Source organism: Bradyrhizobium sp. WSM4873 (assembly GCF_055811355.1).
In genome coordinates this window covers 108,758-164,269 of record NZ_JBVVPS010000017.1, presented here as the reverse complement: position 1 = coordinate 164,269, position 55,512 = coordinate 108,758, and the positions used below count along the sequence as shown (strand labels likewise).

The window sequence follows — 55,512 nt, the reverse complement described above, 5'->3', positions numbered from 1 at the left end:
CAGGACCCGGAATCTCGAGATTCCGGGTTCGGCTTCGCCGCCCCGGAATGACAATGAACACGAAGATCAATCTGGGAGAGAAACATGAGCTTGTTCGACATGAAGGGGAAAGTCGCCGTCATCACCGGCTCGACGCGCGGCATCGGGCTTGCGATCGCCGAGCGCATGGCCGAGCACGGCGCCAAGGTGGTGATCTCCTCGCGCAAGGCCGACGTTTGCGACCAGGTCGCGAAGTCCATCAACGACAAGTTCGGCAAGGGCACGGCCGTCGCGATCGCCGCCAACATCTCGTCGAAGGAAAACCTGCAGAACCTGATCGACGAGAGCAACCGCGCCTTCGGCAAGATCGACGTGCTGGTCTGCAACGCCGCATCGAACCCGTATTACGGTCCGCTCGCCGGCATCTCCGACGATCAGTTCAGGAAGATCCTGGACAACAACATCGTCGCCAACAACTGGCTGATCTCGATGGTGGTGCCGCAGATGATCGAGCGCAAAGACGGCTCGATCATCATCGTCTCCTCGATCGGCGGCCTGAAGGGCTCGACCATCCTCGGCGCCTACGCGATCTCGAAGGCCGCCGACATGCAGCTCGCGCGCAACCTGGCCTGCGAATATGGCCCGCACAACATCCGCGTGAACTGCATCGCGCCCGGCCTGATCAAGACCGACTTCGCGAAAGCGCTGTGGGACAATCCGGAGAATTTGAAAGCCTCGACCGCGCGTTCGCCGCTGCTGCGCATCGGCGTCCCCGACGAGATCGCGGGCGCTGCGGTGTTCCTGGGCTCGAAGGCCGGCGACTTCATGACCGGCCAGACCATGGTGATCGACGGCGGCGCAACGATCAGTTGAGGCCACAGTAGGTGTCATCGTCCGCGAAGGCGGACGATCCAGTGCTCCGCGGCCTTCGTTGGAGAGCTCGCTCTCACGACATCCGCCACGGAGTACTGGATGCCCCGCCTTCGCGGGGCATGACAGCGAGTGTGGAGGTGCGACGCTGCGACCAGGCGAAGCCCTCAATCCACCGCCGCGTACACCAGATCCCGCACCAGCGTTCGCGTAAAATCGCGCTGTCCCGGGCCCTGGCTCATGAACACGACGAACAGATCTTCCCTCGGATCGATCCAGAAGAACGTCCCCGCAATGCCGCTCCAGAAATACTGGCCGACGCTGCCGGGGAAGGGCGCGATGCCGGCCTCGCGGCGCACCGCGAAGCCAAGGCCGAAGCCATGGCCGGGCGAAAGGAGAGTGCCGTTGGTCACGACGTGAGGTCCGAGATGATCGGAGGCCATCAGCTCCAGCGTCTTGCGGCCGATGATCCTGTTGCCGTCGAGCGTGCCGCCGTTGCGCAGCATCAGCGCGAAGCGGGCATAGTCCATGGTGGTGGAGACGAGGCCGCCGCCGCCGGACTCCATGATTGGCTGCTCGAGCATGTTGAACAGCGCGACCTTGTCGCCGGTCCAGGGATCAACCGCGAACGGCTCGGCCAGCCGGCCCACATTGGCCTCAGCTGTCGCGAAGCCGGTCTCGGCCATCTGCAATGGCGTAAGAATGCGCTCAGCGAGGTACGCGCCGAGCGACTTGCCGCTGACAACCTCGATGATGCGACCGAGGATGTCGGTGGAGCGGCTGTAGTTGAACTCGTCGCCGGGATGGCAGACCAGCGGGAAGCTCGCCACCAGGGCGGTGTGCTCGACATTGGTGATCTTGCGGCTGCGCACCCGCGAGTCCTGGTAGAGCTTGTGCACGGGGCCGTCGCCCTGGTGCTCGTAGGTCAGGCCAGAGGTGTGGCGCAGCAGGTCCTGCACCGTCATCGGGCGCTTGGGCGGAACCAGTTCCAGCTTGCCGCCGCTGACCACGCCGACCGTTTGGTTGGCGAACTCCGGGATGAATTTCGCGACGGGGTCGCCAAGAATCAGGTGGCCGTCCTCGACCAGCGTCATGATGCCGACCGACACGATCGGCTTGGTCATCGAGAAGATGCGGAAGATCGAATCATGCGCCATCGGCGCTGCGCCCGTCGGGCTCTGTCTGCCGAGCGCCTCGAACCAGCCGACCTGGCCGTGCCGTGCCACCAGCACGGTGACGCCCGGCACGGTTCCCTTGTCGATCTCGCGCTTGAAGGCCTCAGACATGGCCTGGAGGCGAGGGCGCGACAGCCCGAGCGTCTCGGGGCGGGATTCCGGCAGAGGCGGGGTTTTCGGCGAGGTCGGGGGGCGGTGGGCGGCTGTCGCGGACGCTTGGGCAGTCGCAGAGGCTTGGGCAGTCATGGGCACTCCCGGTGCTTATTATTGTTCGGAGCAGACTGTGGCCCAGAAGGCGCGCCACAAACAAGCGAAGCCAGCGCGCTTCACCCTTGCAATCCGGCCTTGCAATCCGGCCGCCCCCTGTGCTTCAAAGCGGCCTGATCCGGGCGGCAACGCAGGGTCCGTAGGAGTGTAGCTCAATTGGTAGAGCACCGGTCTCCAAAACCGGGGGTCGCAGGTTCGAGCCCTGCCACTCCTGCCAGCGAAATCAAACACTTAGCTGGCGATCAGCCATCGCCCGGGTATTGTCGCCGGACGGCGTGAAACCTAACCGCTGACCTGCCGTTTCCAGATCGCCTCCGCAAGGGCGATGTCGGCCACGGAATCCTCGCCGGACGCCAGCGGCGTCCTCTGTTCCATGATATCGGCGACGAATGCATCGGCTTGACGCCGAAACGCCCAGCTCGTGTCGCGCGACAATCGCGTGCGTTGTCCTTGCTGATCGAGGATGACCTCCGCCTCCTGCTCGGCAAACGGTGGGGGCAATTCGATGGTCAGCTTGCCCCGCTCGAAGTCGATGCTCAGCCCCTCGCGCCAGACGCCTTCGGATCCATTCGCGAGTTGCAGCGCGCAGGCGATGCCGTCGAAGTCGAGTGTCACGGTCGCTGCGCCCGAGCTCTCGACGTTGCTTTCGGCGACTGCCGGCGAAGATCCGAGCACGTAGCGCGCGAGGTTGGTGATATGGCTGAACACGTTCAGAAAATTGTCGTAGCCGGGTCGCATCGCGCCCGGCATCCAGTCGGGGCCGTCCTGCCAGAGCTCGAGCCCGTCCGGCCGCACTTCGCCGGTCATGACGAAATTGTCCTGCGACCGGCCAGTGCTGCCGCCGAGGCACCAGCCTCGCGCGCCGACAATGCGTCCAAGCGATTGATTTGCTCGCAGGCGCGTCAACTCGGCCAGCGCGCGCGCCACGCCGGCATCGTGACGCTTCATGTAGCCGATGCTGTAGACGAGGTTGTGCCGCCGCGCCGCCTCGGCCAGTGAAACGGCCTGAGCCGTGGTGTAGGCCATCGGCTTCTCCGACAGCACGTGGCGGCCGCTGTTCAATGCATCCAGCACGATCGGGCCGGTGGCGCGACGCTTCGTCACGACGACGACGGCCGACACTTCGCTGTCCGCCAGCAGTTCCCGGTGCGTGCCGTAGATCCGCGCGATGTCGAACTTACGCGCCGCTGCGGCAGCGAGGTCGGGCCGGAGATCCGCGATCGCGACAACGCGGCAGGCGGGATTGGCGACGAAATTGGCGAGATGGCACATCTGGCCGACCATGCCCGTTCCGATGATGCCAATGCCCGGCCTCACTTGCTAGGATCCCTCGAAGCGTTTCCGGATAACAAGAAAATGTGCCGGCTGTCCCCAGGTGTTGATGAACGCCTGGTCGGATTGGGTGAGGGCGGTGACTGTGGACGCATCCCGTCGCCCGATCGCGACAAAGATACGATGGAAGCTGTCGAGGGTCGCCACGATGGCGCCGATGTCGGACGCATCGTCGGCAAGAATGTCCGTCGCCGGTATCGTCTCGCGCAGCGAAGCGAAGTTCGCGATCACACGGGGCAGGCTATCGCCGAAGGGATCGTCGATCATCGCATCGACATCGAGAACCAATGTCTCGATCGAAGCCGAGATCGCGTCGACCGCTTCGGTCCGGCCGGCCAGATAGAGCTTCCGTCCGCCGAGAAAGCTCAGACGGCTGCGAGCGAGGTGGCGCGTCCCGCGCCGCAGCTTCTCGTCGTCGGAGAGGACCCTCTTGTGCCAGTAGACGTCCAGGCTGTCGCGATAGACGGGCCACCCCGAATGGATGTCGAATCCCTGCTCATGCGCCGCCGTGCACAACGCTCCCGCGTCGAGGAAGTAGCGGTGCCGGACGAAAGGATTTTCGAGCACGTCCATCAGCCAGGATTCGAAGCTGCGCGTATGCGGAATGCTGTTCCATTTCGGCTCAAACAGCAGCTTCGCCGTCTCCAGCGCTGGACGGCCCGTCAGCACCTTGCCGGCTGCATGAATCGCCTTGAGCGCGAGCTCGAAGAAACCGCCGTAGCGCTCGTAGTAGGAAACGACGGCGTACCCGTCCGGATTGAGCAGCCGGTGAAAGATGCCGAGCCAAATTTCGCTCGGCTGCACCGTGTAGATGAAACCTTCGGCATCGATGATGTCGAAACAACGATCGCTGCGAAATCCTTCGACGTCGAACGACACGAGTTCGCGGAGACGTTGAGCCTTGTTGAAATGTGCGAAGTATGTCTGGATTTTCGCGTGCGCATGCCGGTTCGGCTCGGCGAGCGTCATGTTCGCGCCCCAGCCCGCAAACACCAGCGCGTTCTCGCCGGAATCGGGGCCGAATTCGAGCACGTCGGCGTCGCGGAACAACCGCGGCGGCAGCACCAGCTTGTCCGAAAACAACTCGCGCCGCAGGCCGGCATAGGCGTCGAGTTCGGCGGCGGATTTGAAATTCCCGAACGTCGGCAGGACGTCCTGACGTTCGTAATAGTTGAAGAGCTTGTCCTCAGCCATGTCGCGACCCTGCGGCGGCCTCTAGGTGATCGAGCTCGCTCCAGATGTCGGAGGGCGCGAAGATCGAAACGACGTGGAGCGGACGCTTCACGTTTTCGCGCAGCCGGCTGCCGACCTTGTCTTCGTTCTCCTGGTTCACGGCCAGAAGACAGACGAGCGGACCCGACTTGCCGGCGAGGTCCTCCGGCGGGCGGATCGGAATGCCGGTGCCGGGCAGGAACAAGCCCTGTCGCTCCTTCTGGTCGTCGACCGAGAGGTCGACGAGATCCGCAAGTTCATGGGCATTGGTGAAGGTGCAGGCACGGCAGCCGGCGCCGTAGATGGCGATCTCGGCGCCGTTGGCGCGGGCCTTGGCGAGGATCGGGCGAAGACGCGCGCCGTACTCCCTGGCGCGCCGACCGAATTTCTCGCCGACGCCGGACGGCGCGGGCGGGGCCGTCACGTCGCGGGCGGCGCGTCGCGCTGCGATCGCGAGGCTGCCGCCGCTGAAATTGTATTTCTTCACCGAGACTGCTTCGAAGCCGTGGCGCGCCAGCAGCGCGAGCAGCGTTGGCTCGGTGAAATAGCTGACGTGCTCCTCCCAGAGGACGGAGAGGTCGCCGACCGCCGAGCCGGGCGCGAAATCAGGCACATCGATGAAGAGAAGCCCGTCGTCGCGCAGCGCGATTTTCACGCAGTCGAAAAAGTTCTCGAAATCGACGATGTGCTCCAGCACCTGGCGCGAGACGACGAGGTCGAACTTGCCGGCCTCTGCGACCGCGTCGTGACACAGCGCCGGGCTGATCATGTCGGCATAGACCTTGATGCCGCGCTCGCGGGCGATCTTGCCTGACACCGGGTTGGGCTCGACGCCCACCAAAACTTTCGCACCGCGTTCGCGAAGCCTGTCCATGAACAGGCCGTCATTGCATCCGATCTCGAACACGGATTGATGGGGCGAGAATTTGGCGATGGTATCGAGCTCGTCGACCTGGTGCGGCTCCGGCTTCCAGCTGCTGAAATTGTAGTTGAACTGCCGGTACAGAATGTCGGGATCGATCGGCTTGACGATCTGGGGCAGGCCGCACTCGCCGCACGCCAGCACCTCGAACGGATACCGTTCGTCCTGTTCGTCGCGGCTGTGCCGAAGCCGATGCGCAATCGGCATCTGTCCGAGGTCGATCACCGGGCGCAAATTGGTCGAATGGCAGAGGCGGCAATGATCAGTCATCGGTAGGAATCTCTGCTGGAATGGCTCGTGAAGTATAGCGATGGGCTAGATGCTTGGCGGCGAGCGCACCGGTCCTAGTCACATAGTCCTGCACTTCCGCGGCATCGCCGCCATCCGGCGCCCAGTCGGGAAATGCCGTGCGGGAGGGATCGAACGGACCGGCGGTGGTTTCGTGAAACACCAGCCACTCCGAGGTGATCAGGATCGAGTGAAACACCTGCTCGGGCATGCGGTAATAGCAGCGCTTGCCCTGGCCGTACGGTGCCATCTCGAGCACGTCGCGAATGCGGCCGTCGTCCTCGAAGATCACGACCTGCGCAGTGCCCTCGATCAGGTGAAACGATTCAGGTTTGCCAAAGTGCTTGTGAGGCCGCACATAGGCCTCGCGATGATGCACGATCAGCATCTCGTGCAGGCCGGACGAGGGATCAGGATGCGTGCATAGCCGGCTGCGCAGACGCGGATTGCCCGCGGCGATGCGCTTCAGCTCCGCGATCGTGGCGTCGTTCGCCGTGACGATGGCGTCGTCCGAATAATACACTTCGGGATTTTGCGCTCGCAGCGAGGCCGGCCGGCGCAGGCCCGTTGCTTCATTCGAAGAAGATGAACCCATGGTCGCCCCGGTAGCCGCATTTGTCGTAGATCCAGGCCCACGTCTCCGGACCATGGAAACTCAGGCAGGTGAGCTGCCAGTAGAGCAGGTTCGCCTTCTCGCGCTCGTCGCGGAACGATTCCACCATCAGATATTTCGAGGCGCCGCGCCCCACGCGCTCGATCTCCGACACTGCTCGGAAGACGTCCTCGAGCGGAAGATTATGGAGCACGCCGAGCGACACCACGAGATCGAAGCTGTGGTCGGGGTAGGGGAGCTCGACGGCGCTGCCGACCTTCAATTGCGGTCGCACCTCTTCCTTGGCGTTGGCGATGCCATAGTCGGAGATGTCGATGCCGGCGATGGTGAGGCCGGGGACCAGCTGGGTGAATTCGTAGAGCAAATAGCCCTTGCCGCAGCCGACATCGAGCACGCTCATTCCGGGCTTGATGCCATAGCGGTCGATCAGGGTCTGGGCGAGCGGGCGCCACCGTCCGTCATAGCGGTAGCCGCCATAGCCATAGCGGCGGTCGCCGTCCCAGTAGTCGTGTCCCCATTGCCGCGCGATGGTGGCGGATTCCGCCTTATCGTGCTCGACGACCCGCTGAACGTAGTTCCGATTGGTCGATGCGTGCATCGGCTGGAGCAGATTGATCTCGGTCATTGTCCTCAACCGGTCCGCGGCATCGTCACAGGATGGTCGCGAATTTATTGACGAGCAGGATGTCCTCGACAGCCTGGATGTTGTCGCGCGAGCACAGCGTGATCTCCTCGACGGCCGCGTGCAGATCGCAGCCCTCGCTCAGCACGCGGTCGTAGATCTCCCGCCGCCGTGCCTCGTCGGGCGGCAGCATGAAGATGCTGTAGAGAATCAGGCCGCGCAATCGCGGCAGCTCGTCCAGGATGTCCTCAAGCACCATGTAGCTGCCGGGCATGGTGTGCTCGGCGGCGCTGAGCAGATAATGCAAATTCTTCCGCCGCGCGTAGTCGCGGATCACGATGTTCTGGACGTGCTGCGGGGTACGGCTGCCGTTCAGCGGCCGGGCGCCGATATAGCCGCGATGGCCGGCTCGCTCAGCCATGGAAGCCTCCCGGCAGCTTGTATTGCATGCCGACGCGTGTCGCCGGACGCAGCAGGATCGGTTCAAAGAATTCGCCGAATCGTTTGTCCGCGTAGGGCGACATGATGCTCTTGAAGCGGCAATTCATGCTCCAACGCGAGCCGGCTTCCTGGTTGACGCGATTGCCGTGCATCAGGGTCTGGTTGAACAGCATCACGTGACCGTAGGGAATCTCGATGAACGTCGCGTGCGGCTTGATGGTCTGGTAGAGTTCCTCGGCGCTGCGTAGGCTGGCCATCCGGTCCTGCATGTCGCCGTTCAGGGATGGCGGCAGCAGATACATCGATTTGGTGCGGTGGACGTCGACCAGCGGTACCCACACCACGACCTCGAACGGCGAGTCGCCCGACCAGACGTCGGAATGGGTGGCGAGGAGCGACGAATCGTCTCCGGGCAGCTGGATGCTGAGATTGACGCGGCGCTGCATGCAGAGCTCGTTGCCGACGATGGTCTCGATCGTCGAGCGCGCCAGACGGAAATAGGTCGGCCGGAACCAGGGCTCGGCGTTGAGGCCGTTGAAGACGTGCAACCGCAGGCCGTTGAGATCATCTACGCTCACCCGCGTGTGGATGGTGTCGAGCATCGCGTAGGGGGCGTTGCCGTGTGGCAGCTTCAGATAGTCCGCCGCGAGCTCGGCGGCGCGCCGCTGGATCCGGTCGAGCCCGGCGCGATCGTCGGCCGGCGTGGTGACGAAGCCGTCGTCGATGAAGCGTTGCGCCAGCGCCTGCTCATCGGCCTCGAGGAACGCGGTGTCCGTCATGCAAAATACTCCCGGGCCGTCGCGCAAACATAGCTGATATCCGAGGCCGAGAGGAATTGGTTGATGGGAAGCGTGAGGATCTGATCCGCCTGCTGCTCGGTCACCGGGAAGGCGCCGCGACCGTAACCCAGATGCGCCGCCGCCTCCTGGAGGTGGATCGGTACGGGATAGTGGATTGCGGTCTCGATGCCCTTGTCGGCAAGATGTTTCTGGAAGTCGTCGCGACGGTCCGTCTGCACGACAAAGGTGTGGAAGGTGTTGAACTCGATGTTGCGGCAAACCGGGATGAACAGGGGAAGGGCGGCAAGCTCGGCGCGGTATTGCGCGGCGTTGCGGCGCCGGCGTTCGATGACAGAGGGCAGGTGACGCAAGCGAATGCGAAGCACCTCGGCTTGGACCGTGTCGAGGCGTGACACGATGCCCCATTCCTGAACGTCACTGCGATTGATCAGACCGTGATTGCGCAGGCGGCGAATTTTCGCGGCAAGTTCGGCGTCGGCGGTGACGACGAAGCCGGCATCGCCCGCGGCATTGAGGTTCTTCAGCGGGTGGGCGGAGAAGCAGCCGAACGTTCCGATGGTTCCGCTCATCCGCCCGTCATAGGTCGAGCCGACGGCCTGCGCGCTGTCCTCGATCACGGCGAGAGCGTGCTTGGCCGCGATTGCCATCAGCGGGTTCATGTCGGCCATGCGCCCGGTCAGGTGCACCGGCATGATCGCCCTGGTCCGCGAGGTGACGGCGGCCTCGACTGCAGCGGGATCGATATTCTGGTCCGGCAGCACGTCCGCAAACACGGGCCTGGCGCCGACGGCGATGATAGCGGCGGTCGATGCCACGAACGAATTCGGCGGGGTGATCACCTCGTCCCCAGGACCGATGTTGAGCGCCCTCATCGAAAGGATCAGCGCATCGGTGCCGGAATTCAGCGTCACCACATGCGGCGAACCGAGACAGGTGGCGAGCTCCTCTTCGAGCTTCGCAACGGCCGCGCCGCCGATGAAATCGCCGCGCCGGAACACGCCCTCGACCGCCTGCATGATCTCAACGCGCTCTTCCTCGAATTGTGCGGGAAGATTGACGTAACCGATGCGCCGGCGGCCGGTGTCAGCGTCCATGGCAGAACGTCCGAACGATCTCGATGACGCGGTCCTGCTGCGCCCGTGTCAGATGCTGGTCGACGGGGAAGCTGATGACTTCCCGGGCATGGCGGTCGGTGACCGGGAAGGTGCCCGGCGCGTAGCCGAGGTGTTTGAGGCCTTCCTGCTGATACAGCGGGATGGGATAGTGGATCTTCGCTTCGATGCCATTGTCCAGGCAATGTTTGTAGAGCTCGTCGCGGCGCTCGGCGAACACCATGTAGAGATGGTAGACGTGCTTCACGTTGGGCCGGCGCGGCGGAATGCGCAGGCCGGGCAGGCCGGCAAGGCCCGAATCGTAATAGGCCGCGTTCTCGATCCGACGGCGCGTGATCTCGCTGGTCTGGCCGATCAGCGAGTTGCCGACAACTGCCTGGAGGGAATCGAGCCGCGAATTGCAGCCGAGCATCGCGATCTCGTCGCGATTCTTCATGCCGTGGTTGCGGATCAGGCGAAGCCGCTCGTTCATCCCCTCGTCGTTGGTGACAACGACGCCGGCATCGCCCCAGACGTTGAGGTTCTTGAGCGGATGCAGGGAGAAGCCGGCTGCGATACCGTGGGTGCCGGACCGTTTTCCCGCGAACTCCGACAGGATGCCCTGGCAGGAATCCTCGACCACGGGAATGTTGCGACGCTGTGCGATCGCCATCAGCTTGCCCATGTCGGTGACCTCCCCGGTCAACTGAACCGGCATGATCGCCTTGGTCATCTCCGTGATCGCGGCTTCGACGCAGTCGACGTTCATGCAGAAGGAGTCGTCGCAGTCGACCAGCACCGGCGTCGCGCCGGTCTCGGCGATGGCGCCGACGGTGGCGATGAAGGTGTTGGCGGCCGTGATGACCTCGTCGCCATGGCCGATGCCGAGCGCCTTGAGCGGCAGCTTGAGCGCATCGGTGCCCGATCCGACGCCGATGGCGTGACGCACGCCGATCAGCTCGGCAAAGCGCCGTTCGAATTCCGCGACCGGTTTCCCCAGGGTAAAGTCACCCGTCGCCACCAGTCGGCCGATCTCGGCCAGGATCGGTGCCGGGTCGGAGAATTGCTCGAGCAGATAGGAATATCGAACGTCGTGCATGGGGCCCGTCAGGTGGAATGAAGTTGAGGAGAGGAGGTGTGCGAGGCGGGGAGCGCGCGCGCGATCGAGGTCGCAATGGCGTCGGCGGAAAGTCCGTGCTTCTTCAGCAGCGAGTCCTGCGATCCGTAATTGTGCATGAACCGGTCCGGCAGCGACAACCGCAGCATCGCGGGCAGGCCAGAGCCGAGCTTGTCGATCAGCGCCTCCGCGACCGCGCTGCCGAGGCCGCCCGAGGGCACGTGCTCCTCCAGCGTCGCTACCAGCCTGGTGCCCCGGATCGCTTGCAGCAGCGCCTCGGTGTCGAGCGGCTTGACCGTGTGCATGTGCAGGATGCCGGCGCGAATGCCTTGTGCTGCCAGCAGGTCGGCCGCAGCGAGTGCGCGCTGGAGCATGATGCCTGTCGTGACCATGACGACGTCGCCGGGCGGGCGCATCAGGATGGCCTTGCCGATCTCAAAGCCGTGCTCGGGCTTCGAGACGATTGCGTCGCCACCTTTGCCGAGCCGGATGTAGATCGGTCCCTTCCAGTCCAGCGTCTGTTCAATCATGCGCGCCGCCTCATCGGCGTCGCACGGGCAGACCACCGTCATGTTCGGCAGCGCCCGCATGATGGCGATGTCCTCGATCGCTTGGTGAGTGGGGCCGAGCGGCGCGTAAACCAGCCCGCCGCCATTGGCGATCAGCCGCACCGGCAGATTGTGCAGGCAGAGATCGACGGCGACCTGCTCGTAGCAGCGGCGGGTGAGGAATGTCGCGATAGTGTTGACGTAGGGCACGAAGCCTTCCATCGCGAGGCCGGCCGACATGCCGATGATGTGCGCTTCCGAAATGCCTTCGATCAGGTGGCGCTTGGGAAACTCCTTGCTCATCGCGCGCAAGGTACCTGCGCCGGGATCGGAGCCGATGTAGAGCACACGCTCATCGCGCGCGGCGAGCTTGTGGATCATGTTCATCGCGGTGTTGCGCATGAGGAGCCGATCAAAAATCCCCAACGGCGACGCGAATGGCGTCGAGCTCGCCGTCGGTGAGCTTGTTCTTATGATGCCAATCGGCGTTGGATTCCGCGGCCGGCAGACCCTTGCCCTTGACGGTATGGCAAATGATCGCGGTCGGTTTTCCCGGAACGGCCGGGACCTGCTTCAGGACGGTGCACAGGGCGCCGACGTCGTGACCGTTGAGCTCCTGCACGGCAAAGCCGAAGCTGCGCCATTTGTCCGCGAGCGGTTCCAGCGGCAGGACGTAATCGGTGGGCCCGTAGCTCTGCAACTTGTTGTAGTCGATCAGCGCGACAAGATTGTCGAGCCCGTGCTTGGCCGCGCCCATGGCAGCTTCCCACACCGATCCCTCGTTGATCTCGCCGTCTCCGAGCAGGACGAAGGTGCGGTAGGTCCGCTCGCGCATGCGGGCGGCGAGCGCCAGGCCGACTCCGATCGACAGGCCGTGTCCGAGCGCGCCGGTCGAGGCCTCGACCCCCGGTACCATTCCGTATTCGGGATGTCCGCCCAAAATGCTGTCGGGGCCGCAGAAACCGTCCAGCTCCGACAGCGGAAAGAATCCGCGATCGGCCAACAGCGCATAGAGTGCCAGACACCCGTGTCCCTTGCTGAGGATCGCGCGGTCGCGGGCCGGATCGCGCGGGTTGTTCGGATCGATCCGCAGCACGTCGTCATAGAGTACGCGGACCATCTCGATCAGCGACAACGCCGGACCGACATGTCCGCGTCCCGCGGAGCGGACAGAACCGAGCACCAGGCGGCGCAGATAGAGGCTGCGCTCATCCAGCGTGCAGGTGAGGGCGGCTTCAGCGTGGGGTGAGATCTGGGTCACTCGGGTAAATGGGTGGGGCGAATCGTCTGGTGAAGCCGGCGGGCTTTGTCGAACTGACCGGCGAGGCGGATCCTAACATCGCTACCTTGCGCAGCCATTGCGCGCCGGGAGCGGCTGTCCGGCAAATAGGCGTTCAGGACAATCAGGCACCAGATTCCCTTGAACACAGGATGCAGTACGTCCCGTCGGATCGCAAACGCGTCATCGCTCGCCTCGAAGGCGCGCGACAGCCGTTCGATCAAGCGATTCGCGCTCGCTTCCGGCAGGTTGCTGCCGGGATGAATGGCGGCGTCGGACACGAGTTTCACCGGATCGTCCCAGCCAAAATATTCGAAGTCGATGAATCGCAAGCGCCCGTCTTCTGCGCGCAGAGCGTTGTGCAGTCCGAAATCGGACGGACTCAGCGCGCGATGGGTGGGCGCAAGGTCCGCTGCGGGATCCCGACCGAGTTCCGCGTAGCGCCGGCGGATCTGCCGAATCGCGACGTCGGTGCTGGGAACCAGGCTGCCTTCGAGGAACGCACGCAGGTCGGGATGATCTTCCGAAGCTCGCCTCAATGCGTCCAGGCGCTGCTCGTACTGGGCGATGGCCGCTTCGGGCGAAAAGATGCTGGCGGAGGCGTTCCGCAAAGTCTGCGCGCCTTCGGCGTCGCGCAGCTTCTGCAGCCCGATGAGAAAATCGGCGAGCTGATCGGCATCGTCGCTTCGGGGGCGCAGCACCGCGGCCTCGCCGTCGAACCATTGGTACAGCGCGCAGAACGCATCTGCGTCCTTCGCGACCGGCTGCGGTGTCGACATGATGCCATGACGCGCCAGGAACGAGAGCGCATCATATTCCTGTCCCAGGCGATCGCGTCCGTCGGACGGATAATGCTTGAGGGCGAGGGGCGGTCCCTCCGCCATCTCCAGCCGAAACACCCTGTTGTTGCCGCCGGACCGTGCCGGCTGGGCGAACGCGACACGCGCACCGGCCAGGCGGCTGCCGATCGCCATCGCATCCGGCGCGGTGATGTCGGTCTCGCTCATGCTGCAAACACCTCGCGGCGGATATCGGCCCATGTCGCTATCGGCTTGCAGTGTTCGGGGTGGGGAGGCTGCGACCGCGTGAACAGGATCGATCGCGTGGCCTTCGGAAAATGCGGTTGCTCGAAGACGTCGACGAGATCGTCGATGAAAACGTCGAGCTTCAGGCTCTCGAGCCTCTCGACCTTGGCGGCCAGTGTGTTCTCGAAATAGACGTCGCCGGTGGTCAGCGCCGCATCCGCAGCGTCGATCAGGCTGGCTCCCCACAGCCAGCCGCGCGCCGCGTCGCGCAGGTCGGTGCGGTCGGGGTCCTGATGACCGAATCGGGTCTTGTGGCTGACGATGCAGACCTTCGAGCCGGCCCGCTTGCACGCCGCCAGGAATTCCCGCACGCCCGGATAGATTTCGGCGCCGCCAATTCCCTTGCCGTAGACGAAGCCTTGCAGTCCTTGCCAGGCGAGTTCGCCGCCCGCGCGGGACCGGAGATGATCCCGTAGGTCGGTCTTCAGCCCCTCCCACCCTTCCGGCACCAGCCCACGCTGACGTGCGACGGCGGCAAAGACCTTATCGTAGCAGATGATCGTGTTGTCGAAATCGATGCCGATCCGCACGCCGCTCACTTCAGGCTGATGTTCTGCATCATCTTGATGTTGAAGTACCGGGGATCGTCGAGCGAGTTCGGCAGGTGGCCGGCCTTGAAAGCGTCAACGAGGCCGGACACGGCCTGCTCGATCGTGTGGGACGGCGCAAAGCCGAGCTCGCGCCGGATCTTCTCCGAGGAGACGTGGTAGGAGCGGAGATCGTCGGTCGGCTCGACGACGACGTCGACATTGCTGCCTACCACCGACTTGACGATATCGGCGATCTTCATCAGCGAGTGGTTCTCGTATCCGATATTGTAGGTCTTGCCGTCGATCTTTGCGTCATCCTGCTGGAGCAGGAACAGATAGGCCGCTGACATGTCGTCGATGTGCAAATTGGGCCGGCGCTGCGTTCCGCCGAACACACGGATGCGGCCGTTGTTGACCGCGAGATTGGTCAGGATGTTGACGACGACGTCGAGCCGCTGCCGAGGTGCGTAGCCGCAGACGGTGGCGGGGCGAACCGTGCAGGCGACGAATCCGGACGCGGCTTCGTCGGCAAGGTCGGTCTCGCACATCGCCTTGAATTTCGAGTAGTCCGTGAGCGGCTCGCAGGACAGGTCCTCGGTCACCTCGGCTTCGTCCTTGATGCCGTAGACGCTGGACGATGAGGCATAGATGAAGCGCTTGATGCCCGCCTTCTTGGCGGCGCGCACCATCGGCCGGAAGCAGTCGTAGTTGATGGACTTGCCGAGCCCCGGGTCCAGCTCGAACGACGGGTCGTTGGAGATGCAGGCGAGGTGGATCACGGCGTTGTTGCCGCGCAGGGCCTCGTTGATCGCGGCTTCGTCACGGATGTCACCCTTGATCAGGCGCAAATTGGGGTTGTTGCGGACAGCATCGAACACGTCCTCGCCATACATGAACAGGTCGAGCACGGTGACCTTGTGGCCCGCAGCGAGCAACTGGGGAACCAGCACGCTACCCACATAGCCTGCCCCCCCGGTGACCATCACATTCCATTTTCGACCAATCACTGTCGTTCTCCAGTATCTGGCGTCGCGCTACTTCAACAACGCGGTGACGAACTTGACCAGCGGCACCTTCTCGACCGAACTGCGGTGGCCGACGATTCCGACCTTGATCGCGCCGGCTGCATTGCCGATGAAGGCGACGTCCTCGATATTGCCGCCGGCGGCGACCAGCGGCGCGGTGATCGTCAGGAAGGCGTCGCCCGCGCCGACGGTGTCAACGACGGTCTTGGTGAAGGCGGGGACGCGCGCGACGCCGGTTTTCGACGAGAAGGGGTAACAGCCGAAGGAGCCGTGCGTGATGATCATGTTGTCGCAGTCGATCTTGCCGTGCAGGCCGGTCTCGATCACGGACGCGATGTCGCTGAACTTGTCGCTTGCAGCCAGACGCGCCTCCGGCGCGTCGATGCAGATGTAGTCGGCCCGCGGATATCTCGTGATCAGGTTGTAGCCGTGATTGCCGCTGTTGCTCTGGGCATTAACTGCCAGGAACTTGGAGTTGGCGATCAGGGTGTCGATCGTGCTCGACGCGATCATGCCGTGACCGAAATCCGTGGCGATCACTACGTCCGCGCCACGCACGCGCTCCGTCGTGATGCGGTCGATCTCCTTCCGATCGGCCTCGTCGAGCGGCGTGTCGTCCATGGTGTAGACTTCGAACAGCTTGTGCAGATATCCCAGCTCGACGTACCGCGATTTGCGGGTCGTCGGACGGCCCTGAAGGCGGATTGGCGTCAACGTGACGTTCGGGCGGACATGCGCCCGAATGAACTCCTCAGGGTAGTCGTTGCCACCCAGCGTCGTGACGACCTCCACTGACCTGCAGAAGCTCGCGACATGGTTCGCCGCGGCAATGACGCCGCCGGCAAATTGCTCGCCGTTCTTGAACAGCGTGGCGACGATGTTTTCCTTCGAGGCCTTTCCGAGCGCCGTGACGTACTGGTATTCGTCGATGATGGTGTCGCCGACCAGCACGACGTGCATGTCCTGCACCTTGTCGATCAGCTTCAGCAGGCGATCGGCGCCGCCGCCTTCACGGACTTTCTGCAGGTAGTCGCGGAGGGAAGGATCGTAGATGTCGAAATACCGGTTCACCAGCGACGAGGAGCTGAATGTCACGTCGCGCGTGAACACGATGCGCCCGCCGTGACGCTCGACGGCGTCGCGCTCGGTCCGGATCTTGCCGGTTACGTCGTCTTCGGGGTTTTCATAGTCGGACCCCTTCACATAGATGTCCGGCCGCACCGTGTCCAGGATCGGCTCGGCGCTGGAGGTGTGATTGATGCCGACCCAATCGACGGTCGCGAGCGAGGCCAGCATCTCGGCCCGCATGTTTTCGGGGAAGATCGGCCGACCGGGTCCCTTGTTGACGTAACGGTCGGCGGTGATCGTGACCATGACGACGTCGCCCTCGTTGCGCGCCGCCTGGATGTGTCTGATATGGCCGAGATGCACGAGGTCGAAGACGCCGTGGCAGAGTGCAACCTTCCGGCCCCGCGCTTGCGCGGAGCGCGCGATCTCGCCCAGTTCCTCGATTGTCTTGATCTTTTCGTGCTCCGCCAGTTGGTCGTTCAACGCGGGATTGTCGGTCGGAATATAGCCCATGTGAATAACCTAAAGCGCCAGCCGGCCTCAGCCGGGCGGCCCGGGATTGAACGATTCGCGGTAACGATACCTGGCGAACCTGTTCACTGGCTTGCCTTCTGCGGCGCGCCGGACGCCTAGTCGTTGTTGTCTCCCAGATATTTGAACCAGTCCTTCGTGGCGTCCGCGATCTTGTCCACCGTCCACAGGGGGGCGTCCTTATACTGATCCATCGACTTCAGCATCGTCGCGACCCCGTCCTCAAATTTTACCTTCGGCGCCCATTTCAGGATCTGCTTGATCTTGGTGATGTCGGCATAGGTGCAATCGGGCTCGCCGGGACGCTTGGGAATGTGGACCTTGTCGCCGCGGAGAAGCTCGACCAGCCGGTTGACACTGTAGGTGTTGTCGGAGCCGACGTTGAAACTTTCGTTCGTGACCTCGGAGCGCGCGGCGGTCACGAAAGCATCGGCGACATCGCTGACGAAGGTGAAGTCGCGGGTCTGCTCGCCGTCGCCGACCACCGTGAAGGGCTTGCCGGCGAGCTTCTGCGCCATGAACACGCCGAACACGGCGCCGTAGGTGCCCGTGGTGCGATGGCGCGGCCCGTACACGTTGAACAGGCGCAGCGCGACCGCGGGCAGCTTGTAGACCTGGCACCAGTGCATGACGCACTGCTCGCCGAGATTCTTGGTGAGGGCATAGGGATACATCGGCCGGATCTCGGCGCCTTCCGGCGTCGGATAGACGTCGGGAATTCCGTAGCAGGAGGACGACGCGGCATAAACGAAGCGGCTGACGCCGGCCTGCCGTGCAGCCTCGAGAACGTTCACCGTGCCGTCGACATTGGCGCGGTGATACGGGATCGGGGACTCGATCGAGGGGACGATGTCGGCCAGCGCGGCGAGATGAAACACCCAGTCGATGCCGTCGAAATGCGGCTTGATCGATTCGAGTTCGGTGACGTCGGCCCGCACGATCTTCAGTCGATCAGGATCGACGCGCGAGGACAGATTTTCGGGGCGTCCGATCACGAAATTGTCGAGCGCGACGACCTCATGGCCGTCGTCGAGGAGGCGGTCGACGAGGTGACTGCCGATGAAGCCCGCGCCACCGGTAACGATGCATTTCATAGGAACATCCGTGATGCGAATGCCCAGCGAAATAGGCCCGCCAATGTTGAGTGAAGGTGGAAACCGAATCGGCTGTTGGTCGACTTCGATGGTAATATAGCTTTGCAATCGCTGGTGATAGCCGGTATCAGGGCGTCATGTCGCCGTCGAGCCGCGAGCCCATGCCTGCCGAGTCCGTCGATCCCGATCACAAGGCTTTCCTTGACGACTACGTAGGGCGCCTCCATCGCGCGACGGCAATTGACGACGGGGTTTTCGCCAGGATTTCCGTCACCCGCACGGCCTGGTTGCGCGCGCGCGAGCAGGGCGGCCGCGTCATCTTCATCGGCAATGGCGGCTCGGCCGGCATCGCTTCCCATCTCGCAATCGATCTGGCGAAGAACGCATCGGTGCCCGCACTCTGCTTCAGCGATGCCAGCATGATGTCGTGCCTTGCCAATGATTACGGTTTCGAGGACTGGCTCGCGCATGCCGTGAGGCTGAGCGCCCGCGCCGGCGACTGCCTCGTCGCGATCAGCTCGTCGGGACGCTCGAAGAACATTCTCAATGCGGTCGCGCAGGCGCGGGCGATGAAGCTCGATGTGATCACGCTGTCGGGCATGAACGCGGAGAATCCGCTGCGCAATCTCGGCGACGTCAATTATTACGTCGACAGCCGCAGTTACAACATCGTCGAGACCACGCATCAGTTCTGGATGATGGCCGCGATCGACCTCATCATCGGTCGCGCGGAATATCCGGCGTCCTGAGGCGGTGCCGTCGATCTGATCACCACAGGGTGAGATTGCCTCACCTGTTCGCATGTCTCCGTCTTACGGTCCTACGATGAAAAACCTGTTCTACGTCCGTCATACCTGCCGCCTCTGTCATTCGGACAAGCAAGAGCTTGTCGTCCCGATGGCCGGCATGCCCATTGGCACGCCGAACTTCCAGGTGCCGGATGCAAGCGTCGACGATCCGGTCTTTCGGGCCGCGGTGCCGATGGCGCTGCACCTGTGCGCGGACTGTGGCCATCTGCAGATTCTCCATGTCGGCAATCCGGAGATCCAGTACCGAAATTACGTTTATACCACCTCGCTCTCGCTTGGTTTGCGGGAGCACTTTGCAGGCTATGCCAACGACGTCGTCAGCCGATTCGCCATCGCGCCGGGCTCGCTAGTCGTCGAGCTCGGCAGCAACGACGGATCGCTGCTCGGTTTCTTTCGGGAGCGCGGCATGCGGGTGCTGGGCGTCGATCCCGCCGTCGACATCGCACGGCGTGCGACGGAAGCGGGGATCGAGACCATCGGCGATTTCTTCACCGATGCCATCGGTCGCCGCATCCTGCAAAGCCACGGCGCGGCCGGTGTCGTGATCGCCAACAACATGATCGCCAATGTCGACAATCTCGACCCGCTGGTGATCGGAGTTCGCGACGTGCTTGCGCCGGACGGGCTGTTCGTTTTCGAAACGCAGTATGGCGTCGACGTCACCGAGAAGAACCTTCTCGACACCGTCTATCACGAGCATCTGTCGTATTTTAACATCAAGCCGCTGACGCGCTTCTTCGCGCGACTCGGCATGGAAGTGATCGACGTCCAGCACATCGAGACCAAGGGCGGCTCGATCCGGGTGACGGTGCAGCGTGCCGGCGGCGCGAAGAAGTCGTCCGCGGAAGTCGCGCGCTTCATCGCCGAGGAAGACCGGCTCGGCGTCGACCGGCCAGCCTACTATGTGCCCTATGCGAAGAGGATCGCCGCCATCCGCGACGAGCTGGTCGCGATGGCCGATGCCGCCCATGCGCGCGGCCAGCTCGTGGCCGGCTACGGCGTCTCGGTCGGTACCACGACCCTGCTGCCGCAGTTCGGCCTGGAGAACAAGATCGACTTCCTGGTGGACGACGACCCCAAGAAGGGGAACGTGATGGCCGGCCCGGGGTACGACATCCCGATTCTGCCGCCCGCCGCCCTTTACGAGCGCAAGCCAGCGTTCGTCGTCGTCTTTGCCTGGCGCTACGTGGACCCGATCCGGGCCAAGCATGCCGGCTATTTCGCCGAGGGCGGAAAGTTCGTTGTGCCGTTGCCGGGCATTTCGACGATCGACCAGGCCGGCTGACCTTGAGAAGCGCTAAAGGGGCGGCAGGTGAGGGGCCCGGCGGTGTCATCCTGCAAGGAACCGGCTGCGGCCTTGGGACGGCGCATTGCAGGCGGCGGATAAGCCCTTGATCGGCCTGATCTCTGGTCGGTCGCCCGCGGAGGTCGTTTTACCCGCGCCGGCCCTCTCTATCTTGACCTTTGGTCCCATCCGCAGTAGATACCCCGCACTCGCAGCCGGCCCGTTAGACGCGGATCTCCGGCGCGGCTTTGAAATCCCCGAACAATCGAGCCCGGTTTCCGGCTCATCCTTCGAGACAGAGGGCTGGGCCAACGGCGGCTGTTCGGATCCCTGAAATTCATTCGCGTCTGTCGACGGACGTTGGACATCAAACGATGGCAGTCAGCCCGTTCAAGTTCTTGCAGGAAGTGCGCTCGGAGACCGCCAAGGTCACCTGGCCGACCCGCCGCGAGACCACGATCACCACTATCATGGTGTTCGTCATGGTCGCCGTGGCCTCGATCTTCTTCTTCGCCGCCGACCAGATCATCCGTTACCTCATCACCTTCCTTCTGGGCATTCACTGATGGCAACAGCAACGGCTCAATTGTCTGACAAGCGCTGGTACATCGTCCACGCCTATTCGAACTTCGAGAAGAAGGTTGCCGAATCGATCCGCGAGCAGGCCAAGCAGCGCGGGCTCGAGGAGCTGTTCGAGCTGGTGCTGGTTCCGACCGAGAAGGTCACGGAAGTGCGCCGCGGCCGCAAGATCGACGCCGAGCGCAAGTTCTTCCCGGGTTACGTGCTGGTGAAGATGAAGCTGACCGACGAGGCGTTTCATCTGATCAAGAACACGCCGAAGGTGACCGGCTTCCTCGGCGCCGAGAACAAGCCAATGCCGATCTCGGAAGCCGAGGCCATGCGCATTCTGCACCAGGTCCAGGAGGGCGTGGAGCGGCCGAAGGCGTCGGTGTCGTTCGAGATCGGCGAGAACGTGCGCGTGGCCGATGGCCCGTTTGCCTCGTTCTCGGGTGTGGTCGAGGAAATCGACGAGGCGCGCTCGCGCGTGAAGGTCGCCGTGTCGATCTTCGGCCGCGCCACGCCGGTCGAACTGGAATTCGGTCAGGTCGAGAAGGTCTGATCGGGTAGGCGTGGGGCTTCGGTCTCGCGCAACAAGAGGCCGTGGGAGGGAGAGGGCGGTTGCCAGCCGCATCCGACCCAGACCACGAACCTGAAACCGCCGGCCCAGGCCGGCCCAACAGGAGTGATACATGGCAAAGAAAGTGACCGGATACCTGAAGCTTCAGGTCCCGGCCGGTGCGGCGAATCCTTCGCCCCCGATCGGTCCCGCGCTCGGTCAGCGCGGTCTCAACATCATGGAGTTCTGCAAGGCGTTCAACGCCCAGACCCAGAAGGAAGAGAAGAATACCCCGATTCCCGTCGTGATCACGATCTACGCCGATCGTTCGTTCACGTTCGAGATGAAGACGCCGCCGATGTCCTTCTTCCTCAAGCAGGCTGCCAAAATCCAGTCCGGCTCCAAGGCGCCAGGCCGCGACAAGGCGGGTGCGGTGACCAAAGCGCAGGTGCGCGAGATCGCTGAGAAGAAGATGAAGGATCTCAATTGCGACTCGATCGAGTCGGCCATGAAGATGGTCGAGGGCTCTGCCCGTTCGATGGGTCTGGAAGTGGCGGGGTAAGGGCTCATGGCAATCGGAAAGCGTTTGAACAAAGCCCGCGAAGGTATTGATCGCGAAAAGCTTTACCCGCTCGCGGACGCCATCAAGATGGTCAAGGAACGCGCGAAAGCGAAGTTCGACGAGACCATCGAGGTCGCGATCAATCTCGGCGTCGATCCGCGTCACGCCGACCAGATGGTCCGCGGTGTCGTGACCTTGCCGAACGGCACCGGCCGTACGCTCCGCGTCGGCGTGTTCGCCCGTGGCGCCAAGGCCGACGAGGCCAAGGCTGCGGGTGCCGACGTCGTCGGCGCCGAGGACCTGGTCGAGAAGGTGCAGAACGGCACGATCGATTTCGACCGCTGTATCGCAACCCCCGACATGATGCCGCTGGTCGGCCGTCTCGGTAAGGTGCTCGGCCCGCGCGGCCTGATGCCGAACCCGAAGATCGGCACCGTGACCATGGACGTCACCGGTGCGGTGAAGGGTGCCAAGGGCGGCTCGGTCGAGTTCCGCGTCGAGAAGGCCGGCATCCTGCAGGCTGGCGTCGGCAAGGCCTCGTTCACCGAGGAAAAACTGGTCGAGAACATCAAGGCTCTGGCGGACGCTGTCTCCAAGGCCAAGCCCGCCGGTTCCAAGGGCACCTACATCCAGCGCGTTGCGGTGTCCTCGTCGATGGGCCCCGGCGTGAAGGTCGAGCCGGGCACCATTCTCGGCTAGGGTTTGAAAATGACATGAGGCGAGGGGCGGAATTGGGCAACCGATTCCGCCCCTCGTCGTTTGTGACGGCGTTCACCGGAAACAAGAATAATGACTGACAAGGTCCTGATCTACTCGCGCTTTCCCAAGACGATGATGGCGCGCTTCGCCGAGCGGTTCGAGCTGCTCGACACGGCCGGCAAGGCTGCGCGCGAGGTGTTTTCGGCCGACGAGCTCGGCGGCATCCGCGCGGTGCTCACCGCCGGCGGCACGCCGCTGGGCGCGGAGGCGATGGACCTGTTTCCGAAGCTCGGCGCCATCGTCTGCTACGGCACCGGGTATGACGGTGTTGACCTGAAGGCCGCCGTTGCCCGCAACATCGCGGTCGGACACAGCCCGGGCGCCAATGCGGCCTCGGTCGCCGACATCGCGATGACCCTGATGCTCGCGACGACGCGGCGAATCCTGGTTGCCGACCAGTACGTCCGAAGCGGCGATTGGGCCGCGTCAAAGCCCTCGCCGATGATGCGCCCGCAGGCCGGGATGCCGGGCCGCCGCATCGGCGTCTACGGCATGGGCGAGATCGGCCGCAAGATCGCCGCGCGCTGCGCCGCCTTCGAGAGCGAAATCGGCTATTTCAGCCGCAGCAAATACGATCTGCCCTATCAATATTTCCCGACGCTGGAGGCGCTGGCCGACTGGTGCAGCGTGCTGATGATCGCGGTCCGGGCAGGAGCCGAGACCCAGCATGCCGTCAGCGCCGATATCCTCAAGCGCCTCGGCGCAGACGGCTATGTCGTCAACATCTCCCGCGGCTCGGTGATCGACGAGAAAGCCCTGGTGGTGGCGCTCACCGAGAAGACCATCGCCGGCGCCGGTCTCGACGTCTACGACCAGGAACCGCATGCCCCGGACGCGTTGACGGCGCTGCCCAACGCGGTGTTCGCCCCCCATATCGGCGGCCATACCCTCGAATCGCACGTCGCCATGCAGAACTGCGTGTTGGCGAACCTGACGGCGTTTTTCGCGGGCAAGAGGTTGCCTTACGCGGTCAAATGAGCCTGAATCGGCCCTTGTCGGCCCGGGTCAAGCGCCTGCGGCAACGGATTGGAACTGGTGTGAATTTTGCTCTTGGCAAGCAGGCTCCGAGCGGTTAAAGAACCGCTTCCGGACGCACCGGCCTTGGCTGGCGCGTTCGTGCACGCATTCCGAAAAACAAGCGATGGAGATCATTCCTTTTCAGGACGTCCGTGAGGATTGGCTGGAAAAGGAGGGAAATTCGTCGGGTGTGGGATGCGGGCAGAGGTCGGGCGGTTCGCCGGCTGACCTTGTCCTGTCCAAGACTGCAGGCGCCTGCGGGGAATTTCGATTTCTCAACGGCTTAATCGCATGGCCTGCATAGACGGGTGAAGACCGGATTTCACTTCGTGACCACCTTGGGGTCGGTTGCGGAATGGGTTTGGTTCGGACCTCGACACGCCGTGGGCTCTAACGGGCTCCCGGAGGGCAGGCTTTGAATTGTCGTCTTGCCCGGCGTGTCCGATGGGTTTGGCCCTGAGGTTCAGGTTTGGGCGGGACGATGGGTGCAACCCGGCGGTCCCGCTTTTGCGATGACCGCCAACCGGAAAGAGCTTGCTGTGGAACGAGCGGCAAAAAAGGAAGCGGTCGAACAGCTCAATGGGGTCTTCAAGACCACGAGCGTCGCGGTCGTTGCCCAATATTCCGGCCTGACCGTTGCCCAGATGCAGAAGCTGCGCATGCAGATGAAGCAGGCTGGCGCCTCGGTGAAGGTCTCGAAGAACCGTCTCGCCAAAATTGCTCTTGAAGGCACTGACGTCGTTGCCATCGGCCCCATGCTGAAGGGACCGACCGTGATCGCCACTTCGGACGATCCGGTAGCGGCGCCAAAGGTCGCCATCGAATTCGCCAAGGCGAACGAAAAGTTCGTCATCATTGGTGGCTCGATGGGAAAGACCGTCCTGAATGTCGACGGCGTGAAGGCACTTGCCTCGCTGCCGTCGCTTGACGAACTGCGCGCCAAGATCGTCGGCCTGCTTGTGGCCCCGGCGACCAAGATCGCTCAGCTCGCCAACGCGCCCGCGGGCAAGCTCGCGCGCGTCATCCAGGCTTATGCCTCAAAGGGCGAAGCGGCCTGACGCCCTTCGCAAAACTCAAACCCGAACCAGACTTACATTCAAGGAAACTGAACAATGGCTGACCTGCAGAAGATCGTTGACGACCTCTCGAGCCTCACCGTGCTCGAAGCTGCCGAACTCGCGAAGCTCCTCGAAGAGAAGTGGGGCGTTTCGGCTGCCGCGGCTGTCGCCGTGGCCGGCCCGGCTGGTGGTGGCGCTGCCGCCGCTCCGGCCGAAGAGAAGACCGAGTTCACGGTCGTTCTTGCCGCCGCCGGCGACAAGAAGATCGAGGTCATCAAGGAAGTCCGCGCCATCACCGGCCTGGGCCTGAAGGAAGCAAAGGACCTCGTCGAGGGCGCGCCGAAGCCTGTCAAGGAAGGCGTGAACAAGGACGAAGCCGAGAAGCTCAAGGCCCAGCTCGAGAAGGCTGGCGCGAAGGTCGAGCTCAAGTAAGCATCGCTTACTGGCACGAGATCCCGGTGAGCATCATCGCAGCCGGGATCTCGGTCCACTCCTCGAAAGGGTGGGCCAGATGCAAAAGGCGTGCGACGGAACGATCCGACGCGGGCCGAACACGAAAAAGTGTGGGGATTTGAGGGCTTAGCCCTCGAATCTGCACTAATGTCGCCCCATATCGGGTCGGCAGCACGAAAGCGCGGTGGGCAGGGATGCCGCATTTCCCTGTAAGCCGTTGGGAGAGCAAGCTATTTCGGGCTTTTGCAGTCCGTGAAGAGGATGGTTGTGACGGGCGGGCGCGCTCCTGCGCCCCGCGCGTCGTTTTGCGTTTTGAAGGTCTGAAGAACAGATTCAGGACATTCCTGCCTGAAACTGAGTCTCCGGCCCCCAAGACGGGTTCGAAAAATTCAACCCGGGGAGCGGCGGTCGCTGCGTTCCGGAGGGCGCGCCCAAATCGGGCGACGAAAATGAGAGGCCACGATGGCGCAGCAGACATTCACCGGTCGCAAACGCGTTCGCAAGTTCTTCGGACACATCAAGGAAGTGGCCGAGATGCCGAACCTCATCGAGGTTCAGAAGGCGTCCTATGACCAGTTCCTGATGGTCGACGAGCCCCAGGGCGGGCGGTCGGACGAGGGCTTGCAGGCGGTGTTCCGCTCGGTGTTCCCGATCTCCGACTTCTCGGGCACCTCGATGCTGGAATTCGTCCGCTACGAGTTCGAGCCGCCGAAATACGACGTCGACGAGTGCCGCCAGCGCGGCATGACCTTCGCGGCTCCCCTCAAGGTGACGCTGCGCCTCATCGTGTTCGATATCGACGAGGAAACCGGCGCGAAGTCGGTCAAGGACATCAAGGAGCAGGACGTCTACATGGGCGACATCCCGCTCATGACGATGAACGGCACCTTCATCGTCAACGGCACCGAGCGCGTCATCGTCTCGCAGATGCACCGTTCGCCGGGCGTGTTCTTCGACCACGACAAGGGCAAGACTCATTCGTCGGGCAAGCTGCTGTTCGCCGCCCGCGTGATCCCGTATCGCGGCTCCTGGCTCGACATCGAGTTCGACGCCAAGGACATCGTCTATGCGCGTATCGACCGTCGCCGCAAGCTTCCGGTGACGTCGCTGATGTTCGCGCTCGGTCTCGACGGCGAGGCGATCCTCAGCACCTTCTACAAGAAGATCCAGTACAAGCGGATCAAGGAGGGCTGGCGCGTTCCGTTCGACGCCAATCGTTTCCGCGGCTACTCGACCATCAACGACCTGATCGACGCCGATACCGGCAAGGTCGTGCTCGAAGCCGGCAAGAAGCTCACCGTGCGCGGTGCGCGTCAGATGCAGGAGAAGGGTCTGAAGGCGCTGCGCCTGTCGGATGCCGAGCTCGTCGGCAACTACATCGCCGAGGACCTCGTCAATCCCAAGACCGGCGAGATCCACGCCGAAGCCGGTGAAGAGATCACCGACAAGTCGATGAAGGCTCTCAACGAGCAGGGCTACAAGGAACTGCCGCTGCTCGACATCGACCACGTCAATGTCGGCGCCTACATCCGCAACACGCTCTCGGCCGACAAGAACATGACGCGCGAGGACGCGCTGTTCGACATCTACCGCGTGATGCGTCCCGGCGAGCCGCCGACGCTTGATTCGGCGCAGGCGATGTTCCAGTCGCTGTTCTTCGACGCCGAGCGCTACGACCTCTCGGCCGTCGGCCGCGTCAAGATGAACATGCGCCTCGACCTCGATGCGCCCGACACCCAGCGCACGCTGCGCAAGGAAGACATCCTCTCCGTCATCAAGACGCTGGTGGATCTGCGCGACGGCAAGGGCGAGATCGACGACATCGACCATCTCGGCAACCGCCGTGTGCGTTCGGTCGGCGAGCTCATGGAGAACCAGTACCGCATCGGCTTGCTCCGCATGGAGCGCGCGATCAAGGAGCGCATGTCTTCGGTCGACATCGACACGGTCATGCCGCAGGACCTGATCAACGCGAAGCCGGCGGCCGCCGCCGTGCGCGAGTTCTTCGGCTCCTCGCAGCTCTCGCAGTTCATGGACCAGACCAACCCGCTGTCGGAGATCACCCACAAGCGCCGCCTGTCGGCCCTTGGACCGGGCGGTCTGACCCGCGAGCGCGCCGGCTTCGAGGTGCGCGACGTGCATCCGACGCATTACGGCCGCATCTGCCCGATCGAGACGCCGGAAGGTCCGAACATCGGCCTGATCAACTCGCTCGCGACCTTCGCGCGCGTGAACAAGTACGGCTTCGTCGAGACGCCTTACCGCAAAGTCAAGGACGGTCGCGTCACCGACGAGGTCGTGTACCTCTCGGCGATGGAAGAGGGCCGCTACACGGTCGCGCAGGCCAACGTGCCGCTCGATCCGAAGGGCCGCTTCACCGAAGATCTCGTGGTCTGCCGTCACGCCGGCGAAGTCTTGCCGGTGACCCCGGACAAGGTCGACTACATGGACGTGTCGCCGAAGCAGCTCGTTTCGGTCGCGGCCGCGCTGATCCCGTTCCTCGAGAACGACGACGCCAACCGCGCGCTGATGGGCTCGAACATGCAGCGCCAGGCGGTGCCGCTGGTTCGTGCCGAAGCGCCGTTCGTCGGCACCGGCATGGAAGGCGTGGTTGCGCGTGACTCGGGTGCTGCGATCGCGGCGCGCCGTTCGGGCGTGATCGACCAGATCGACGCAACCCGCGTCGTCATCCGCGCCACGGAAGATCTCGATCCGACCAAGTCGGGAGTCGATATCTACCGGCTGATGAAGTACCAGCGCTCCAACCAATCGACCTGCATCAACCAGCGTCCGCTGGTGAAGGTCGGCGACATCGTCAAGAAGGGCGACATCATCGCCGACGGTCCGTCGACCGATCTCGGAGAGCTCGCGCTCGGCCGGAACGTGCTCGTCGCGTTCATGCCGTGGAACGGCTACAACTTCGAAGACTCGATCCTGCTCTCCGAGCGGATCGTGAAGGAAGACGTGTTCACCTCAATTCATATCGAAGAATTCGAGGTGATGGCCCGCGACACCAAGCTCGGACCCGAGGAAATCACCCGCGACATTCCGAACGTCTCGGAAGAAGCGCTGAAGAACCTCGACGAAGCCGGCATCGTGTACATCGGCGCGGAAGTGCGCGCCGGCGACATCCTGGTCGGCAAGATCACGCCGAAGGGCGAAAGCCCGATGACGCCGGAGGAAAAGCTCCTGCGCGCCATCTTCGGCGAGAAGGCTTCCGACGTCCGCGACACCTCGCTGCGCGTTCCTCCGGGCGTGCAGGGCACCATCGTCGAAGTGCGCGTGTTCAACCGGCACGGCGTCGACAAGGACGAGCGTGCGCTGGCGATCGAACGGGAAGAGATCGAGCGTCTGGCCAAGGACCGCGACGACGAGCAGGCGATCCTGGACCGCAACGTCTACAATCGTCTTGCCGAGCTGCTCGAGGGACGGCAGGGCATCGCCGGTCCGAAGGGCTTCAAGAAGGACACCAAGATCACCCGTGCGGTGCTCGAGGAGTACCCGAAGTCGCAATGGTGGCTGTTCGCTTCGCCGAACGACAAGCTGATGGCCGAGATCGAGGCCATGCGGAAGCAGTACGACGAGTCGAAGAAGGGGCTGGAACAGCGCTTCCTCGACAAGGTCGAAAAGCTTCAGCGCGGTGACGAATTGCCGCCCGGCGTGATGAAGATGGTCAAGGTCTTCGTCGCGGTGAAGCGCAAGATCCAGCCCGGCGACAAGATGGCGGGCCGCCACGGCAACAAGGGCGTGGTGTCGAAGATCGTGCCGATCGAGGACATGCCGTTCCTCGAAGACGGTACGCATGCCGACATCGTGCTCAATCCGCTCGGCGTGCCCTCGCGCATGAACGTCGGACAGATCCTCGAGACCCATCTCGGCTGGGCCTGTGCCGGCCTCGGCAAGCGTATCGGCCAGACGGTCGATGCCTATTTGTCGAAGCAGGACATCCGGCCGCTGAAGGAAACCTTGAAGAAGGTCTACGGCGAGGACGAGACGATCAAGTCGCTCAACGACAACGAGTTGATCGAGCTCGGCCACAATCTGAGCCGCGGCGTTCCGATCGCGACGCCGGTGTTCGACGGCGCCAAGGAAGCCGACATCGAGGAGATGCTGAAGCTTGCCGGTCTCGACGCTTCGGGCCAGTCGACCGTCTATGACGGCCGCACCGGCGATGCTTTCGACCGCAAGGTGACGGTGGGCTACATCTACATGCTCAAGCTGCACCATCTCGTCGACGACAAGATCCACGCGCGTTCGATCGGTCCGTACTCGCTCGTTACCCAGCAGCCGCTGGGCGGCAAGGCGCAGTTCGGCGGCCAGCGTTTCGGCGAAATGGAAGTGTGGGCGCTCGAGGCTTACGGCGCCGCGTACACGCTCCAGGAGATGCTGACCGTGAAGTCGGACGACGTCGCCGGCCGTACCAAAGTGTACGAGGCGATCGTGCGTGGCGATGACACCTTCGAGGCCGGTATTCCGGAATCGTTCAACGTGCTGGTCAAGGAAATGCGCTCGCTCGGCCTCAACGTCGACTTGCACAATTCCAAGGTCGGACCGGGGACGGCGGAAGCGGCCGAGTAATACGACCCTCATGCCCGGCCTGAACGGCCGGGCATCGGCGCCCAGTCCTGGAATCGCGAGGGCGGGGCGCCCCGCATAGTGATTTTCGAATTTGCTGCCGGAGGCGACCGGCACGCGAGGAGAAGACGATGAACCAAGAAATTATGAATCTCTTTAATCCGACGACGCCGGCTCAGGTCTTCGACCAGATCCGGATCTCGATCGCGAGCCCCGAGAAGATTCTGTCCTGGTCGTACGGCGAGATCAAGAAGCCGGAAACCATCAACTACCGTACCTTCAAGCCCGAACGCGACGGCCTGTTCTGCGCCCGCATCTTCGGGCCGATCAAGGACTACGAGTGCTTGTGCGGCAAGTACAAGCGCATGAAGTACAAGGGCATCATCTGCGAGAAGTGCTCGGTCGAGGTCACGCTGTCGCGCGTCCGGCGCGAGCGCATGGGCCATATCGAGCTCGCAGCTCCCGTCGCCCACATCTGGTTCCTGAAGTCGCTGCCCTCGCGCATCGGCCTCCTGCTCGACATGACGTTGAAGGATCTCGAGCGGATCCTCTACTTCGAATATTACGTCGTGCTCGAGCCGGGCCTCACCGCGCTGAAGGACCGTCAGCTCTTGTCGGAAGACGAGTACCTGAAGGCGCAGGACGAATACGGCCAGGATTCCTTCACCGCCATGATCGGCGCGGAAGCGATCCGCGAGCTGCTCAAGGGCATGGATCTCGAGAAGCTCGAGCTGACCTTGCGCGCGGAGATGCAGGAGACGGACTCCGACATCAAGCACAAGAAGCTCGCCAAGCGCCTGAAGATCGTGGAAGCGTTCCGCCACTCCGGCAACAAGCCGGAATGGATGATCATGACCGTGGTCCCGGTGATTCCGCCGGACCTGCGTCCGCTGGTGCCGCTGGACGGCGGCCGCTTCGCGACCTCGGACCTCAACGACCTCTATCGCCGCGTCATCAACCGCAACAACCGCTTGAAGCGGCTGATGGAGCTGCGCGCGCCGGACATCATCATCCGCAACGAGAAGCGCATGCTTCAGGAGGCCGTCGACGCGCTGTTCGACAACGGCCGCCGCGGCCGCGTCATCACGGGTGCCAACAAGCGTCCGCTGAAGTCGCTCGCCGACATGCTCAAGGGCAAGCAGGGCCGGTTCCGTCAGAACCTGCTCGGCAAGCGCGTCGACTATTCGGGCCGTTCGGTGATCGTGGTCGGTCCCGAGCTGCGCCTGCATCAGTGCGGCCTGCCGAAGAAGATGGCGCTCGAGCTGTTCAAGCCGTTCATCTACTCGCGGCTTGACGCCAAGGGCCTGTCCACCACCGTGAAGCAGGCCAAGAAGCTGGTCGAGAAGGAGCGGCCCGAGGTCTGGGACATCCTGGACGAGGTCATTCGCGAGCATCCCGTGCTGCTCAACCGCGCGCCGACGCTGCATCGCCTCGGCATCCAGGCGTTCGAGCCCGTGCTGATCGAGGGCAAGGCGATCCAGCTCCACCCGCTGGTCTGCGCCGCGTTCAACGCCGACTTCGACGGCGACCAGATGGCCGTGCACGTCCCGCTGTCGCTGGAAGCGCAGCTGGAAGCGCGCGTCCTGATGATGTCGACCAACAACATCCTGCATCCGGCGAACGGCCAGCCGATCATCGTGCCGTCGCAGGACATCGTGCTCGGTCTCTATTACGTCTCCATCATGCGCGAAGGCCTGCCCGGCGAGGGCAAGATCTTCGGCGAGATGGCGGAGCTCGAACACGCGCTGCACGCGAAGGTCATCCACCTCCACACCAAGATCAAGTACCGGTGGGAAGGCATCGACGATACCGGCAAGATCTCCAAGCGCTGGATCGAGACCACCGCTGGCCGCGTCATGCTGGGCAATTTGCTGCCGAAGAACCCGCGTGTTCCGTACGAGATCATCAACAAGCTGATGACCAAGCGCGAGATCTCCGGCGTGATCGACCAGGTCTACCGCCACTGCGGTCAGAAGGAGACGGTGATCTTCTGCGACCGCATCATGGCGCTCGGCTTCTACAACGCGTTCAAGGCCGGCATCTCGTTCGGCAAGGACGACATGGTCGTGCCGCACTCCAAGTGGAAGATCGTCGACACCACCCGTACGCTGGCGAAGGATTTCGAGCAGCAGTACAACGACGGTCTGATCACCCATGGCGAGAAGTACAACAAGGTCGTCGACGCCTGGTCGAAGGCCACGGAAGAAATCGCCAAGGCGATGATGAAGGAGATCTCCTCGACCAAGAAGACGGCGAGCGGGGCGGATGCCGACATCAACTCGATCTACATGATGGCTCACTCCGGTGCCCGCGGTTCGCCGGCCCAGATGCGCCAGCTCGCCGGCATGCGCGGCCTCATGGCCAAACCGTCGGGTGAGATCATCGAGACGCCGATCATCTCGAACTTCAAGGAAGGCCTCTCGGTGCTCGAGTACTTCAACTCGACCCACGGCGCCCGCAAGGGCCTCGCGGACACCGCGTTGAAGACCGCGAACTCCGGCTACCTGACCCGTCGTCTCGTCGACGTCGCGCAGGACTGCATCATCACGCAGGACGATTGCGGCACCAAGCTCGGCATCAAGATGCGCGCCATCGTCGATGCCGGCACCGTGGTCGCTTCGCTCGGCTCGCGCATCCTCGGACGCACGGCCTGCGAAGACGTGCGTGACAGCACGGGCAAGGTGATCTTCAAGCGCGGTACGCTGATGGAAGAGAGCCATCTGGATGCCATCCAGCAGGGCGGCGTCCAGGAGGTGAAGATCCGCTCGGCGCTGACCTGCGAACTCGTCAACGGCATCTGTGGCAAGTGCTACGGCCGCGATCTCGCTCGCGGCACGCCGGTCAACCACGGCGAAGCGGTCGGCGTCATTGCGGCGCAGTCGATCGGCGAGCCTGGCACCCAGCTCACCATGCGCACCTTCCACATCGGCGGTGCGGCGCAGCTGAACGAGCAATCTTTCGTCGAATCCAACTTCGACGGCAAGATCGTGATCCGGAACAAGGCCATCGCCCGCAACAGCGAAGGCCACCTGGTCGCGATGGTTCGCAACATGGTGATCGCGATCGTCGATGCCGACGGCACCGAGCGTGCAACGCACCGTATTCAGTACGGGTCGCGCCTGCACGTCGACGAGGGCGACATGGTCAAGCGCGGCCAGCGTATCGTCGAATGGGATCCCTACACCCGTCCGCTCCTCACCGAGGTCGAAGGCACCATCGGCTTCGAGGATCTGGTCGAGGGACAGTCGATCTCGGAAACGCTCGACGAGGCCACCGGTATTGCCAAGCGCGTGGTCATCGACTGGCGCTCGATGCGCGGCGGCGGGGACCTGCGTCCTGCCATCGTGATCAAGGGCAAGGACGGCAAGGTGCTCAAGCTCGCCCGTGGCGGCGATGCTCGCTACATGCTGTCGGTCGACGGCATTCTGTCGGTCGACGTCGGAGCCAAGGTCCAGGCGGGCGACATTCTCGCCCGTGTCTCGACCGAAAGCGCCAAGACGCGCGACATCACCGGCGGTCTGCCGCGGGTGGCGGAACTGTTCGAGGCTCGGCGTCCGAAGGATGCGGCGATCATCGCCGAAATCGCGGGCACTATCCGGTTTGGGCGCGACTACAAGAACAAGCGTCGCATCTCGATCGAGCCGATGGACAAGACCGACGAGGCGCGCGAGTACCTGATCCCGAAGGGCAAGCACATCCACCTTCAGGACGGCGACGTCGTCGAAAAGGGCGACTTCATCGTGGAAGGCAATCCGGCGCCGCACGACATTCTGGCGGTCAAGGGCATCGAGGAACTCGCGGCCTATCTGGTCAACGAGATCCAAGAGGTCTATCGGCTCCAGGGCGTGCTCATCAACGACAAGCACATCGAGGTGATCGTCCGTCAGATGCTCCAGAAGGTGGAAGTCACCGACCAGGGCGACACGGACATGATCTCGGGCGAGCAGATCGACAAGATCGAGTTCGACCAGATCAACGCCAAGGCCAAGGAAGAGGGCAAGAAGATCGCCACGGGGACGCCGGTTCTGCTCGGCATCACCAAGGCGAGCCTTCAGACCCGCTCCTTCTTCTCGGCGGCCTCGTTCCAGGAGACCACTCGCGTCCTCACGGAAGCGGCGGTCAACGGCAAGGTCGATCCGCTCGAAGGCCTCAAGGAGAACGTCATCGTCGGCCGGCTGATCCCGGCAGGCACCGGCGCCTCCATGGCGAAGATCCGCGAAGTCGCCGTGAAGCGCGACAAGATGATCCTCGACGAGCGCGAGAAGCAGGCGGCCGTCGTGCCGCCGGCGCCGGAAGTGGAGCCGATGGCGCTGCCACCTGCGGAATAATCGTTCATCCGTAGGAATACCGAGGACACTGAAAAGGCCGGCGCAAGCCGGCCTTTTTGCTGCTTTGTTTCCCTGTTGCGGTGCAGGATCAACCTTTGTTCATCTTTCCTTCAGGCGCAAAAGCGCTTCTGCTAGGAGAACTTAGACCGGTGGTCCCGTGAAGGGGGCGGGCCGGAGACCACGGAATTCTCATGCTTGATCTCGCAATCGTAGGCGGCGGCCCCGGCGGGCTGATGAGCGCTTGGTACCTGAAGCGCAAGCTCGGCGATCTCTGCCGCGTCACCATCTACGAGGCATCCGACCGGCTCGGCGGCAAGATCGTCACGCGCAAATTCGATTCTGCGCCCGCGATGTACGAGGCCGGGGTTGCCGAGATCTACGACTACTCGATGACCGGGCCGGATCCGTTGCGCGAGTTGATCCAGCATTTCGGCTTGCAGACCATTCCGATGGATGCCGAGCAGGTGCAGTTCGGCGGCGAGCTCCTCAACGACGTCGCGGGCATGCGCCGCAAATACGGGAACAAGACCGCGGCCGCGATCGAGGCGTTTCGTAAGCGCTGCGCCGACGCGATGACGCCGATCGAGTATTACGAGGGCGTCGGCGCGCACGACAACGAGAATCCCTGGGCCTACAAGACCGCCGAACAGGTGCTCGACGAGGAAGTCGAGGACGAGACCGCAAAGCGATTCTTCAAGGTGATGGCGCGCTCGGATCTTGCGACCGAGAGCCACAACACCAACGGGCTCAACGCGCTCAAGAACTACCTGATGGATGTCGACGGCTATATCGGCCTCTATTCCATCCAGAACGGCAACGAGCAGCTCATCGAGTGCCTCCAGTCGGAGGTCAATGCCGACATCCAGCTCAATCACCGAATCCTCACGGTCGGCAAGGCGCCGACCGGCCGCTATCAGCTCAAGATGATGAACGGCAAGGGACCGGAGACGCGAGACTTCGATCTGGTGCTGATGTGCCTGCCGCATTCCTGGCTCGGGACCGTCGGCTGGGAGGGCGAACAGCTCCGCAAGTCGATGGTCAAGCACGTCTCGTACTTCGACCGTCCTGCGCACTATTTGCGTGTCTCGATTCTGTTCGACACGCCGTTCTGGGGCGACAAGATCGCCGGCGCCTGGTTCATGTCGGAAGCCTTTGGCGGTTGCTGCGTCTATAACGAGGGCGCGCGCCATGATGTGGGCAAGCACGGCGTGCTGAACTGGCTGATTCCGGGCTCCGACGCGCTGGCCTTTGCGAATCTCTCCGACCAGGAGTTGATCGATGCCGCGCTGAAATCACTGCCGGCATCGCTCGGCGATGCTCGCTCGCATTTCATGGAAGGCAAGATCCACCGCTGGCTGTCGTCGGTGAACGCGATTCCGGGCGGCTTGCCCGTGCGCGACGTCATGACCAATCACCGCCCCGAGCCGAAGGAACATCCTGGAATCGTGGTGGTCGGCGACTATCTGTTCGACTCGACGCTGAACGGCCTGCTCGATTCCTCGGACGCGGCGACCGACATCATCTTGACCGAGATGATGCGCCTGCGCCGCGAGCGTTCGCAGGACGACAAGCCGCTCTCGGACAAGATCGATCGCGATTATTTCGACAATTATCGCGGCCAGGGTCCCTACAGCGAAGTGTGGCAACACTTCACCGATCCCGACTATCTCACAAAACTGATCGGCATCGTCTGGGGCAAAGCCAAAGGCACGAAGCTCTTGATCGCGGGCTCGGCCAGCGGCGAGCTTGTCGGCGCGCTGCGCGATCGCGGCATCGATGCCTGGGGCATCGAGAACAACCGCACCATTCACGCCAGAACGCCGAAGGCACTGAAGAAGTACAACAAGCTCGGTTCGATCACCGACATGCCGTTCAAGGACGTTGCGTTCGACTTCGTGTTCGAGACCAGCCTCTGCCACGTTTCCCCGAAGCAGGTGGTCCGTGCGACCAGGGAGCTGAACCGTGTGGTCAAGACCGGGCTCGTGTTCGGCTCGGTCACCTCGGACATGGCGCCGGCACTGATCGACCGCTACGACCTTCTGCGCGGGGTCAAGAAGCTCGGCACCTGGTGGGAATGGTCCGAACTGTTCTTTGGCAACGGCTTCGAGCTGTCGATGCACCGCAAGGATTGCACCGACGCGCTCTGGGAGGCGACGCTCGCCGCCAACAAGGGCCCGGGCCAGTGGTACGCCGACGCCGATTCCCTTCGCTATTCCTTTTTCGACAAGGTCGAGGACGAGGAAGACGATTAGCCGCCTGAAGCAGGCGCCTTCGCCAATTGTTTTGCCGAATTCATCCTGATCGCATAGAATCGGTGCAATAGCGGTTTCCGTTATTTCCTGCTTTCTCTGCGGTCATGCCGGCCGTCAGCAACGGTTGGTTTCATGGCGTCCAAGCCCCTCCCGCCCGACAAACAGAAGCTCGCCGCGGAAGAGGCGGCCGAGCTCGACGACAAGCTTGTCCCTGCCGCCAAGCCGGATCTCGAAGACGACGAGGACGATGAAGACGAGGAGGATGGCGGGCTGGAGCTCGATGACGACGATGAGGACGAGGACCTTGTCGTCTTTACCGCGCGCGAAGCCGCCGGCGCGCTCGCGACCATCCTGGGCTTCGTCAAACCCTTCCTGGTCAACTACAAGCAGATGCTGTCGTTCGTGGCGTTCGGCGTCTTCGTCGAGACGCTCTTCAACGTGATCATGCCGCTCAGCCTGAAGTACCTGATCGACGACGCGCTCGGCGAGGAGGATTTCCAGGCGCTGTACAAGATCCTCGGCGTGCTCGCAGTTGCGGGCATCTTCACCTCGATCGTCGCGGTCTGGTACGAACGCTGGGATGCGAGGCTCGCGGCCTGCATCATCTCCGACGTCCGCAAGCGGCTGTTCGAGCACGTCCAGGATCTGCCGGCTGCCTATTTCGGCCGCACCAAGCGCGGCGAGATCCTGTCGCGCTTCTCCGTCGACCTCGCGGCCTTCGAGGGCTCGGTCAAGACCTTCGCCAACAGCGCCGCACTGCCGTTCCTGGAGTTGATCGCGGGCATCATCCTGATGGTGTTCTTGAACTGGCAGCTCGCGGCGGTTGCGCTGCTGGTGTTCCCGATCACGCTGATCGGTCCCCGCATGCTCACGCCGAAGGCCGTTCAGGCGAATTACGAGCAGAAGCTCAATGAGTCCGCGCTGCTCGGCATGGTGCAGGAGAACGTGGCGGCGCAGGCCGTGATCAAGGCGTTCAGCCTGCAACGCCGGATGTTCGGCTTCTTCAAGTTCCGCAACGACGAGACGCGAAACAAGATGGCCTCGGCGGCGTTCCTGTCGACCATGGTGGAGCGGACGGTCACCATCTCGGTGCTGCTCTTGCATCTCGTCGTGCTGGCGATCGGCGCATATCTGGCGACAAAGGGTCAGATCACCATCGGCACCTTCGTCACCTTCGAGAGCGCGTTCTGGGAGGTGTCCTACAACATCGCCCATGTGATGCATTTCATTCCCGTGTCGATCTCCTCGGCAGCCGCGATTCGTCACATGCAGGAGCTGCTCGACGAGCCCACGCGCAGCGCCGATCGTGCCGGCGCGCCCGATCTGCCCCGCATCACCAACGACATCACCTTCGACCACGTGACGTTCCAGTACGAAGGCAGCCACACGCCGGTGCTGGACAATCTCAGCCTCAAGCTCAATGTCGGCAAGCGAATTGCCATCGTCGGTCCGTCGGGTTCGGGCAAGAGCACGCTGTTGAATCTGATCCTGCGGCTCTATGTGCCGGACGAGGGCCGCGTCACCATCGACGGCGTCGACGTCCGCAAGGTGACGCTGGATTCGCTGCGCCGGAGCATGGCGGTGGTGTTCCAGGAGAACATGCTGTTCAACATGTCGATCCGGGAGAACATCCGGCTCGGCAAGGAGGGCGCAACCGACGAGGAGGTGGAGGAGGCGGCCAAGAAGGCCGAGATCCACCGCTACATCATGAGCCTGCCGCAGCGATACGACACGCCGGTGGGCGAGCGCGGCGATACCTTGTCGGGCGGCCAGCGCCAGCGCATCGCGATCGCGCGCGCGGTCATCCGTAATCCCTCCGTGCTGCTGCTGGACGAAGCCACTTCGGCGCTCGACCAGACCACGGAAGCCGCGATCAACCGAACGCTGCTGAAGGTTGCCAAGGGCCGCACCATGATCTGGTCGACCCACCGCCTGACCTCGGTGGTCGAGATGGACGAGATCATCGTGATTTCAGGGGGCAGGGCGATCGAGCGCGGCTCGCATGCCGAGCTGCTCGCCAGGAACGGCACCTATCGCAAGCTGTGGAACGACCAGATCCATCAACCGCATGGCGCGCCGGCTCACGTCGACGAGGACAGAGACGATGACGACGAGGATGAAGACGATCTCGACGAGGACGATGAGGAGGAGTGACCGAGGAAGTTCGGCTCCAGATCGAAGGCTCCTCCCAGCGGCCGCAATAGCCCCTGAATAGACCAGGCAATGAAGCGTGCCCAGCGTTGCGCCGTCCAATAGGGGCTCGTCGCAATCGAGACCGAGCGGAAGTCGAACGCCTTCGCCGCCGACCAATCGTCGCAGGCCCGCTTGACCGGATCTGCGTAGAAGGCGGCGATCTTGCTTGTGTCCATCCCGTCGGAGGCCAGCCACTGCGGGATGTAGAGGTTGCAGAGGCGCTCGACATCGGTGAACACCTTGTCGCAGCCGGTGCCGGCGGCGGGGCAGGAGGTCGAGAAGGCATCGCCCACCAGCACGAGGCCGGGTTGGCCGCTTGCATCGTTCACATAGAGATCGACCGGGCGGATCTTCAGCTCACCCGGAATGTCGAATGGTCCGGTGATCCGCTTGAGCCGTGGCAGCGCGGCGTTCAACGTCTCGGCGGGCGCGCGGCGCAGCTCACCCAGCCAGGGATCGTCGAAGCTGCGGTAAACGAACAGATTGGCGCGCATCCGCGTCCCGATCGGAAAAAGCGTGAGGTAGGGGATGCGGTCGCTCGGCCGTTCCGAGAAATAGGTCAGCGCCGGGAAGTCGAACGAGGCCCGTCCCGCGGGCACCACGTCGAAGCCGATCGAAATCGAATGGCAGGCACTGACGATCTTTCGGGCGATTCCCAGCTGGTGGCGCAGGCCGACGTTGAGGCCGTTGGCGAGCACGACCAGCCGGGCGGAAACCATCCCGTCGTTGGAGAGAGTGACCTTCTGCCGCTCCGCGCTTGTCTCGACCGAGACGGCCTTGGCGCAGATGCGCTCGACGCCGGCAGGAATTTCGTCGCGGACAGCGTTGACGAGGGAATCGTAGGGGATGTTGAACTGCCGGCTCGGCGCCTTGTCGAGAAGGCGGCCGAAGCGCGCGATCCAGTTCTCACCAACAAAGGTCGCGCGCCGCAGCACCGATTCGGCGATTCCCGTCTGCTGGAATCGTCCGACCTGCACGTGGCCGCTGAGTTTTTCGACTCGAAAGTCCGCCGAATAGCTCTCATGCGGATCGATCAGGATGGTCGAAATGCCGCTACGGCCGAGCATCGCGGCGGCGGTCGAGCCGGACAATCCCCCGCCGATAATGGCAATGTCGGTGTACCGCATGGCGCCAATCTCTGCCCAAGGCGGCACATTGGGGCTCCAACAGGAAAGAAAGCCTTAGCCAATGGTTATAAAAGTATATTTAATCCGGGTATAAATAGGATTCGCGGTGGCGGAACGCGCCCTTCGTTTCCGTCTCGCGAAGGTGCAGCGAGCGGCCCGGGAAGCGATTTCGGCAGGCGCGGGAAGCGCTTCTGACTGACGTTTCGCCTTGACTTGACCGACTCCCACTTATAGAACCCCCTCACTTAACGACAGGCGGTGAGCATCGCCAACGTCGGAACGGGCCACCCGTTTGATCCCCCTGGGGATCTTCAGGACGGGCACCAACCTCGACGAATGCCGCTCAAACGCTGTCGATCATAGCTAGGCAATGCCAGTGCGATTTTAGGTCTCGTGAGCATGTTCTCTCGAGATCGAATTCGGATGCATGACCTCGGTGCGCGGGCTGCAGCTTCAAGCTGACCGGTCCAACTACTGCGGTCCTCTGTGGCGTCGAAGCGCTTTCCGCCCGTTGATGGGTGGTTGGCGCGATTTCGCTTTGTGCGGATTGTTCCGCGGAAGGCGGCCTCGTCGGGCGGGTAGCTCGAAAGAATTTGCGGACCCGGTGACGGGCCGCGGCAGAACACAAAGGGTAATGCCAGGATGCCGACGATCAACCAGCTGATCGCTCAACCGCGGGAAGTGCAGAAGTCGCGCAAGAAGGTGCCGGCGCTGCAGCAGTCGCCGCAGAAGCGCGGTGTTTGCACGCGCGTTTACACCACGACCCCGAAGAAGCCGAACTCGGCGCTTCGTAAGGTTGCCAAGGTGCGCCTGACCAACGGCTTCGAGGTGATCGGCTACATCCCCGGTGAGGGCCATAACCTCCAGGAGCACTCGGTGGTCATGATCCGCGGCGGTCGCGTCAAGGATTTGCCCGGCGTGCGCTACCACATCCTCCGCGGCGTTCTGGATACCCAGGGCGTCAAGAACCGTAAGCAGCGCCGTTCGAAGTACGGCGCCAAGCGTCCGAAGTAAGCGGGAACCAGGTCCATGTCTCGTCGCCATTCTGCCGAAAAGCGCGAAGTCCTTCCCGATCCGAAGTTCGGGAACATCATCGTCACGAAGTTCATGAATTCGGTGATGTACGCCGGAAAGAAGTCGGTCGCCGAAGGTATCGTCTACGGCGCGTTCGGCCTCATCGAAAGCAAGACCAAGCAGAACCCGCTCGGCGTGTTTGAGCAGGCACTCGAGAACGTCATGCCGACGATCGAAGTGCGCTCCCGCCGCGTCGGCGGCGCGACCTATCAGGTTCCGGTCGAGGTTCGCTCGGTGCGCCGTCAGGCGCTGGGCATTCGCTGGCTGATCTCGGCTGCGCGCGATCGCAACGAGAAGACGATGACCGAGCGGCTCTCTGCGGAGCTCCTGGATGCGTCGAACAACCGGGGTAACGCCGTCAAGAAGCGCGAAGACGTGCACCGGATGGCGGAAGCCAACCGCGCCTTCTCGCACTATCGCTGGTAACGGCGACACACGGAATCTAAGGAACACTCCATGCCCCGCGTTCATGCCATAGAGAACTACCGTAACTTCGGTATCATGGCGCATATCGATGCCGGCAAGACCACGACCACCGAGCGCATCCTCTACTACACCGGCAAGAGCCACAAAATCGGCGAAGTGCACGAAGGTGCCGCGACGATGGACTGGATGGAGCAGGAGCAGGAGCGCGGCATTACGATCACGTCGGCCGCGACCACCGCGTTCTGGGAAGGCAAGCGCCTCAACATCATCGACACTCCCGGCCACGTCGACTTCACCATCGAAGTCGAGCGCAGCCTGCGCGTGCTCGACGGCGCCGTGTGCGTGCTCGACTCGAACCAGGGCGTCGAGCCCCAGACCGAGACGGTCTGGCGCCAGGGCGACAAGTACAAGGTTCCGCGCATCGTCTTCGCCAACAAGATGGATAAGACCGGCGCTGACTTCTACAAGTGCATGCAGGATATCGTCGACCGCCTCGGCGCAAAGCCGATCGCGATCCAGCTTCCGATCGGCTCCGAGAACAACTTCAAGGGCCTGGTCGATCTCGTCCGCATGAAGGGCGTGGTCTGGGAAGAAGAGAAGCTCGACGCCAAGTTCGTTGACATCGATATTCCCGAAGACATGGTCGAGAAGGCCAAGGAATATCGCGAGAAGCTGCTGGAAGCCGCCGTCGAGCTCGACGACGACGTTCTCGCCGCTTACCTCGACGGCAAGGAGCCCGATCAGGCGACGTTGAAGCGCTTGATCCGCAAGGCCGTGCTGACTGGCGCGTTCTTCCCAGTATTGTGCGGCTCGGCGTTCAAGAACAAGGGCGTGCAGCCTTTGCTCGACGCAGTCGTGGATTATCTGCCGTCGCCGGTTGACGTTCCCGCGATCAAGGGCGTCGATGAAGACGGCAACGAGGTCGTTCGCCGCCCGGACGACAAGGAGCCGCTGGCTCTGTTGGCGTTCAAGATCATGGACGACCCGTTCGTCGGCACCATCACCTTCTGCCGCATCTATTCCGGCACGCTGCTGTCGGGTACCGGCGTCATCAATTCGACGCGCGACCGCAAGGAGCGCATCGGCCGCATGTTGCTGATGCATGCGAACAACCGCGAAGACATCAAGGAAGCCTATGCCGGCGACATCGTTGCACTGGCTGGCCTGAAGGAAGCGCGCACCGGTGACACGCTGTGCGATCCCGACAAGGCGGTGATCCTCGAAAAGATGGAATTCCCCGAGCCGGTCATCGAGATCGCGATCGAGCCCAAGTCCAAGGCCGACCAGGAAAAGCTCGGCGTGGCGCTGGCGAAGCTCGCTGCGGAGGATCCGTCCTTCCGCGTGTCGACCGACCAGGAGTCCGGCCAGACCATCCTCAAGGGAATGGGCGAACTCCATCTCGACATCAAGGTCGACATTCTTCGCCGCACCTACAAGGTCGATGCCAACATCGGCGCGCCGCAAGTGGCGTTCCGTGAGCGCGTCACCAAGCGGGCCGAGGTCAAGTACACCCACAAGAAGCAGACCGGCGGTACCGGTCAGTTCGCGGAAGTGTCGATCGTGGTCGAGCCGAACGAGCCCGGCAAGGGCTACGAGTTCGAGTCCAAGATCGTCGGCGGTGCGGTTCCGAAGGAATACATCCCCGGCGTCGAAAAGGGCCTCAACAGCGTAATGGGCTCTGGTGTCGTCGCGGGCTTCCCCGTGGTCGACGTCAAGGTTCAGCTCGTCGACGGCAAGTATCACGACGTCGACTCGTCGGCGCTCGCCTTCGAAATCGCTTCGCGCGCTGCATTCCGCGAAGCCTTGCAGAAGGGCAAGTCCGTCCTGCTCGAGCCGATCATGAAGGTCGAAGTGGTGACCCCGGAAGATTACACCGGCTCGGTCATCGGCGACCTGAATTCCCGGCGCGGTCAGATCCAGGGTCAGGACATGCGCGGCAACGCCAACGTCATCAACGCGATGGTGCCGCTCATGAACATGTTCGGTTACGTGAATAACCTGCGCTCGATGAGCCAGGGTCGCGCAACCTTCACCATGCAGTTCGACCACTACGCAGAAGCGCCGGCCAACGTGTCGGCAGAAGTCCAGAAGAAGTTTGCCTGATTGTCGTCGGTCTCGAACTGACGATTGAACGGAGAGTCAAATGGCCAAAGCAAAGTTTGAACGTAACAAGCCGCACTGCAATATCGGCACCATCGGTCACGTCGACCATGGCAAGACGTCGCTGACCGCGGCGATCACCAAGGTCCTCGCCGAAGCCGGCGGTGCGACGTTCACGGCGTACGACCAGATCGACAAGGCGCCGGAAGAGAAGGCGCGCGGCATCACGATCTCGACGGCGCACGTCGAATACGAGACCAAGAACCGCCACTACGCGCACGTCGACTGCCCCGGCCACGCCGACTACGTGAAGAACATGATCACCGGCGCCGCCCAGATGGACGGTGCGATCCTGGTCGTGTCGGCCGCTGACGGTCCGATGCCGCAGACCCGCGAGCACATCCTGCTCGCCCGCCAGGTCGGCGTTCCCGCGCTCGTCGTGTTCCTCAACAAGTGCGACATGGTCGACGATCCGGAACTGCTCGAGCTGGTCGAGCTCGAGGTCCGCGAGCTGCTCTCGAAGTACGAATTCCCGGGCGACACCATCCCGATCATCAAGGGCTCGGCGCTCGCCGCCCTCGAAGATTCCGACAAGACCCTCGGCCATGAGGCGATCCTCGAGCTGATGAAGCAGGTCGACGCCTACATTCCGCAGCCGGAGCGTCCGGTCGACCTGCCGTTCCTGATGCCGGTCGAAGACGTGTTCTCGATCTCGGGCCGTGGCACCGTCGTGACCGGCCGTGTCGAGCGCGGTATCGTCAAGGTCGGCGAGGAAATCGAGATCGTCGGTCTGCGCGCCACGCAGAAGACCACGGTTACCGGCGTCGAAATGTTCCGCAAGCTGCTCGATCAGGGCCAGGCCGGCGACAACATCGGTGCGCTGCTTCGTGGTACCAAGCGCGAGGACGTCGAGCGCGGCCAGGTGCTGTGCAAGCCGGGTTCGGTCAAGCCGCACACCAAGTTCAAGGCTGAGGCCTACATCCTCACCAAGGAAGAGGGTGGCCGCCACACCCCGTTCTTCACCAACTACCGTCCGCAGTTCTACTTCCGCACCACCGACGTGACCGGTGTCGTGCATCTGCCGGAAGGTACCGAGATGGTGATGCCGGGCGACAACATCGCGATGGAAGTGCACCTGATCGTGCCGATCGCGATGGAAGAGAAGCTCCGCTTCGCGATCCGCGAAGGTGGCCGCACCGTCGGCGCCGGCGTCGTCGCCTCGATCATCGAGTAATTACGAGAATAGGGATCGGCGAATAGCGAATGTGACATTCGCTATTCGCTATTCGCCACCCCACTGAAGAAAGACCACGGCAATGAACGGCCAAAACATTCGCATCCGTCTCAAGGCGTTCGACCATCGTATCCTCGATACGTCGACCCGCGAGATCGTGAACACGGCGAAGCGCACCGGCGCGCAGGTCCGCGGACCCATTCCGCTGCCCACCCGCATCGAGAAGTTCACCGTCAACCGTTCGCCGCACGTCGACAAGAAGAGCCGCGAGCAGTTCGAGATGCGCACTCACAAGCGCCTGCTCGACATCGTCGATCCGACCCCGCAGACCGTCGATGCTTTGATGAAGCTCGACCTGGCCGCTGGTGTCGACGTCGAGATCAAGCTCTAACATTTTTGGATCACGTTCGCCACTAGCGGACAGAAAGAACAGGAAGCACGCCGATGCGCTCCGGAGTGATCGCACAAAAGGTCGGGATGACGCGGGTCTTTACAGAGGCCGGCGAACATATCCCCGTGACCGTGCTGAAGCTCGGCAATTGCCAGGTCGTAGGCCACCGCACCGAAGAGAAAAACGGTTATGTCGCGCTCCAGCTTGGTTCTGGCAGCCGCAAGACCGTGTACATGCCCAAGGCGGAGCGCGGCCAATTCGCGGTCGCCAAGGTCGAGCCGAAGCGGCAGGTCGAGGAATTCCGCGTCTCCGCGGATCAGATGATCCCCGTCGGTGCCGAGATCCTGGCCGACCACTTTGTCGTCGGTCAGTTCGTCGACGTCACCGGCACCTCGGTCGGCAAGGGTTTTGCCGGCGGCATGAAGCGCTGGAACTTCGGCGGTCTGCGCGCCACTCACGGCGTCTCGGTCTCGCACCGTTCGATCGGTTCGACCGGTGGCCGTCAGGACCCGGGCAAGACCTGGAAGAACAAGAAGATGCCCGGTCACATGGGCGTTGACCGCATCACCACGCTCAACCTTCGGGTCGTCCAGCTCGATGTCGAGCGCGGTCTGATCCTCGTCGAAGGCGCCGTTCCCGGCTCCAAGGGCGGCTGGATCCGCGTGCGCGACGCCGTCAAGAAGCCGCTGCCGAAGGAAGCTCCGAAGCCCGGCAAGTTCAAGGTTGCTGGCGAAGCGGACGCTGCTCCGGCTGCGCAGGAGGCGTGAGATGGAATTGAAGGTCACGACCCTCGAAGGTAAGGAAGCCGGCTCGGTCCAGCTTTCCGATACCATTTTCGGCCTCGAGCCGCGCCAGGACATCATTGCACGTTGCGTGCAGTGGCAGCTCAACAAGCGCCAGGCCGGTACGCACAAGGCCAAGGGCCGCGCCGAGATCTGGCGCACCGGCAAGAAGATGTACAAGCAGAAGGGTACCGGTGGTGCTCGTCACGGCTCGGCCCGCGTGCCGCAGTTCCGCGGCGGCGGCCGTGCCTTCGGTCCGGTGGTGCGTTCGCACGCCACCGACCTGCCGAAGAAGGTCCGTGCGCTCGCCCTCAAGCATGCGCTCTCGGCCAAGGCCAAGGACGGCGATCTCATCGTGATCGACAAGGCCGCGCTGGAAGCTGCTAAGACCAAGGCGCTGCTCGGTCATTTCTCCGGTCTGGGCTTGACCAACGCGCTGATCATCGACGGCGCCGAGCTAAACAACGGCTTCGCCGCTGCGGCCCGCAACATCCCGAACATGGACGTGCTGCCGATCCAGGGCATCAACGTCTATGACATCCTGCGCCGTCGGAAGCTTGTTCTGACCAAGGCCGCCATCGATGCGCTGGAGGCGCGCTTCAAATGACGAAGAACATCGAGCCTCGCCATTACGACGTGATCCTGTCGCCGGTCGTGACCGAAAAGGCCACGATTGCCTCGGAGCACAACAAGGTGCTGTTCAAGGTGGCCGCGAAGGCGACCAAGCCGCAGATCAAGGAAGCGATCGAGAAGTTGTTCGACGTCAAGGTCAAGAGCGTCAACACGCTGGTCCGCAAGGGCAAGACCAAGATCTTCCGCGGCAATCTCGGCTCGCAGTCGAACTCCAAGCGCGCGATCGTGACTCTCGAAGAGGGTCACCGGATCGACGTGACCACCGGTCTGTAAGGTCGTACGACGATGGCACTGAAGACATTCAATCCCACGACGCCGGGCCAGCGCCAGCTGGTCATGGTCGATCGTTCGGCCCTCTACAAGGGCAAGCCGGTCAAGGCGCTCACCGAAGGCAAGCACTCCTCTGGCGGCCGCAACAACACCGGCCGCATCACCGTGCGATTCCGCGGTGGTGGCCACAAGCGGACGTTGCGTACCGTCGATTTCAAGCGCGACAAGGTCGATGCACCCGCGACGGTCGAGCGGCTGGAATATGATCCGAACCGCACCGCGTTCATCGCGCTGGTCAAGTACGAAGACGGCACCCAGGCCTATATCCTGGCGCCGCAGCGCCTGGCCGTCGGTGATTCCGTCGTCGCCGGCAACTACGTCGACGTGAAGCCGGGCAATGTCATGCCGCTCGGCAACATGCCGGTCGGCACGATCATCCACAACATCGAGGTCAAGATCGGGAAGGGCGGCCAGCTCGCCCGTTCCGCGGGCACCTATGCCCAGCTCGTCGGTCGCGACCAGGACTACGTGATCGTCCGCCTGAACTCGGGCGAACAGCGCCTGGTGCACGGCCGTTGCCGCGCCACGATCGGCGCGGTGTCGAACCCGGATCACATGAACACGTCGATCGGCAAGGCCGGCCGCAACCGTTGGCTGGGCCGCAAACCGCACAACCGCGGCGTTTCGATGAACCCGATCGACCATCCGCACGGCGGTGGTGAAGGTCGTACCTCGGGCGGTCGCCACCCGGTTACTCCGTGGGGCAAGCCGACCAAGGGCAAGAAGACCCGCTCGAACAAGTCGACCAACAAATTCATTCTCCTAAGCCGCCACAAGCGGAAGAAGTAAGGAACGCCGGACATGGTTCGTTCAGTCTGGAAAGGCCCGTTCGTCGAGGGTTCTCTGCTCAAGAAGGCAGATGCCGCGCGCTCGTCCGGCCGTCACGACGTCATCAAGATCTGGAGCCGTCGCTCGACGATCCTGCCGCAATTCGTCGGCCTGACCTTCGGCGTCTACAACGGTCAGAAGCACGTGCCGGTGGCCGTCAACGAGGAAATGGTCGGTCACAAGTTCGGCGAGTTCTCGCCGACCCGTACCTTCCATGGCCACTCCGGGGACAAGAAAGCCAAGAAGGCTTGAGGATTAAACGATGAGCAAACCTAAGCGCGAACGGAGCCTCGCCGAGAACGAGGCCAAGGCGGTCGCCCGGATGCTGCGGGTGAGCCCGCAGAAGCTCAACCTGGTCGCCCAGCTCATTCGCGGCCGGAAGGCGGCTGCTGCGCTCGCCGACCTGCAGTTTTCGCGCAAGCGGATCGCGGTTGACGTGAAGAAGTGCCTGGAATCGGCTATTGCCAACGCCGAGAACAACCACGACCTCGACGTCGACGATCTCGTCGTGGCCCAGGCCTTCGTCGGCAACGGCCTCGTGATGAAGCGCTTTGCCGCCCGCGGGCGTGGCCGCTCGGGCCGTGTCTACAAACCATTTTCACAGCTGACGATCATCGTTCGTCAGGTCGAAGCCGCAGCAGCGGCTTAAGGGACGCAGGAGAACACGATGGGTCAAAAGATCAATCCGATCGGTCTGCGTCTTGGCATCAACCGGACCTGGGATTCCCGCTGGTTCGCGGGCAAGCAGGAATACGGCAAGCTGCTGCATGAGGACGTCAAGATCCGCGAGATCCTGCACAAGGAGCTCAAGCAGGCGGCCGTCGCCCGCATCGTGATCGAGCGTCCGCACAAGAAGTGCCGCGTCACCATCCACTCGGCTCGTCCGGGCGTGGTGATCGGCAAGAAGGGCGCCGACATCGACAAGCTGCGCAAGAAGGTCGCGGACATCACCTCGTCCGACGTCGTCATCAACATCGTCGAGATCCGCAAGCCGGAGCTCGATGCGACGCTGGTGGCCGAGTCGATCGCGCAGCAGCTGGAGCGCCGCGTGGCGTTCCGCCGCGCCATGAAGCGCGCCGTCCAGTCGGCGATGCGTCTCGGCGCGGAAGGCATCCGCATCAACTGCTCGGGACGTCTGGGCGGTGCGGAAATCGCGCGCATGGAGTGGTACCGCGAAGGTCGCGTGCCGCTGCACACGCTGCGCGCAGACATCGACTACGGCGTTGCGACCGCGTTCACGACCTTCGGCACCTGCGGTGTCAAGGTCTGGATCTTCAAGGGTGAGATCCTCGAGCACGATCCGATGGCCCAGGACAAGAGAATGGCCGAAGGCGAGACTGGTGGCGGCGGCGATCGCGGCGGCCGGCAGCGCCGGGACAACGCTGCAGCCTGACGCCAGCACAGAGAATTTGAGGGCTTGAAGCCATGATGCAACCTAAGAAAACGAAGTTCCGGAAGGCGCATAAGGGCCGTATCCACGGCGTTGCGTCTTCGGGCGCGACGTTGGCGTTCGGCCAGTTCGGTCTGAAGGCAACCGAGCCTGAGCGCGTCACCGCGCGCCAGATCGAAGCCGCTCGCCGCGCACTGACCCGCCACATGAAGCGCGCCGGCCGCGTCTGGATCCGCATTTTCCCCGACGTTCCCGTGTCGAAGAAGCCCGCCGAAGTCCGCATGGGTTCCGGCAAGGGGGCGCCGGAATTGTGGGTCGCGCGCGTCAAGCCGGGCCGGGTGCTGTTCGAGATCGACGGCGTCAACACCCAGACGGCGCGTGAAGCGCTGACCCTGGCGGCAGCCAAGCTGCCGATCAAGACGCGCTTCGTCGAGCGCATTGCGGAGTAATGGCCATGGCCCAGATGAAAATCGAAGACATCCGCGCGTTGAGCCCCGATCAGCAGGATGACGCCATCCTGAACCTGAAGAAGGAACGCTTCAACCTGCGCTTCCAGCGCGCCACCGGGCAGCTCGAGAACACCTCGCGCCTGCGCGAGGCTCGCCGTGACATCGCCCGGATCAAGACCGTCGCCGCGCAGACGCGCGCGAAGAAGAAGTAAGAGGCTTACGAAGATGCCGAAACGTACTTTGCAGGGCGTGGTCGTCAGCGACAAGCAAGCCAAGACCATCGTGGTGCGCGTCGATCGCCGCTTTACGCACCCGATCTACAAGAAGACGATCCGCCGTTCGAAGAACTACCACGCGCACGACGAGAGCAACGAGTTCAAGCCGGGCGACATGGTGTGGATCGAGGAATCGAAGCCGATTTCGAAGTTGAAGCGCTGGGTCGTGATCCGGGGCGAACACAAGAAAAGCGCCTGATCTGTTGGCTTTAGCCGACTGACTTCAGGGAAATGTTGAGCGCCGGCTGGGCTGGCGCAAATAGAAGAGGACGAGGTGCATCAATGATTCAGATGCAGACCAACCTCGACGTGGCCGATAATTCTGGCGCACGCCGTGTCATGTGTATCAAGGTGCTCGGGGGCTCCAAGCGCCGCTACGCCACGATCGGCGACATCATCGTTGTCTCGATCAAGGAAGCGATTCCGCGTGGCAAGGTGAAGAAGGGCGACGTGATGAAGGCCGTCGTGGTGCGCGTCCGCAAGGACATCCGCCGCGCCGACGGTTCGGTCATCCGCTTCGACCGCAACGCCGCCGTTCTGATCAACAATCAGTCCGAGCCGGTCGGTACCCGTATCTTCGGGCCCGTGCCGCGCGAGCTGCGCGCCAAGAACCACATGAAGATCATCTCGCTCGCGCCGGAGGTGCTGTGATGGCTGCGAAGATCCGCAAGGGCGATAAGGTCGTCGTGCTGACCGGCCGCGACAAGGGCCGCACCGGCGAGGTGTTCGAAGTGCGTCCCGACGCCGGTACGGCGCTGGTGCGCGGCATCAACATGGTCAAGCGTCACCAGAAGCAGACGCAGGCCCAGGAGGGCGGCATCATCTCGAAAGAGTCGCCGATCCAACTGTCCAACATCGCGTATGTCGGCAAGGACGGGAAGCCGACCCGCGTCGGATTCAAGATTCTGGCGGACGGCAAGAAGGTCCGCATCGCCAAGAGCTCGGGAGCTGAGATCGATGGCTGAGGCCGCTTACACGCCGCGCCTGCGCGCGGAATACGACGCGAAGATCCGGACGGAAATGACCGAGAAGTTCGGTTATGAGAACGTCATGCAGGTTCCGCGCCTGGACAAGGTCGTGCTGAACATGGGCGTTGGCGATTCCGTCAACGACCGCAAGAAGGCCGAGAACGCCGCTGCGGAATTGACCCAGATCGCCGGCCAGAAGGCGATCGTGACCTATTCGCGCATCGCGATCGCGACCTTCAAGTTGCGTGAGAACCAGCCGATCGGCTGCAAAGTCACGCTGCGCAAGGCCCGCATGTACGAGTTCATCGATCGCCTGGTGACGGTCGCGCTGCCGCGCGTCCGCGACTTCCGCGGCTTGAACCCGAAGAGCTTCGACGGCCGTGGCAACTACTCGCTCGGCCTCAAGGAACACATCATTTTCCCCGAGATCGACTTCGACAAGGTCACGGAATCCCGCGGTATGGACATCACCGTCTGCACCACGGCCAAGACCGACGACGAGGCGAGGGCCTTGTTGACCGCTTTCAATTTCCCGTTCCGGCAGTGAGACGCTGACCTAAAGCCTCTCAAACGCGGATACCCAGGAGCCAAGCATGGCAAAGAAGAGTTCAATCGAGAAGAACAACCGGCGCAAGCGGATGGCGAAGAACGCCGCCCCGAAGCGCGAGCGGTTGAAGGCGATCATCGCCGACAAGACGCTGCCGATGGAGGAGCGGTTCGCCGCGACCCTGAAGCTGGCGGAAATGCCGCGCAATTCGTCGGCGACCCGCATCCGTCTGCGTTGCGAGCTGACGGGCCGCCCGCGCTCGAACTACCGCAAGAACAAGCTGTCCCGTATCGCGCTGCGCGACCTTGGCTCCCGGGGCATGGTCCCGGGCCTCGTGAAGTCCAGCTGGTAAGGAGGGTCGTTTAAATGTCTACGCACGATCCAATCAGCGATCTGATCACCCGCATCCGTAACGCGCAGATGCGTTCCAAGAACAAGGTCTCCACGCCTGGTTCGAAGATGCGCGAGAACGTCCTCGAGGTGCTGAAGAGCGAAGGCTACATCCGCGGTTACGCCACGCTCGAGCACTCCTCGGGCCGTAGCGAGATCGAGATCGAGCTGAAGTATTTCGACGGCGAGCCCGTTATCCGCGAGATCGAGCGTGTCTCCAAGCCCGGGCGTCGCGTGTACGCCTCGGTGAAGAACCTGCCGCGGGTCAATAACGGACTCGGCATTTCGGTGTTGTCGACGCCGAAGGGAATCATGGCCGACCACAGTGCGCGTGAAGCGAACGTGGGCGGCGAAGTTCTCTTCACGGTGTTCTGAGAAGGATTTTTGATCCATGTCACGTGTTGGCAAAAGGCCGGTAGCGGTGCCGTCGGGTGTGACCGCGACCGTCGACGGGCAGACCGTCAAGATGAAGGGGCCGAAGGGCCAGCTTCAGTTCGTCGTCCATAACGACGTCGAGGTGAAGCTCGACAACGGCCAGGTCAAGGTGAACCCGCGGGTCGAGACCAACCGTGCGCGAGCCCTGTACGGGACCGCTCGCGCCCAGGTCGCGAATCTGGTCGAAGGCGTCACCAAGGGTTTCGAGAAGAAGCTCGAAATCACCGGCGTCGGTTACCGCGCTGCGCTGCAGGGCAAGAACCTGCAGCTCGCGCTCGGCTACAGCCACGACGTGGTCTACGCGATCCCGGAAGGGATCACGATCACCGTGCCGAAGCCGACCGAGATCACGGTGACCGGCAGCGACATTCAGCGCGTCGGCCAGGTCGCCGCCGAGATTCGCTCCTATCGTCCGCCGGAGCCCTATAAGGGCAAGGGCGTGAAGTATGTTGGCGAATTCATCTTCCGCAAGGAAGGCAAGAAGAAGTAACGGAGCCGGTCATGTCGAAAGCCAAGGTTACGAATGCCCGGCGCAAGCGCAGTGTACGACTGAAGCTGCGCCGCTCGGGTGGCGGCCGTCCGCGCCTGTCGGTGTTCCGCTCGTCCAAGCACATCTACGCCCAGGTCATCGACGACCTGAAGGGCGAGACGCTGGCCTCTGCCTCGTCGCTCGAGAAGTCGATGCGCGATGGCGGCAAGACCGGCGCCGACATCGATGCGGCGAAGGCGGTCGGCAAGCTGCTGGCCGAGCGCGCCGCCGAGAAGGGTGTCAAGGAAGTCGTGTTCGATCGCGGCAGCTATCTCTATCACGGGCGCGTCAAGGCTCTCGCCGACGCGGCGCGTGAGAGCGGGCTGAGCTTCTAACAGAATTTGAGGATTGAGGCGTAAGCCTCTGAAGGACTGGAAAAACCATGGCAGAACGCGAACAACGTGGTGGACGCGATCAACGCGGCGGCGGACGTGAACGCAGGGAAGAGCGCGACAGCGAGTTCGTCGACAAGCTCGTCCACATCAATCGCGTCGCCAAGGTCGTCAAGGGCGGCAAGCGCTTCGGTTTCGCAGCGCTGGTCGTGATCGGCGACCAGAAGGGCCGCGCCGGCTTCGGTCACGGCAAGGCGCGCGAAGTGCCCGAGGCGATCCGCAAGGCAACCGAATCCGCCAAGCGCAACCTGACCCGCGTGTCGTTGCGCGAGGGGCGTACGCTGCATCACGACATCGCGGGCCGTCACGGCGCCGGCCGTGTTTACCTGCGCGCAGCTCCGGCCGGTACCGGCATCATCGCTGGCGGTCCGATGCGCGCCGTGTTCGAGACGCTCGGCGTCCAGGACGTGGTTGCGAAGTCGATCGGCTCGTCGAACCCGTACAACATGGTTCGCGCGACCTTCGATGCGCTGAAGCATCAGGATTCACCGCGCTCGGTCGCTGCCCGCCGCAATATCAAGGTGTCCACCCTCCAGTCCCGCCGTATCGGTGGCGACGCCGAGGCGGTTGCCGAATAACGGAAGCTTTTCGGAGTAGACGCCCATGGCCAAGAGTGCCGTTACGACCGCAAAGACGATCAAACTCGAGCAGACCGGCAGCGCGATCCGCCGCCATCACTCGCAGCGTTCGACGCTGATCGGCCTCAAGCTCAACAAGATCGGCCGCACCAGCGAACTGCCGGACACCCCGGCGGTCCGTGGCATGATCTTGAAGGTTCACCATCTCGTTCGCATCGTCGACGAGAAGTAAGCAAAGGCGCACCATCCCGAAGCGGAGACCCGTTTTCGGTGAAGGTCATGCGCAAGAAACAAGGAGCAGGGCGATGAAGCTCAGCGATATCGCCGACAATGCCGGCTCGCGCAAGAAGCGTATGCGTGTCGGCCGCGGCATTGGTTCGGGCAAGGGCAAGCAGGCCGGCCGCGGTGGCAAGGGCCAGACCGCGCGTTCGGGCGTGCGCATCAAGGGTTTCGAAGGCGGCCAGATGCCCTTGCATCGCCGTCTGCCCAAGCGCGGCTTCAACAACATCTTCCGCGTCGAGTTCGCCGAGATCAATCTCGACCGGCTCCAAGACGCGGTCGATGCCAAGAAGATCGACGCCGGCAGCGTCGTGAACGTCGAATCCCTGGTCAAGGCCGGCGTGCTGCGCCGCGCCAAGGGTGGCCTGCGGCTGCTCGGCCGCGGCGAGTTCAAGGCCAAGCTCAACATCGAAGTGCACGGCGCCTCGAAGACCGCGATCGCGGCAGTCGAGAAGGCCGGCGGCTCGGTGAAGATCCTCGCGCCTGCCAAGGAAGAAGGCGAGGCGGCGTAACAACTGCGTCATCGGCCCGCGGCTCGCGGGCCTTTACGCACGCGGGACGATGGACTTATCGAAGCCGTAGCCCCAGATAATGTCCGGTGTCCGGTATAATGTAGCCCGGCCGCGGGCATGACGGCGCAAAAAGCGGCGGGAGAAAGTCCAAGATGGCCTCTGCAGCGGAACAACTGGCAGCCAATCTCAATTTCGGTGCGTTTGCCAAGGCCGACGAACTGAAGAAGCGCATCTGGTTCACCCTGGGGGCGCTGCTCGTTTATCGGCTCGGGACCTACATCCCGCTGCCGGGCATCGATCCCAACATCTGGGAGCAGGTGTTCCGCTCGCAGGCGGGCGGCATCCTCGGCATGTTCAACATGTTCGCCGGCGGCGGCATTCACCGCATGGCGATCTTTGCGCTGAACATCATGCCGTACATCTCGGCCTCCATCATCATCCAGCTCCTGACCACCGTCTCGCCGCAGCTCGAGGCGCTGAAAAAGGAGGGCGAGTCCGGCCGCAAGCTGCTGAACCAGTACACCCGCTATCTCACGGTGATCCTGGCCGCGTTCCAGTCCTACGGCATCGCGGTGGGCCTCGAAGGCGCCGGCAACGTCGTCAGCGACCCCGGCATGTTCTTCCGTCTGTCCACGGCGATCACGCTGACCGGGGGCACGATGTTCCTGATGTGGCTGGGCGAGCAGATCACCTCGCGCGGCATCGGCAACGGCATTTCCCTGATCATTCTCTCCGGCATCGTCGCCGAGCTGCCCGCGGCGCTCGCCAACATGCTCGAGCTCGGCCGTCAGGGTGCGATGTCGACCGGCCTGATTCTGGTCGTCATCATCATGGCGGTCGCCGTGATCGCCTTCATCGTGTTCGTGGAGCGCGCCCAGCGGCGGCTCTTGATCCAGTATCCGAAGCGCCAAGTCGGCAACAAGATGTTCGAGGGGCAGTCCTCGCATCTGCCGCTCAAGCTCAACACCTCGGGCGTGATCCCGCCGATCTTCGCGTCCTCGCTGCTGCTGCTGCCGACCACGGTTGCGAACTTCAACGCGGGCAGCGGACCGGAATGGTTCCAGTGGATCAACACCCAGCTCGGCCACGGCCGTCCGCTGTTCCTGATCATGTATCTGGCGCTGATCGTGTTCTTCGCCTTCTTCTACACCGCGATCGTGTTCAATCCGACCGAGACCGCGGACAATCTGAAGAAGCACGGCGGCTTCATTCCGGGCATCCGTCCCGGCGAGCGTACCGCGGAATATATCGACTACGTGCTGTCGCGCATCACCGTGCTCGGCGCGGTCTATCTCGCGATCGTCTGCTTGATCCCGGAAATCCTGATCTCCTACGCGTCGGTGCCGTTCTACTTCGGCGGCACGTCGCTGCTGATCGTCGTCAGCGTCACCATGGACACGGTGGCGCAGGTGCAGGGCTATCTCCTGGCGCATCAGTACGAAGGCTTGATTCGGAAATCAAAGCTGCGCGGCCGCCGCCGTTAAGCGCGGCGTCCTCTCGGGCGGCGCGATTGCGCCGCCGAATCGCTGCGCGTGCAGCGCGCGCG

General features: G+C 63.1%; 58 protein-coding genes and 1 tRNA gene. 41 read left to right on the top strand and 18 right to left on the bottom strand.

Annotation, left to right across the window (positions count from 1 at the left end):
* Positions 1-84: 84 nt before the first annotated feature.
* Complete coding sequence (locus tag AC0L21_RS22660) at positions 85-852, top strand: SDR family NAD(P)-dependent oxidoreductase (protein WP_473264009.1); 768 nt, start codon at positions 85-87, stop codon at positions 850-852.
* 164 nt (positions 853-1,016) lie between these two features.
* On the opposite strand, the gene AC0L21_RS22655 is transcribed toward AC0L21_RS22660, so the two are convergent.
* A complete protein-coding gene (locus tag AC0L21_RS22655; protein ID WP_473264008.1) occupies positions 1,017-2,270 on the bottom strand; it encodes a serine hydrolase domain-containing protein in 1,254 nt (417 codons plus the stop codon).
* Between the two features lie 162 nt (positions 2,271-2,432).
* Here AC0L21_RS22655 and AC0L21_RS22650 point away from each other — a divergent pair.
* Positions 2,433-2,508: transfer RNA gene (locus tag AC0L21_RS22650), tRNA-Trp, on the top strand.
* A gap of 65 nt (positions 2,509-2,573) precedes the next feature.
* Here AC0L21_RS22650 and AC0L21_RS22645 read toward each other — a convergent pair.
* The 16 genes from AC0L21_RS22645 to AC0L21_RS22570 form a co-directional block, all read right to left on the bottom strand.
* Positions 2,574-3,608 (bottom strand): Gfo/Idh/MocA family protein, encoded by a 1,035-nt coding sequence (locus tag AC0L21_RS22645; protein ID WP_473264007.1) that lies wholly within the window; start codon positions 3,606-3,608, stop codon positions 2,574-2,576.
* Between the two features lie 3 nt (positions 3,609-3,611).
* A complete protein-coding gene (locus tag AC0L21_RS22640) occupies positions 3,612-4,817 on the bottom strand; it encodes a class I SAM-dependent methyltransferase (protein ID WP_473264006.1) in 1,206 nt (401 codons plus the stop codon).
* On the bottom strand, positions 4,810-6,027 hold the full coding sequence (locus AC0L21_RS22635; protein ID WP_473264005.1) for a class I SAM-dependent methyltransferase: 1,218 nt from the start codon (positions 6,025-6,027) through the stop codon (positions 4,810-4,812). Before AC0L21_RS22635 ends, AC0L21_RS22640 begins: the two co-directional genes overlap by 8 nt.
* Positions 6,020-6,640, bottom strand: coding sequence for a WbuC family cupin fold metalloprotein (locus AC0L21_RS22630; RefSeq protein WP_473264004.1), 621 nt, complete (start codon positions 6,638-6,640; stop codon positions 6,020-6,022). The genes AC0L21_RS22635 and AC0L21_RS22630 overlap by 8 nt, the downstream gene beginning before the upstream one ends.
* A complete protein-coding gene (locus AC0L21_RS22625; RefSeq protein ID WP_473264003.1) occupies positions 6,618-7,283 on the bottom strand; it encodes a class I SAM-dependent methyltransferase in 666 nt (221 codons plus the stop codon). The genes AC0L21_RS22630 and AC0L21_RS22625 overlap by 23 nt, the downstream gene beginning before the upstream one ends.
* A 25-nt stretch (positions 7,284-7,308) precedes the next feature.
* The gene (locus tag AC0L21_RS22620) at positions 7,309-7,701 is read right to left on the bottom strand and encodes an LIC12192 family sporadic carbohydrate cluster protein (RefSeq protein WP_473264002.1); all 393 of its coding nucleotides are present in this window, start codon (positions 7,699-7,701) and stop codon (positions 7,309-7,311) included.
* Positions 7,694-8,500: a sporadic carbohydrate cluster 2OG-Fe(II) oxygenase gene (locus AC0L21_RS22615; protein WP_473264001.1), complete on the bottom strand. Its 807-nt coding sequence runs from the start codon at positions 8,498-8,500 to the stop codon at positions 7,694-7,696. The genes AC0L21_RS22620 and AC0L21_RS22615 overlap by 8 nt, the downstream gene beginning before the upstream one ends.
* Positions 8,497-9,615, bottom strand: a complete 1,119-nt coding sequence (locus tag AC0L21_RS22610; protein ID WP_473264000.1) for a DegT/DnrJ/EryC1/StrS family aminotransferase — start codon at positions 9,613-9,615, stop codon at positions 8,497-8,499. The genes AC0L21_RS22615 and AC0L21_RS22610 overlap by 4 nt, the downstream gene beginning before the upstream one ends.
* Positions 9,605-10,711 (bottom strand): DegT/DnrJ/EryC1/StrS family aminotransferase, encoded by a 1,107-nt coding sequence (locus tag AC0L21_RS22605; RefSeq protein ID WP_473263999.1) that lies wholly within the window; start codon positions 10,709-10,711, stop codon positions 9,605-9,607. Before AC0L21_RS22605 ends, AC0L21_RS22610 begins: the two co-directional genes overlap by 11 nt.
* A gap of 8 nt (positions 10,712-10,719) precedes the next feature.
* Entirely contained in the window at positions 10,720-11,679 is a 960-nt protein-coding gene (locus AC0L21_RS22600; RefSeq protein ID WP_473263998.1) for a transketolase family protein, read from the bottom strand.
* A gap of 10 nt (positions 11,680-11,689) precedes the next feature.
* On the bottom strand, positions 11,690-12,538 hold the full coding sequence (locus tag AC0L21_RS22595) for a transketolase (RefSeq protein ID WP_473263997.1): 849 nt from the start codon (positions 12,536-12,538) through the stop codon (positions 11,690-11,692).
* Positions 12,535-13,563 (bottom strand): aminoglycoside phosphotransferase family protein, encoded by a 1,029-nt coding sequence (locus AC0L21_RS22590; RefSeq protein WP_473263996.1) that lies wholly within the window; start codon positions 13,561-13,563, stop codon positions 12,535-12,537. The genes AC0L21_RS22595 and AC0L21_RS22590 overlap by 4 nt, the downstream gene beginning before the upstream one ends.
* Positions 13,560-14,171, bottom strand: coding sequence for an HAD family hydrolase (locus tag AC0L21_RS22585; RefSeq protein ID WP_473263995.1), 612 nt, complete (start codon positions 14,169-14,171; stop codon positions 13,560-13,562). Before AC0L21_RS22585 ends, AC0L21_RS22590 begins: the two co-directional genes overlap by 4 nt.
* A 5-nt stretch (positions 14,172-14,176) precedes the next feature.
* On the bottom strand, positions 14,177-15,178 hold the full coding sequence (locus AC0L21_RS22580) for an NAD-dependent epimerase/dehydratase family protein (RefSeq protein WP_473263994.1): 1,002 nt from the start codon (positions 15,176-15,178) through the stop codon (positions 14,177-14,179).
* Between the two features lie 27 nt (positions 15,179-15,205).
* Positions 15,206-16,777: a PfkB family carbohydrate kinase gene (locus AC0L21_RS22575; RefSeq protein WP_473263993.1), complete on the bottom strand. Its 1,572-nt coding sequence runs from the start codon at positions 16,775-16,777 to the stop codon at positions 15,206-15,208.
* 116 nt (positions 16,778-16,893) lie between these two features.
* Positions 16,894-17,889: an SDR family oxidoreductase gene (locus tag AC0L21_RS22570; RefSeq protein ID WP_473263992.1), complete on the bottom strand. Its 996-nt coding sequence runs from the start codon at positions 17,887-17,889 to the stop codon at positions 16,894-16,896.
* A gap of 161 nt (positions 17,890-18,050) precedes the next feature.
* On the opposite strand from AC0L21_RS22570, the gene AC0L21_RS22565 reads away from it, so the two are divergent.
* The 13 genes from AC0L21_RS22565 (at position 18,051) to AC0L21_RS22505 (ending at position 38,258) form a co-directional block, all read left to right on the top strand.
* Complete coding sequence (locus AC0L21_RS22565) at positions 18,051-18,638, top strand: SIS domain-containing protein (RefSeq protein WP_473263991.1); 588 nt, start codon at positions 18,051-18,053, stop codon at positions 18,636-18,638.
* A gap of 76 nt (positions 18,639-18,714) precedes the next feature.
* Entirely contained in the window at positions 18,715-19,983 is a 1,269-nt protein-coding gene (locus tag AC0L21_RS22560) for a methyltransferase domain-containing protein (RefSeq protein WP_473263990.1), read from the top strand.
* Between the two features lie 374 nt (positions 19,984-20,357).
* The gene (gene secE, locus AC0L21_RS22555; RefSeq protein ID WP_007611620.1) at positions 20,358-20,549 is read left to right on the top strand and encodes a preprotein translocase subunit SecE; all 192 of its coding nucleotides are present in this window, start codon (positions 20,358-20,360) and stop codon (positions 20,547-20,549) included.
* Positions 20,549-21,103 (top strand): transcription termination/antitermination protein NusG, encoded by a 555-nt coding sequence (gene nusG, locus AC0L21_RS22550; RefSeq protein WP_007602985.1) that lies wholly within the window; start codon positions 20,549-20,551, stop codon positions 21,101-21,103. Before secE ends, nusG begins: the two co-directional genes overlap by 1 nt.
* Before the next feature lie 130 nt (positions 21,104-21,233).
* Positions 21,234-21,662: a 50S ribosomal protein L11 gene (rplK, locus tag AC0L21_RS22545; RefSeq protein WP_007602986.1), complete on the top strand. Its 429-nt coding sequence runs from the start codon at positions 21,234-21,236 to the stop codon at positions 21,660-21,662.
* A 6-nt stretch (positions 21,663-21,668) separates the two neighbouring features.
* Positions 21,669-22,361 (top strand): 50S ribosomal protein L1, encoded by a 693-nt coding sequence (rplA, locus tag AC0L21_RS22540; protein ID WP_007602988.1) that lies wholly within the window; start codon positions 21,669-21,671, stop codon positions 22,359-22,361.
* Positions 22,362-22,451: 90 nt separating this feature from the next.
* Positions 22,452-23,399 (top strand): 2-hydroxyacid dehydrogenase, encoded by a 948-nt coding sequence (locus AC0L21_RS22535; RefSeq protein ID WP_473263989.1) that lies wholly within the window; start codon positions 22,452-22,454, stop codon positions 23,397-23,399.
* A gap of 578 nt (positions 23,400-23,977) precedes the next feature.
* The gene (rplJ, locus tag AC0L21_RS22530) at positions 23,978-24,496 is read left to right on the top strand and encodes a 50S ribosomal protein L10 (RefSeq protein WP_275168107.1); all 519 of its coding nucleotides are present in this window, start codon (positions 23,978-23,980) and stop codon (positions 24,494-24,496) included.
* A 54-nt stretch (positions 24,497-24,550) separates the two neighbouring features.
* Positions 24,551-24,928: a 50S ribosomal protein L7/L12 gene (rplL, locus tag AC0L21_RS22525; protein WP_007602994.1), complete on the top strand. Its 378-nt coding sequence runs from the start codon at positions 24,551-24,553 to the stop codon at positions 24,926-24,928.
* 483 nt (positions 24,929-25,411) lie between these two features.
* Positions 25,412-29,527: a DNA-directed RNA polymerase subunit beta gene (gene rpoB / locus AC0L21_RS22520; RefSeq protein WP_007602996.1), complete on the top strand. Its 4,116-nt coding sequence runs from the start codon at positions 25,412-25,414 to the stop codon at positions 29,525-29,527.
* Between the two features lie 128 nt (positions 29,528-29,655).
* A complete protein-coding gene (gene rpoC, locus AC0L21_RS22515) occupies positions 29,656-33,852 on the top strand; it encodes a DNA-directed RNA polymerase subunit beta' (RefSeq protein ID WP_473263988.1) in 4,197 nt (1,398 codons plus the stop codon).
* Positions 33,853-34,043: 191 nt separating this feature from the next.
* A complete protein-coding gene (locus AC0L21_RS22510; RefSeq protein WP_473263987.1) occupies positions 34,044-36,104 on the top strand; it encodes an FAD-dependent oxidoreductase in 2,061 nt (686 codons plus the stop codon).
* A gap of 132 nt (positions 36,105-36,236) precedes the next feature.
* Entirely contained in the window at positions 36,237-38,258 is a 2,022-nt protein-coding gene (locus tag AC0L21_RS22505; RefSeq protein ID WP_473263986.1) for an ABC transporter ATP-binding protein, read from the top strand.
* Here the strand turns inward: AC0L21_RS22505 and AC0L21_RS22500 are convergent.
* Positions 38,186-39,424: an FAD-dependent oxidoreductase gene (locus AC0L21_RS22500; protein ID WP_473263985.1), complete on the bottom strand. Its 1,239-nt coding sequence runs from the start codon at positions 39,422-39,424 to the stop codon at positions 38,186-38,188. The genes AC0L21_RS22505 and AC0L21_RS22500 overlap by 73 nt on opposite strands.
* A 642-nt stretch (positions 39,425-40,066) precedes the next feature.
* On the opposite strand from AC0L21_RS22500, the gene rpsL reads away from it, so the two are divergent.
* From rpsL to secY, 26 genes are all read left to right on the top strand, one after another.
* Positions 40,067-40,438, top strand: coding sequence for a 30S ribosomal protein S12 (gene rpsL, locus AC0L21_RS22495; RefSeq protein ID WP_007603006.1), 372 nt, complete (start codon positions 40,067-40,069; stop codon positions 40,436-40,438).
* Between the two features lie 15 nt (positions 40,439-40,453).
* Positions 40,454-40,924, top strand: a complete 471-nt coding sequence (rpsG, locus tag AC0L21_RS22490; protein WP_007603009.1) for a 30S ribosomal protein S7 — start codon at positions 40,454-40,456, stop codon at positions 40,922-40,924.
* Positions 40,925-40,954: 30 nt separating this feature from the next.
* Positions 40,955-43,027, top strand: a complete 2,073-nt coding sequence (fusA, locus tag AC0L21_RS22485; protein ID WP_473263984.1) for an elongation factor G — start codon at positions 40,955-40,957, stop codon at positions 43,025-43,027.
* A 40-nt stretch (positions 43,028-43,067) separates the two neighbouring features.
* A complete protein-coding gene (tuf, locus tag AC0L21_RS22480; protein WP_007603012.1) occupies positions 43,068-44,258 on the top strand; it encodes an elongation factor Tu in 1,191 nt (396 codons plus the stop codon).
* Positions 44,259-44,340: 82 nt separating this feature from the next.
* Positions 44,341-44,649, top strand: coding sequence for a 30S ribosomal protein S10 (gene rpsJ, locus AC0L21_RS22475; protein ID WP_002712302.1), 309 nt, complete (start codon positions 44,341-44,343; stop codon positions 44,647-44,649).
* Positions 44,650-44,702: 53 nt separating this feature from the next.
* Positions 44,703-45,416 carry a 50S ribosomal protein L3 gene (gene rplC, locus AC0L21_RS22470; RefSeq protein WP_007603016.1) on the top strand — a complete coding sequence of 238 codons (714 nt, stop codon included), beginning with the start codon at positions 44,703-44,705 and terminating at the stop codon, positions 45,414-45,416.
* A 1-nt stretch (position 45,417) separates the two neighbouring features.
* Positions 45,418-46,038 carry a 50S ribosomal protein L4 gene (rplD, locus tag AC0L21_RS22465; RefSeq protein WP_007603018.1) on the top strand — a complete coding sequence of 207 codons (621 nt, stop codon included), beginning with the start codon at positions 45,418-45,420 and terminating at the stop codon, positions 46,036-46,038.
* On the top strand, positions 46,035-46,337 hold the full coding sequence (locus tag AC0L21_RS22460; protein WP_007603019.1) for a 50S ribosomal protein L23: 303 nt from the start codon (positions 46,035-46,037) through the stop codon (positions 46,335-46,337). The genes rplD and AC0L21_RS22460 overlap by 4 nt, the downstream gene beginning before the upstream one ends.
* A gap of 12 nt (positions 46,338-46,349) precedes the next feature.
* Complete coding sequence (gene rplB, locus AC0L21_RS22455; RefSeq protein WP_007603020.1) at positions 46,350-47,183, top strand: 50S ribosomal protein L2; 834 nt, start codon at positions 46,350-46,352, stop codon at positions 47,181-47,183.
* A gap of 12 nt (positions 47,184-47,195) precedes the next feature.
* Positions 47,196-47,474: a 30S ribosomal protein S19 gene (rpsS, locus tag AC0L21_RS22450; RefSeq protein ID WP_007603021.1), complete on the top strand. Its 279-nt coding sequence runs from the start codon at positions 47,196-47,198 to the stop codon at positions 47,472-47,474.
* Positions 47,475-47,484: 10 nt separating this feature from the next.
* Positions 47,485-47,871, top strand: coding sequence for a 50S ribosomal protein L22 (gene rplV / locus AC0L21_RS22445; protein WP_007603022.1), 387 nt, complete (start codon positions 47,485-47,487; stop codon positions 47,869-47,871).
* Between the two features lie 18 nt (positions 47,872-47,889).
* Positions 47,890-48,615, top strand: a complete 726-nt coding sequence (rpsC, locus tag AC0L21_RS22440; RefSeq protein ID WP_247497528.1) for a 30S ribosomal protein S3 — start codon at positions 47,890-47,892, stop codon at positions 48,613-48,615.
* A gap of 32 nt (positions 48,616-48,647) precedes the next feature.
* Positions 48,648-49,061, top strand: a complete 414-nt coding sequence (gene rplP / locus AC0L21_RS22435) for a 50S ribosomal protein L16 (protein ID WP_007603024.1) — start codon at positions 48,648-48,650, stop codon at positions 49,059-49,061.
* Positions 49,062-49,066: 5 nt separating this feature from the next.
* Complete coding sequence (gene rpmC / locus AC0L21_RS22430; RefSeq protein WP_007603026.1) at positions 49,067-49,273, top strand: 50S ribosomal protein L29; 207 nt, start codon at positions 49,067-49,069, stop codon at positions 49,271-49,273.
* A gap of 13 nt (positions 49,274-49,286) precedes the next feature.
* Positions 49,287-49,535 (top strand): 30S ribosomal protein S17, encoded by a 249-nt coding sequence (gene rpsQ, locus AC0L21_RS22425; protein ID WP_007603028.1) that lies wholly within the window; start codon positions 49,287-49,289, stop codon positions 49,533-49,535.
* 83 nt (positions 49,536-49,618) lie between these two features.
* The gene (rplN, locus tag AC0L21_RS22420; RefSeq protein ID WP_007603030.1) at positions 49,619-49,987 is read left to right on the top strand and encodes a 50S ribosomal protein L14; all 369 of its coding nucleotides are present in this window, start codon (positions 49,619-49,621) and stop codon (positions 49,985-49,987) included.
* Positions 49,987-50,301 (top strand): 50S ribosomal protein L24, encoded by a 315-nt coding sequence (rplX, locus tag AC0L21_RS22415; RefSeq protein WP_007603031.1) that lies wholly within the window; start codon positions 49,987-49,989, stop codon positions 50,299-50,301. The genes rplN and rplX overlap by 1 nt, the downstream gene beginning before the upstream one ends.
* The gene (rplE, locus tag AC0L21_RS22410) at positions 50,294-50,851 is read left to right on the top strand and encodes a 50S ribosomal protein L5 (protein WP_007603032.1); all 558 of its coding nucleotides are present in this window, start codon (positions 50,294-50,296) and stop codon (positions 50,849-50,851) included. Before rplX ends, rplE begins: the two co-directional genes overlap by 8 nt.
* 46 nt (positions 50,852-50,897) lie before the next feature.
* On the top strand, positions 50,898-51,203 hold the full coding sequence (gene rpsN / locus AC0L21_RS22405; protein WP_473263983.1) for a 30S ribosomal protein S14: 306 nt from the start codon (positions 50,898-50,900) through the stop codon (positions 51,201-51,203).
* A 14-nt stretch (positions 51,204-51,217) separates the two neighbouring features.
* Positions 51,218-51,616: a 30S ribosomal protein S8 gene (gene rpsH, locus AC0L21_RS22400; protein ID WP_007603034.1), complete on the top strand. Its 399-nt coding sequence runs from the start codon at positions 51,218-51,220 to the stop codon at positions 51,614-51,616.
* 16 nt (positions 51,617-51,632) lie between these two features.
* Positions 51,633-52,166: a 50S ribosomal protein L6 gene (gene rplF / locus AC0L21_RS22395; RefSeq protein ID WP_007603035.1), complete on the top strand. Its 534-nt coding sequence runs from the start codon at positions 51,633-51,635 to the stop codon at positions 52,164-52,166.
* 11 nt (positions 52,167-52,177) lie between these two features.
* On the top strand, positions 52,178-52,540 hold the full coding sequence (gene rplR, locus AC0L21_RS22390) for a 50S ribosomal protein L18 (RefSeq protein WP_007603036.1): 363 nt from the start codon (positions 52,178-52,180) through the stop codon (positions 52,538-52,540).
* Between the two features lie 47 nt (positions 52,541-52,587).
* Entirely contained in the window at positions 52,588-53,175 is a 588-nt protein-coding gene (rpsE, locus tag AC0L21_RS22385) for a 30S ribosomal protein S5 (protein ID WP_007603037.1), read from the top strand.
* A gap of 25 nt (positions 53,176-53,200) precedes the next feature.
* Complete coding sequence (gene rpmD / locus AC0L21_RS22380) at positions 53,201-53,407, top strand: 50S ribosomal protein L30 (protein WP_211399432.1); 207 nt, start codon at positions 53,201-53,203, stop codon at positions 53,405-53,407.
* Between the two features lie 73 nt (positions 53,408-53,480).
* Positions 53,481-53,966, top strand: coding sequence for a 50S ribosomal protein L15 (gene rplO, locus AC0L21_RS22375; RefSeq protein ID WP_027518586.1), 486 nt, complete (start codon positions 53,481-53,483; stop codon positions 53,964-53,966).
* Between the two features lie 152 nt (positions 53,967-54,118).
* Positions 54,119-55,450: a preprotein translocase subunit SecY gene (secY, locus tag AC0L21_RS22370; RefSeq protein ID WP_007611601.1), complete on the top strand. Its 1,332-nt coding sequence runs from the start codon at positions 54,119-54,121 to the stop codon at positions 55,448-55,450.
* The last annotated feature ends 62 nt before the right edge of the window (positions 55,451-55,512 follow it).

Coding starts and splice junctions, on each gene's coding strand:
- AC0L21_RS22660 (WP_473264009.1), top strand. CDS start 85: ATGAGCTTGTTCGACATGAAGGGGAAAGTCGCCGTCATCACCGGCTCG.
- AC0L21_RS22655 (WP_473264008.1), bottom strand. CDS start 2,270: ATGACTGCCCAAGCCTCTGCGACTGCCCAAGCGTCCGCGACAGCCGCC.
- AC0L21_RS22640 (WP_473264006.1), bottom strand. CDS start 4,817: ATGGCTGAGGACAAGCTCTTCAACTATTACGAACGTCAGGACGTCCTG.
- AC0L21_RS22635 (WP_473264005.1), bottom strand. CDS start 6,027: ATGACTGATCATTGCCGCCTCTGCCATTCGACCAATTTGCGCCCGGTG.
- AC0L21_RS22630 (WP_473264004.1), bottom strand. CDS start 6,640: ATGGGTTCATCTTCTTCGAATGAAGCAACGGGCCTGCGCCGGCCGGCC.
- AC0L21_RS22625 (WP_473264003.1), bottom strand. CDS start 7,283: ATGACCGAGATCAATCTGCTCCAGCCGATGCACGCATCGACCAATCGG.
- AC0L21_RS22620 (WP_473264002.1), bottom strand. CDS start 7,701: ATGGCTGAGCGAGCCGGCCATCGCGGCTATATCGGCGCCCGGCCGCTG.
- AC0L21_RS22615 (WP_473264001.1), bottom strand. CDS start 8,500: ATGACGGACACCGCGTTCCTCGAGGCCGATGAGCAGGCGCTGGCGCAA.
- AC0L21_RS22610 (WP_473264000.1), bottom strand. CDS start 9,615: ATGGACGCTGACACCGGCCGCCGGCGCATCGGTTACGTCAATCTTCCC.
- AC0L21_RS22605 (WP_473263999.1), bottom strand. CDS start 10,711: ATGCACGACGTTCGATATTCCTATCTGCTCGAGCAATTCTCCGACCCG.
- AC0L21_RS22600 (WP_473263998.1), bottom strand. CDS start 11,679: ATGCGCAACACCGCGATGAACATGATCCACAAGCTCGCCGCGCGCGAT.
- AC0L21_RS22590 (WP_473263996.1), bottom strand. CDS start 13,563: ATGAGCGAGACCGACATCACCGCGCCGGATGCGATGGCGATCGGCAGC.
- AC0L21_RS22575 (WP_473263993.1), bottom strand. CDS start 16,777: ATGGGCTATATTCCGACCGACAATCCCGCGTTGAACGACCAACTGGCG.
- AC0L21_RS22570 (WP_473263992.1), bottom strand. CDS start 17,889: ATGAAATGCATCGTTACCGGTGGCGCGGGCTTCATCGGCAGTCACCTC.
- AC0L21_RS22565 (WP_473263991.1), top strand. CDS start 18,051: ATGCCTGCCGAGTCCGTCGATCCCGATCACAAGGCTTTCCTTGACGAC.
- AC0L21_RS22560 (WP_473263990.1), top strand. CDS start 18,715: ATGAAAAACCTGTTCTACGTCCGTCATACCTGCCGCCTCTGTCATTCG.
- secE (WP_007611620.1), top strand. CDS start 20,358: ATGGCAGTCAGCCCGTTCAAGTTCTTGCAGGAAGTGCGCTCGGAGACC.
- nusG (WP_007602985.1), top strand. CDS start 20,549: ATGGCAACAGCAACGGCTCAATTGTCTGACAAGCGCTGGTACATCGTC.
- rplK (WP_007602986.1), top strand. CDS start 21,234: ATGGCAAAGAAAGTGACCGGATACCTGAAGCTTCAGGTCCCGGCCGGT.
- rplA (WP_007602988.1), top strand. CDS start 21,669: ATGGCAATCGGAAAGCGTTTGAACAAAGCCCGCGAAGGTATTGATCGC.
- AC0L21_RS22535 (WP_473263989.1), top strand. CDS start 22,452: ATGACTGACAAGGTCCTGATCTACTCGCGCTTTCCCAAGACGATGATG.
- rplL (WP_007602994.1), top strand. CDS start 24,551: ATGGCTGACCTGCAGAAGATCGTTGACGACCTCTCGAGCCTCACCGTG.
- rpoB (WP_007602996.1), top strand. CDS start 25,412: ATGGCGCAGCAGACATTCACCGGTCGCAAACGCGTTCGCAAGTTCTTC.
- rpoC (WP_473263988.1), top strand. CDS start 29,656: ATGAACCAAGAAATTATGAATCTCTTTAATCCGACGACGCCGGCTCAG.
- AC0L21_RS22510 (WP_473263987.1), top strand. CDS start 34,044: ATGCTTGATCTCGCAATCGTAGGCGGCGGCCCCGGCGGGCTGATGAGC.
- AC0L21_RS22505 (WP_473263986.1), top strand. CDS start 36,237: ATGGCGTCCAAGCCCCTCCCGCCCGACAAACAGAAGCTCGCCGCGGAA.
- AC0L21_RS22500 (WP_473263985.1), bottom strand. CDS start 39,424: ATGCGGTACACCGACATTGCCATTATCGGCGGGGGATTGTCCGGCTCG.
- rpsL (WP_007603006.1), top strand. CDS start 40,067: ATGCCGACGATCAACCAGCTGATCGCTCAACCGCGGGAAGTGCAGAAG.
- rpsG (WP_007603009.1), top strand. CDS start 40,454: ATGTCTCGTCGCCATTCTGCCGAAAAGCGCGAAGTCCTTCCCGATCCG.
- fusA (WP_473263984.1), top strand. CDS start 40,955: ATGCCCCGCGTTCATGCCATAGAGAACTACCGTAACTTCGGTATCATG.
- tuf (WP_007603012.1), top strand. CDS start 43,068: ATGGCCAAAGCAAAGTTTGAACGTAACAAGCCGCACTGCAATATCGGC.
- rpsJ (WP_002712302.1), top strand. CDS start 44,341: ATGAACGGCCAAAACATTCGCATCCGTCTCAAGGCGTTCGACCATCGT.
- rplC (WP_007603016.1), top strand. CDS start 44,703: ATGCGCTCCGGAGTGATCGCACAAAAGGTCGGGATGACGCGGGTCTTT.
- rplD (WP_007603018.1), top strand. CDS start 45,418: ATGGAATTGAAGGTCACGACCCTCGAAGGTAAGGAAGCCGGCTCGGTC.
- AC0L21_RS22460 (WP_007603019.1), top strand. CDS start 46,035: ATGACGAAGAACATCGAGCCTCGCCATTACGACGTGATCCTGTCGCCG.
- rplB (WP_007603020.1), top strand. CDS start 46,350: ATGGCACTGAAGACATTCAATCCCACGACGCCGGGCCAGCGCCAGCTG.
- rpsS (WP_007603021.1), top strand. CDS start 47,196: ATGGTTCGTTCAGTCTGGAAAGGCCCGTTCGTCGAGGGTTCTCTGCTC.
- rplV (WP_007603022.1), top strand. CDS start 47,485: ATGAGCAAACCTAAGCGCGAACGGAGCCTCGCCGAGAACGAGGCCAAG.
- rpsC (WP_247497528.1), top strand. CDS start 47,890: ATGGGTCAAAAGATCAATCCGATCGGTCTGCGTCTTGGCATCAACCGG.
- rplP (WP_007603024.1), top strand. CDS start 48,648: ATGATGCAACCTAAGAAAACGAAGTTCCGGAAGGCGCATAAGGGCCGT.
- rpmC (WP_007603026.1), top strand. CDS start 49,067: ATGGCCCAGATGAAAATCGAAGACATCCGCGCGTTGAGCCCCGATCAG.
- rpsQ (WP_007603028.1), top strand. CDS start 49,287: ATGCCGAAACGTACTTTGCAGGGCGTGGTCGTCAGCGACAAGCAAGCC.
- rplN (WP_007603030.1), top strand. CDS start 49,619: ATGATTCAGATGCAGACCAACCTCGACGTGGCCGATAATTCTGGCGCA.
- rplX (WP_007603031.1), top strand. CDS start 49,987: ATGGCTGCGAAGATCCGCAAGGGCGATAAGGTCGTCGTGCTGACCGGC.
- rplE (WP_007603032.1), top strand. CDS start 50,294: ATGGCTGAGGCCGCTTACACGCCGCGCCTGCGCGCGGAATACGACGCG.
- rpsN (WP_473263983.1), top strand. CDS start 50,898: ATGGCAAAGAAGAGTTCAATCGAGAAGAACAACCGGCGCAAGCGGATG.
- rpsH (WP_007603034.1), top strand. CDS start 51,218: ATGTCTACGCACGATCCAATCAGCGATCTGATCACCCGCATCCGTAAC.
- rplF (WP_007603035.1), top strand. CDS start 51,633: ATGTCACGTGTTGGCAAAAGGCCGGTAGCGGTGCCGTCGGGTGTGACC.
- rplR (WP_007603036.1), top strand. CDS start 52,178: ATGTCGAAAGCCAAGGTTACGAATGCCCGGCGCAAGCGCAGTGTACGA.
- rpsE (WP_007603037.1), top strand. CDS start 52,588: ATGGCAGAACGCGAACAACGTGGTGGACGCGATCAACGCGGCGGCGGA.
- rpmD (WP_211399432.1), top strand. CDS start 53,201: ATGGCCAAGAGTGCCGTTACGACCGCAAAGACGATCAAACTCGAGCAG.
- rplO (WP_027518586.1), top strand. CDS start 53,481: ATGAAGCTCAGCGATATCGCCGACAATGCCGGCTCGCGCAAGAAGCGT.
- secY (WP_007611601.1), top strand. CDS start 54,119: ATGGCCTCTGCAGCGGAACAACTGGCAGCCAATCTCAATTTCGGTGCG.